The organism is Terribacillus halophilus (genome assembly GCF_900162685.1).
In the GTDB taxonomy this organism is placed as follows: domain Bacteria; phylum Bacillota; class Bacilli; order Bacillales; family Amphibacillaceae; genus Terribacillus; species Terribacillus halophilus_A.
In genome coordinates, this window is record NZ_LT727827.1 from 56448 (window position 1) to 114118 (window position 57671).

60 protein-coding genes and 1 riboswitch (2 of these 61 cut by a window edge) are annotated in these 57671 nt (G+C 42.8%); of the genes, 18 read left to right on the plus strand and 42 right to left on the minus strand.

The window, feature by feature from the left end; genetic code table 11:
* A protein-coding gene (locus B1K52_RS01205; protein ID WP_256855810.1) for a heavy metal translocating P-type ATPase crosses the window boundary here: on the plus strand, positions 1-1160 show its 3' portion. The gene continues 676 nt to the left of window position 1, outside the view; only the last 1160 of its 1836 coding nucleotides appear in the window; its start codon lies off the left edge, out of view; its stop codon occupies positions 1158-1160.
* Between the two features lie 17 nt (positions 1161-1177).
* Here B1K52_RS01205 and B1K52_RS01210 read toward each other — a convergent pair whose 3' ends face one another.
* Positions 1178-1999: a YihY/virulence factor BrkB family protein gene (locus B1K52_RS01210; RefSeq protein WP_077304413.1), complete on the minus strand. Its 822-nt coding sequence runs from the start codon at positions 1997-1999 to the stop codon at positions 1178-1180.
* 40 nt (positions 2000-2039) lie between these two features.
* The gene (locus B1K52_RS01215; protein ID WP_077304416.1) at positions 2040-2378 is read right to left on the minus strand and encodes a hypothetical protein; all 339 of its coding nucleotides are present in this window, start codon (positions 2376-2378) and stop codon (positions 2040-2042) included.
* Between the two features lie 242 nt (positions 2379-2620).
* Between B1K52_RS01215 and B1K52_RS01220 the strand changes: the two genes are divergently transcribed.
* Positions 2621-3646, plus strand: a complete 1026-nt coding sequence (locus tag B1K52_RS01220; RefSeq protein ID WP_179106421.1) for a S66 family peptidase — start codon at positions 2621-2623, stop codon at positions 3644-3646.
* A 21-nt stretch (positions 3647-3667) separates the two neighbouring features.
* Here the strand turns inward: B1K52_RS01220 and B1K52_RS01225 are convergent, their stop codons facing one another.
* The 3 genes from B1K52_RS01225 to B1K52_RS01235 form a co-directional block, all read right to left on the minus strand.
* A complete protein-coding gene (locus B1K52_RS01225; RefSeq protein ID WP_077304421.1) occupies positions 3668-5032 on the minus strand; it encodes an LLM class flavin-dependent oxidoreductase in 1365 nt (454 codons plus the stop codon).
* 80 nt (positions 5033-5112) lie between these two features.
* Positions 5113-5213: riboswitch (SAM riboswitch) on the minus strand.
* Between the two features lie 12 nt (positions 5214-5225).
* Positions 5226-5597, minus strand: a complete 372-nt coding sequence (locus tag B1K52_RS01230; RefSeq protein WP_077304424.1) for a DnaJ family domain-containing protein — start codon at positions 5595-5597, stop codon at positions 5226-5228.
* A 72-nt stretch (positions 5598-5669) separates the two neighbouring features.
* Positions 5670-6584, minus strand: a complete 915-nt coding sequence (locus B1K52_RS01235) for a CAP domain-containing protein (protein WP_077304427.1) — start codon at positions 6582-6584, stop codon at positions 5670-5672.
* 500 nt (positions 6585-7084) lie between these two features.
* Here B1K52_RS01235 and mreBH point away from each other — a divergent pair, with 500 nt between their 5' ends.
* A complete protein-coding gene (gene mreBH / locus B1K52_RS01240; RefSeq protein WP_077304430.1) occupies positions 7085-8092 on the plus strand; it encodes a rod-share determining protein MreBH in 1008 nt (335 codons plus the stop codon).
* Between the two features lie 12 nt (positions 8093-8104).
* Here mreBH and B1K52_RS01245 read toward each other — a convergent pair whose 3' ends face one another.
* The 3 genes from B1K52_RS01245 to B1K52_RS01255 are packed head-to-tail and all read right to left on the minus strand — an operon-like array spanning position 8105 to position 9333.
* Complete coding sequence (locus B1K52_RS01245; protein WP_077304433.1) at positions 8105-8470, minus strand: VOC family protein; 366 nt, start codon at positions 8468-8470, stop codon at positions 8105-8107.
* Between the two features lie 10 nt (positions 8471-8480).
* The gene (locus B1K52_RS01250; RefSeq protein ID WP_077304436.1) at positions 8481-9113 is read right to left on the minus strand and encodes a uracil-DNA glycosylase; all 633 of its coding nucleotides are present in this window, start codon (positions 9111-9113) and stop codon (positions 8481-8483) included.
* A 1-nt stretch (position 9114) separates the two neighbouring features.
* Positions 9115-9333 (minus strand): YdbC family protein, encoded by a 219-nt coding sequence (locus B1K52_RS01255; RefSeq protein WP_077304439.1) that lies wholly within the window; start codon positions 9331-9333, stop codon positions 9115-9117.
* Positions 9334-9419: 86 nt separating this feature from the next.
* Here B1K52_RS01255 and B1K52_RS01260 point away from each other — a divergent pair, with 86 nt between their 5' ends.
* The gene (locus B1K52_RS01260) at positions 9420-9656 is read left to right on the plus strand and encodes a DUF2164 family protein (protein ID WP_218668034.1); all 237 of its coding nucleotides are present in this window, start codon (positions 9420-9422) and stop codon (positions 9654-9656) included.
* Here B1K52_RS01260 and chbG read toward each other — a convergent pair.
* The gene (gene chbG, locus B1K52_RS01265) at positions 9638-10381 is read right to left on the minus strand and encodes a chitin disaccharide deacetylase (protein WP_077304445.1); all 744 of its coding nucleotides are present in this window, start codon (positions 10379-10381) and stop codon (positions 9638-9640) included. The genes B1K52_RS01260 and chbG overlap by 19 nt on opposite strands.
* A gap of 123 nt (positions 10382-10504) precedes the next feature.
* Positions 10505-10855: an IDEAL domain-containing protein gene (locus B1K52_RS17805; protein WP_179106422.1), complete on the minus strand. Its 351-nt coding sequence runs from the start codon at positions 10853-10855 to the stop codon at positions 10505-10507.
* 283 nt (positions 10856-11138) lie between these two features.
* On the opposite strand from B1K52_RS17805, the gene corA reads away from it, so the two are divergent.
* On the plus strand, positions 11139-12095 hold the full coding sequence (corA, locus tag B1K52_RS01275; protein WP_077304451.1) for a magnesium/cobalt transporter CorA: 957 nt from the start codon (positions 11139-11141) through the stop codon (positions 12093-12095).
* 34 nt (positions 12096-12129) lie between these two features.
* Here the strand turns inward: corA and B1K52_RS01280 are convergent, their stop codons facing one another.
* The 7 genes from B1K52_RS01280 to B1K52_RS01310 form a co-directional block, all read right to left on the minus strand.
* On the minus strand, positions 12130-12441 hold the full coding sequence (locus B1K52_RS01280; RefSeq protein ID WP_077304454.1) for a carboxymuconolactone decarboxylase family protein: 312 nt from the start codon (positions 12439-12441) through the stop codon (positions 12130-12132).
* A 139-nt stretch (positions 12442-12580) separates the two neighbouring features.
* On the minus strand, positions 12581-13117 hold the full coding sequence (locus tag B1K52_RS01285; RefSeq protein WP_077304457.1) for a Rossmann-fold NAD(P)-binding domain-containing protein: 537 nt from the start codon (positions 13115-13117) through the stop codon (positions 12581-12583).
* 53 nt (positions 13118-13170) lie between these two features.
* Positions 13171-14826 (minus strand): SLC13 family permease, encoded by a 1656-nt coding sequence (locus tag B1K52_RS01290; RefSeq protein ID WP_077304460.1) that lies wholly within the window; start codon positions 14824-14826, stop codon positions 13171-13173.
* Positions 14827-14939: 113 nt separating this feature from the next.
* Positions 14940-16193 carry a metal-dependent hydrolase family protein gene (locus tag B1K52_RS01295; RefSeq protein ID WP_077304462.1) on the minus strand — a complete coding sequence of 418 codons (1254 nt, stop codon included), beginning with the start codon at positions 16191-16193 and terminating at the stop codon, positions 14940-14942.
* A gap of 10 nt (positions 16194-16203) precedes the next feature.
* On the minus strand, positions 16204-17382 hold the full coding sequence (locus B1K52_RS01300) for a hypothetical protein (RefSeq protein WP_077304465.1): 1179 nt from the start codon (positions 17380-17382) through the stop codon (positions 16204-16206).
* 13 nt (positions 17383-17395) lie between these two features.
* On the minus strand, positions 17396-18577 hold the full coding sequence (locus B1K52_RS01305; RefSeq protein WP_077304468.1) for a M20 metallopeptidase family protein: 1182 nt from the start codon (positions 18575-18577) through the stop codon (positions 17396-17398).
* 280 nt (positions 18578-18857) lie between these two features.
* The gene (locus tag B1K52_RS01310; protein WP_077304470.1) at positions 18858-20036 is read right to left on the minus strand and encodes a M20 metallopeptidase family protein; all 1179 of its coding nucleotides are present in this window, start codon (positions 20034-20036) and stop codon (positions 18858-18860) included.
* A 316-nt stretch (positions 20037-20352) separates the two neighbouring features.
* On the opposite strand from B1K52_RS01310, the gene B1K52_RS01315 reads away from it, so the two are divergent.
* Positions 20353-23889, plus strand: a complete 3537-nt coding sequence (locus tag B1K52_RS01315; protein ID WP_077304473.1) for a family 78 glycoside hydrolase catalytic domain — start codon at positions 20353-20355, stop codon at positions 23887-23889.
* A 32-nt stretch (positions 23890-23921) separates the two neighbouring features.
* On the opposite strand, the gene B1K52_RS01320 is transcribed toward B1K52_RS01315, so the two are convergent.
* From B1K52_RS01320 to B1K52_RS01330, 3 genes are read right to left on the minus strand one after another with little or no spacing between them, the layout of a single operon-like run.
* Complete coding sequence (locus B1K52_RS01320) at positions 23922-24995, minus strand: M50 family metallopeptidase (RefSeq protein WP_077304476.1); 1074 nt, start codon at positions 24993-24995, stop codon at positions 23922-23924.
* A complete protein-coding gene (locus B1K52_RS01325) occupies positions 24995-25525 on the minus strand; it encodes a DUF2812 domain-containing protein (RefSeq protein WP_077304479.1) in 531 nt (176 codons plus the stop codon). The genes B1K52_RS01320 and B1K52_RS01325 overlap by 1 nt, the downstream gene beginning before the upstream one ends.
* Complete coding sequence (locus tag B1K52_RS01330; RefSeq protein WP_077304482.1) at positions 25525-25857, minus strand: PadR family transcriptional regulator; 333 nt, start codon at positions 25855-25857, stop codon at positions 25525-25527. The genes B1K52_RS01325 and B1K52_RS01330 overlap by 1 nt, the downstream gene beginning before the upstream one ends.
* Before the next feature lie 132 nt (positions 25858-25989).
* On the opposite strand from B1K52_RS01330, the gene B1K52_RS01335 reads away from it, so the two are divergent.
* Complete coding sequence (locus tag B1K52_RS01335) at positions 25990-26340, plus strand: SdpI family protein (protein WP_077304485.1); 351 nt, start codon at positions 25990-25992, stop codon at positions 26338-26340.
* A 31-nt stretch (positions 26341-26371) separates the two neighbouring features.
* On the opposite strand, the gene B1K52_RS01340 is transcribed toward B1K52_RS01335, so the two are convergent.
* Complete coding sequence (locus B1K52_RS01340; RefSeq protein WP_077304488.1) at positions 26372-27274, minus strand: RluA family pseudouridine synthase; 903 nt, start codon at positions 27272-27274, stop codon at positions 26372-26374.
* 180 nt (positions 27275-27454) lie between these two features.
* On the opposite strand from B1K52_RS01340, the gene B1K52_RS01345 reads away from it, so the two are divergent.
* The gene (locus B1K52_RS01345) at positions 27455-28405 is read left to right on the plus strand and encodes a LysR family transcriptional regulator (protein WP_077304491.1); all 951 of its coding nucleotides are present in this window, start codon (positions 27455-27457) and stop codon (positions 28403-28405) included.
* On the opposite strand, the gene B1K52_RS01350 is transcribed toward B1K52_RS01345, so the two are convergent.
* Positions 28394-29620, minus strand: a complete 1227-nt coding sequence (locus tag B1K52_RS01350) for a sensor domain-containing diguanylate cyclase (protein WP_077304494.1) — start codon at positions 29618-29620, stop codon at positions 28394-28396. The genes B1K52_RS01345 and B1K52_RS01350 overlap by 12 nt on opposite strands.
* Before the next feature lie 121 nt (positions 29621-29741).
* Between B1K52_RS01350 and B1K52_RS01355 the strand changes: the two genes are divergently transcribed.
* The 4 genes from B1K52_RS01355 to B1K52_RS01370 all read left to right on the plus strand — a co-directional run bounded on the left by B1K52_RS01355 (position 29742) and on the right by B1K52_RS01370 (position 34956).
* Positions 29742-30956, plus strand: coding sequence for a hypothetical protein (locus B1K52_RS01355; protein ID WP_077304497.1), 1215 nt, complete (start codon positions 29742-29744; stop codon positions 30954-30956).
* 18 nt (positions 30957-30974) lie between these two features.
* Positions 30975-32330, plus strand: coding sequence for a M20/M25/M40 family metallo-hydrolase (locus B1K52_RS01360; protein ID WP_077304500.1), 1356 nt, complete (start codon positions 30975-30977; stop codon positions 32328-32330).
* Positions 32331-32573: 243 nt separating this feature from the next.
* Positions 32574-34367 (plus strand): rhamnogalacturonan lyase, encoded by a 1794-nt coding sequence (locus tag B1K52_RS01365; protein ID WP_077305827.1) that lies wholly within the window; start codon positions 32574-32576, stop codon positions 34365-34367.
* A gap of 115 nt (positions 34368-34482) precedes the next feature.
* Positions 34483-34956, plus strand: coding sequence for a cupin domain-containing protein (locus B1K52_RS01370; RefSeq protein WP_077304503.1), 474 nt, complete (start codon positions 34483-34485; stop codon positions 34954-34956).
* Between the two features lie 460 nt (positions 34957-35416).
* Here B1K52_RS01370 and B1K52_RS01375 read toward each other — a convergent pair whose 3' ends face one another.
* From B1K52_RS01375 to B1K52_RS01420, 8 genes are all read right to left on the minus strand, one after another.
* Positions 35417-36877 (minus strand): aldehyde dehydrogenase family protein, encoded by a 1461-nt coding sequence (locus B1K52_RS01375; RefSeq protein WP_077304506.1) that lies wholly within the window; start codon positions 36875-36877, stop codon positions 35417-35419.
* Between the two features lie 14 nt (positions 36878-36891).
* Entirely contained in the window at positions 36892-37761 is an 870-nt protein-coding gene (locus B1K52_RS18370; RefSeq protein WP_143588808.1) for a methyl-accepting chemotaxis protein, read from the minus strand.
* A gap of 245 nt (positions 37762-38006) precedes the next feature.
* Positions 38007-39154 (minus strand): IS3 family transposase gene (locus B1K52_RS01385; protein ID WP_143588795.1). Its coding sequence is split into 2 segments (ribosomal slippage): positions 38007-38881 and positions 38881-39154, totalling 1149 coding nucleotides; the frame shifts between segments, so codons are not numbered across the junction.
* Between the two features lie 118 nt (positions 39155-39272).
* Complete coding sequence (locus tag B1K52_RS01395) at positions 39273-39464, minus strand: hypothetical protein (protein ID WP_077304509.1); 192 nt, start codon at positions 39462-39464, stop codon at positions 39273-39275.
* A 221-nt stretch (positions 39465-39685) separates the two neighbouring features.
* On the minus strand, positions 39686-40153 hold the full coding sequence (locus B1K52_RS01405; RefSeq protein WP_077304512.1) for a GNAT family N-acetyltransferase: 468 nt from the start codon (positions 40151-40153) through the stop codon (positions 39686-39688).
* A 17-nt stretch (positions 40154-40170) separates the two neighbouring features.
* Entirely contained in the window at positions 40171-40689 is a 519-nt protein-coding gene (locus B1K52_RS01410) for a tubby C-terminal domain-like protein (protein WP_077304515.1), read from the minus strand.
* 34 nt (positions 40690-40723) lie between these two features.
* On the minus strand, positions 40724-40906 hold the full coding sequence (locus tag B1K52_RS01415; protein WP_077304518.1) for a hypothetical protein: 183 nt from the start codon (positions 40904-40906) through the stop codon (positions 40724-40726).
* Positions 40907-41029: 123 nt separating this feature from the next.
* Positions 41030-41401, minus strand: coding sequence for a GNAT family N-acetyltransferase (locus tag B1K52_RS01420; protein WP_256855837.1), 372 nt, complete (start codon positions 41399-41401; stop codon positions 41030-41032).
* A 184-nt stretch (positions 41402-41585) separates the two neighbouring features.
* On the opposite strand from B1K52_RS01420, the gene pabB reads away from it, so the two are divergent.
* Positions 41586-43316, plus strand: coding sequence for an aminodeoxychorismate synthase component I (gene pabB, locus B1K52_RS01425; protein ID WP_179106423.1), 1731 nt, complete (start codon positions 41586-41588; stop codon positions 43314-43316).
* On the opposite strand, the gene B1K52_RS01430 is transcribed toward pabB, so the two are convergent.
* From B1K52_RS01430 to B1K52_RS01460, 7 genes are all read right to left on the minus strand, one after another.
* Complete coding sequence (locus tag B1K52_RS01430) at positions 43313-44062, minus strand: class I SAM-dependent methyltransferase (protein WP_077304529.1); 750 nt, start codon at positions 44060-44062, stop codon at positions 43313-43315. The genes pabB and B1K52_RS01430 overlap by 4 nt on opposite strands.
* A gap of 145 nt (positions 44063-44207) precedes the next feature.
* A complete protein-coding gene (locus B1K52_RS01435; protein ID WP_256855811.1) occupies positions 44208-44666 on the minus strand; it encodes a helix-turn-helix domain-containing protein in 459 nt (152 codons plus the stop codon).
* 88 nt (positions 44667-44754) lie between these two features.
* Positions 44755-45369 (minus strand): NUDIX hydrolase, encoded by a 615-nt coding sequence (locus B1K52_RS01440; RefSeq protein ID WP_143588810.1) that lies wholly within the window; start codon positions 45367-45369, stop codon positions 44755-44757.
* 6 nt (positions 45370-45375) lie between these two features.
* Positions 45376-46056 (minus strand): type 1 glutamine amidotransferase, encoded by a 681-nt coding sequence (locus B1K52_RS01445; protein WP_077304538.1) that lies wholly within the window; start codon positions 46054-46056, stop codon positions 45376-45378.
* Positions 46057-46074: 18 nt separating this feature from the next.
* Positions 46075-46515: a GNAT family N-acetyltransferase gene (locus B1K52_RS01450; protein ID WP_077304541.1), complete on the minus strand. Its 441-nt coding sequence runs from the start codon at positions 46513-46515 to the stop codon at positions 46075-46077.
* 118 nt (positions 46516-46633) lie between these two features.
* Positions 46634-46924, minus strand: coding sequence for a VOC family protein (locus B1K52_RS01455; RefSeq protein ID WP_256855812.1), 291 nt, complete (start codon positions 46922-46924; stop codon positions 46634-46636).
* A gap of 13 nt (positions 46925-46937) precedes the next feature.
* Complete coding sequence (locus tag B1K52_RS01460) at positions 46938-47693, minus strand: AAA family ATPase (protein ID WP_256855813.1); 756 nt, start codon at positions 47691-47693, stop codon at positions 46938-46940.
* 57 nt (positions 47694-47750) lie between these two features.
* Between B1K52_RS01460 and B1K52_RS01465 the strand changes: the two genes are divergently transcribed.
* Together B1K52_RS01465 and B1K52_RS01470 are read left to right on the plus strand one after the other, a co-directional pair.
* Positions 47751-48152, plus strand: coding sequence for a hypothetical protein (locus B1K52_RS01465; protein ID WP_077304544.1), 402 nt, complete (start codon positions 47751-47753; stop codon positions 48150-48152).
* Between the two features lie 97 nt (positions 48153-48249).
* Positions 48250-49020, plus strand: coding sequence for a class I SAM-dependent methyltransferase (locus B1K52_RS01470; protein ID WP_077304547.1), 771 nt, complete (start codon positions 48250-48252; stop codon positions 49018-49020).
* Between the two features lie 125 nt (positions 49021-49145).
* Here the strand turns inward: B1K52_RS01470 and fumC are convergent, their stop codons facing one another.
* Positions 49146-50534 carry a class II fumarate hydratase gene (fumC, locus tag B1K52_RS01475; protein WP_077304550.1) on the minus strand — a complete coding sequence of 463 codons (1389 nt, stop codon included), beginning with the start codon at positions 50532-50534 and terminating at the stop codon, positions 49146-49148.
* A 108-nt stretch (positions 50535-50642) separates the two neighbouring features.
* Between fumC and B1K52_RS01480 the strand changes: the two genes are divergently transcribed.
* The gene (locus B1K52_RS01480; protein WP_077304552.1) at positions 50643-51539 is read left to right on the plus strand and encodes a LysR family transcriptional regulator; all 897 of its coding nucleotides are present in this window, start codon (positions 50643-50645) and stop codon (positions 51537-51539) included.
* 221 nt (positions 51540-51760) lie between these two features.
* On the opposite strand, the gene bglA is transcribed toward B1K52_RS01480, so the two are convergent.
* Positions 51761-53200: a 6-phospho-beta-glucosidase BglA gene (gene bglA / locus B1K52_RS01485; RefSeq protein ID WP_077304555.1), complete on the minus strand. Its 1440-nt coding sequence runs from the start codon at positions 53198-53200 to the stop codon at positions 51761-51763.
* Between the two features lie 12 nt (positions 53201-53212).
* Positions 53213-55126, minus strand: coding sequence for a beta-glucoside-specific PTS transporter subunit IIABC (locus tag B1K52_RS01490; protein WP_077304558.1), 1914 nt, complete (start codon positions 55124-55126; stop codon positions 53213-53215).
* A 166-nt stretch (positions 55127-55292) separates the two neighbouring features.
* Here B1K52_RS01490 and B1K52_RS01495 point away from each other — a divergent pair, with 166 nt between their 5' ends.
* A complete protein-coding gene (locus B1K52_RS01495) occupies positions 55293-56000 on the plus strand; it encodes a GntR family transcriptional regulator (RefSeq protein ID WP_077304561.1) in 708 nt (235 codons plus the stop codon).
* Between the two features lies 1 nt (position 56001).
* Positions 56002-56349 (plus strand): hypothetical protein, encoded by a 348-nt coding sequence (locus tag B1K52_RS01500; protein WP_077304564.1) that lies wholly within the window; start codon positions 56002-56004, stop codon positions 56347-56349.
* Positions 56350-56422: 73 nt separating this feature from the next.
* On the opposite strand, the gene B1K52_RS01505 is transcribed toward B1K52_RS01500, so the two are convergent.
* The gene (locus tag B1K52_RS01505) at positions 56423-56740 is read right to left on the minus strand and encodes a hypothetical protein (RefSeq protein WP_077304566.1); all 318 of its coding nucleotides are present in this window, start codon (positions 56738-56740) and stop codon (positions 56423-56425) included.
* 32 nt (positions 56741-56772) lie between these two features.
* A protein-coding gene (locus B1K52_RS01510) for a hypothetical protein (protein ID WP_077304569.1) crosses the window boundary here: on the minus strand, positions 56773-57671 show its 3' portion. It continues 205 nt past the right edge of the window; only the last 899 of its 1104 coding nucleotides appear in the window; the start codon falls outside the window, past its right edge; the stop codon is at positions 56773-56775.

Sequence of the window (57671 nt, forward strand, 5' to 3'; positions counted from 1 at the left end):
AACGATTTGAAGGTCCTTATGTCAAAACGGTTTTGCTCCTTGTTTTGCTGCTTTTCCTCGTTCCGCCGATTATCTCGTCTTGGACATTTACTGAGTCCTTCTACCGCGCCATGATTTTGCTCGTAGTTGCCTCTCCTTGCGCATTGGTAGCTTCTGTCATGCCTGCTACTTTATCAGCAATTTCAAAAGGAGCCAGAAATGGCATCTTAGTAAAAGGCGGCACTCACCTTGAAACGCTTGGAAAAGTGAAAGCTGTAGCATTTGATAAAACTGGCAGTCTGACGGTTGGCAGACCTTCTGTAACCGACTATATTATCAATAAAAACGGTGACTCTTCCGTCGTATTACAGGCTGCTTATGCAATTGAATCACAATCTTCTCACCCTCTTGCAAAAGCCATTGCTGCTTATGCAAAAACACACGCAGCTGAGCCTGCCGAGCGAGTAAAAGATACAGCTGGGAAAGGTATGGACGGCATTTGGAAGGGACAGACATGGCGAATTGGTAATGCTTCCTTTATGCACAAGCCAATTGGAGAGCATTTAGCTGAAAAAGCAAAAAAACTCGCTGAAGCCGGGAAATCCCTTGTATATATGGAGAATAATGAAGAAGTACTTGCAGTGTTCGCCTTGCAAGATACAATCCGACCAGAAGCAGAAGCTGCCATTCATAATTTAACAAAGCAAGGGATAGCAACCATCATGCTGACAGGCGATAATGAACAAACAGCACGCGCTATAGCTAAAGAAGCTGGTATTACAACATACCGAGCAAATTGCATGCCTGAAGAGAAAGCAGCCGCAATCAAAGAACTGGAAAGCAGTTATGGAACAATTGCCATGGTTGGAGATGGCATTAATGATGCTCCTGCACTCGCCACTGCTCAAATTGGGATTGCGATGGGCACTGGAACAGATGCTGCATTGGAAACGGCAGACATGGTTCTGATTAAGAATGACTTAGGTAAACTTACAGATGCTATGAAGTTATCTAGAAGAATGCGACGAATTATTAAGCAAAATGTTGTATTTTCCGTAGCTGTGATTATGTTGCTCATCTTAGCGAACGTGAGTCAATCTCTCGGCTTACCGCTTGGCGTTGTCGGACACGAGGGCAGTACGATCCTGGTTATCTTGAACGGATTACGCCTGTTGCGATAAAAAAGAAGGCTTCCTAGTTAGGAGGCCTTCTTCCCTTTTTTCCTTTCGTGCAGCAAAGCATTAACCTCGCCGCCGGAAATAATAATAATACCCGATAAGTAGAACCAAATCATCAGAACGATGACTGCACCAAGTGAACCGTACATAGCTGAATAGTTACCGAAGTTATTTACATAAAAGGAGAATAACAAGGAAGCAATCATCCAGAAGACTGCAGCAAAGGCTGCACCTGCCATGGATTCCTTGATAGAAATCTTCTTACTTGGTGCCAGCACATAAAGTGCAAGCAGCACGATGAAGAATATAATTAATGATATGACCCACCGTAACGCTCCCCATACAGTAAGGAACCCTTCATTTAATCCAAAAATGGAAAAAATATAAAGGCCGATTGATTTCCCGAAAATCGGAAGCAGAAATGCTACTGCAATCACAAGTACCATAGCAATCGTTAAGACGACAGCTACAGCTCTGGCAACAATAAATGAGCGATTTTCATCCACATTGTAAGCCTTGTTTAATGCCCGAATAATTGCATTAACACCGTTAGATGCTGACCACAGCGTTGCTAAGATACCGATGGATAATAAGCCACCATTGTGATTACTGACGATACTGGATATATTCTCCTCCAGTAACTGCATCGTTGAGTCTGGTGCAAATGTTGATAAAGTGTTCATAATATCTTCCTGACTGACTGGTAAAAATGCAATCAGGGACACAAGAAAGATAATGAACGGGAATAGTGATAGCAATAAAAAATAAGCCAGCTGGGCAGACAGACCAGTCACTTCATCGTTGCCGATCCGCTGCCCGAGCTGTTTAAGAAAGCTCCCCATGACTTCTCCTCCTTCTCTCTCTATAGACACACGCTTTGTCTTATCTAGCTGATGCTGAGCCTGCCAGCTGCTTTGTTTGATTTCCTGCAGGCAGTTCAAGCTGATCGTCCAGCTTACTTACCTTCTGTAAAGCGTGCTGCACCTCTTCTACGCCTCTCAACCCTTTATCTGCTGTTGTGGACAAGCTGGTCGCAACTTTTGCATAAGAAGTTTTCACATCATCCACAAAAACACCGGGGTTCCGAAGGTAGAACATCGTCTCAGACCCTGCACGCATCAAGCTGCCTCGTACATGGTGCCTAGTTTGTGCATCATATAACGAAATCAAGCCGCCGACTGTAGCACCTATCGTTAAACCTAACGTGAATTTACTTTTCATCAAACCGGCTCCCTCCATTGTATCTGTTGTTTTGTTGTTTACACCGCCGCCCACCTGACTATCGTGATTACAGGGAATGCAGCTAGCACTTAAACAATAGACAACACATTTATGATGCACGCAAATCCTTCATTTTATCAAAACAGATAAATTCGAATGTCTGCTATCCCATTCCCTGCGAAACCTATGTTCAAACAGCCAAGCTGCCATGCTATAATATGGAAAATAAAGGAATGATGTTGATGACAATAACGTATCCGGCGGCTTTAACAGCCACTTCCACTTTCGCAGTTACGGCTCCATCCAGCGGTGTGCCCACCCCGCTTCATACGCGCGTACATAAAGCCAAAAAGCAGCTGGAGCAATTTTGTGATCATGTCATTATCGGAGAAACTGTCTGGACGCAAAAAGCCGCACGAAGCTGCTCAGCTGAAATTCGCGCAAATGAATTAATGCGTTTTATGACAGACCCTGCTATTGATGCTGTTATGCCTCCTTGGGGCGGAGAATTGCTCGTACAAGTATTACCAAAGCTTGATTGGGAAAAGCTAGCTAACAGCAAGCCAACCTGGCTCATCGGCTATTCCGATACCAGCACGCTGCTTTGCAGCTATACGCTCCAAACAAACATTGCCAGCGCCCACGCAACTAACTTTTTCGACTTACATATGGACAAGCTGGATGAGACGACAAATCAGTGGCACAAAATTCTATCTGCTCCGTCACGTGAAAGCATTGTCCAACATTCATCTCCTATGTATCAGTCTTCCTGGGATGCTCTCTTTGAACAGAACGACGCGTCAGGCTTTGACTTGGACAGCAGAACCGAGTGGAAATCCACAACTGCTACATCTGTTTCCTTTACCGGACGGTTAATTGGCGGATGCTTGAATACATTAACTGCCATCGCCGGAACAAAATATGCACCGATTGAAAAATGGCGCAATGGTTTTACAGAGAATACTCTTGTCTATTTGGAATGGGGCAATTGGGGGACAGCGGAAGTTTATCGGAACCTTTGGCATTTGCGAGAGCTTGGTTGGTTTGATGGCGCAAGCGGTGCAGTATTCGGACGACCTGCCAGAAGCACATCTACAGAAGATTTTACTGTCGAACAGATGATTCATGAATTTGCTGATGAAATTGGACTTCCTATTATTTATGATGCGGATATCGGCCATTTGCCGCCCCAGCTTACAATGATCAATGGCGCGCTTGCCACCATTTCCTATAAGGACGGAAACGGCACATTGACTTATCTGAAATAAAAGAAAAAGAGGGGCTGACAATCAGCTCCTCTTCCTTTGTTTGGCTGGGTGTGCAGGCCGAAGATACGGATGGTTGTATAGTTTTTCTCGAAAAGTACCTTCTTTGTATTCTTTTTTATATAACCCGCGTTCCTGCAGAATTGGCACAACTAACTCGACAAAGTCTTGCAAATCTTTTGGTGTAATATAATGTGTCAGATTGAATCCATCTACTCCGCTGCGAACAAAGAAATCTTCTATTTGATCCGCTACTTTTTCCGGGCTGCCGACAAAGATGTCCATTTCAGCAGGCTTACTGAACTTTTCATGTATTTCTTTAACCGTAAATGGTCTTGCAGCGTCTTTTGTCAGATATGCAGCACGAGATTGTCCTTGTTCTGTATGCTTATATGTGAACAGCTCTTCTTCGTTCTCATAAGCAGCCAGGTCATAACCTGTTGAACCGCCATATTGTGCTTTAGCTGCATCGGCACTCCAGTACTTTTTAATGTCCTCATATTTGCTGTAAGCTTTTTCTTCCGTTTCAGCTACAACGACTTGCAGAAAAGTGAATGCTTTTATTTCGTCCTTACTTCTGCCATACGCTTCTGCCCGCGCTTTAATATCCTCTATATAATAATTGATTTTCTCCGGAGTCGGCCCTCCCACAAAAACACATTCCGCATGTCTTGCTGCAAAATCCCTGCCCTTCTCAGAGGTGCCCGCTTGGTAAAGCACTGGCGTCCGCTGCGGAGATGGCTCGCTCACATGTGGTCCTTCTACAGAAAAATAGTTGCCTTTATGCTTGATGCGATGGACTTTAGCAGAATCAACAAGCACACCGCTATGCGGGTCTGCAATGACGGCATCCTCTTCCCAGCTATCTTCCAGCAGCTTATAAGAAACCTCTAAAAATTCATCGGCAATCTGATAACGTACATCATGCTTGACCATTTTTTCCAACCCGAAATTTTGGGCTGCGTTCGGCAGATAAGAAGTAACAATATTCCATGCGACACGCCCATTGGTTAAATGATCGAGCGTCGAAAACTTACGGGCATTATGGAACGGCTGTTCATAGGAAGTACTTACTGTGACCGCGAAAGACAAGTGATTCGTTACGGCAGCCATTGCCGGGATGACAAAGGCTGGATCATTGATTGGTACTTGTACACCGTCGCGCAAGGCCGCTGCCTCATCTCCTCCATACACATCGTAGACCCCTAGAACATCGGCGAAAAACACAGCATCAAATTTCCCTTTTTCTAAAAGCCTTGCAAGTTCGATCCAATAGTCGAGCGATTTATACTCGCGGTGCCTTCTGCTTTCCGGGTGTTTCCATAGACCATGCGCATTGTGCATGGCGGCTGTCATATCAAAAGCTTGCAGAATAATTTGTTTACGCATTTTTTTTCAGCTCCTCTTTTCTATGTAAAAAAGCCTCTTCTGCTTAACAGAAGAGGCTCCTTATCCAAGGTAAAACGCTCTTCTTATCTGCCAGACACTCTGTCTGCTGGAATTGGCACAGTACATACTGCCTGCTGCCGAGGCTTCAAAGGGCCAGTCCCTCCACCTCTCGTGATAAGAAAGTACATTATAATTAGGTTAGTTTATGTTCTATCTTTTCTTCATATTGCTTTAAAGCACCCGGCGCATGCTTACGAAGCTTCTCAAGCAGTGCTTCGTATTGAATTTCCTTCTCGCTGATTCTCTTCCGGTAGGCTGCCCGTTCCCTGTCATCGGTGCAGGCGCGAAGTAAATCACGCATGCTCACAATTTCTTTTTGCAGCTGCATCTCCGGCGGTATATATCCTGCATTCTTCAAGATCTTATAACTCATCCGCATATCCTCCGGCACCCCAGACAAGTCCTCAAGTTCTAGCGGTTTACCCGCGCCAGGAAGGTTGCGAAATTCGCCTTTGGCTTCCGCCTGCCTGATTCTTTCTTCTGCAAGCAAGGATATCAGATCCATGATTTTTCCTCCCACGTACAAGAAAAGCAGCCGCATTAACTACGGCTGCTTTTCATTATATAGTAATCAGAATTATTTGCCAATAAATTGCTGTGTCCAGTAGTTACCGTTTTCTACATATCCTACTCCGATGTTTGTGTAATCAGGATTCAGAATGTTTTCGCGGTGACCTTGGCTGTTCATCCATGCTTGTACCACTTCTTCTGGTGTCTTTTGTCCTTGAGCGATGTTTTCACCTGCAGTTTGATAGGAGATACCGAAAGATTTCATCATGTCAAACGGAGAACCGTAAGTTGGGCTGTTGTGATCAAAGTAACCATTGTCAGCCATGTCCTGCGATTTTGCACGTGCTACTTTGCTTAGTTCAACATCTGCTTTCAAAGGACTAAGACCCGCTTTTTCACGCTCTTGGTTTGTTAGTTCTACTACTTGCTGTTCGAAAGCACTTAGACCTTCTGTTGCTTGCTTTTCTTCTGTTTGCTTGTTGTCAGCTGCAGTTTGCTGCTTTTGAGCGGGAGCCTGCGCTTGTTCTTCTGTTGCTTGCTCTTCTTGCTTAGGAGCTGCTGGTGCTTTTACTTCTTCTGCCTCAGGTGCTTTTTGTGCTGGAGTTTTTGTTTCTTCCTGCTTAGGTGCTTCCTGTGCTGGAGTTTTTGCTTCTTCCTGTTTAGGTGCTTCCTGCGCTGGAGTTTTTGCTTCTTCCTGCTTAGGTGCTTCCTGTGCTGGAGTTTTTGCTTCTTCTTGCTGAATCGGCTGCTGTATACCGTAACCTGCTAGCAAGCTATTAAGATCAACTTGAATTTTATAAGGTGATAGATAGTTATTCACCAAAGTATTTAAATCTTCAATAGAAGAGAAAGATCCTTTTACGACATGTACTTGTGCATCTGTTTTTACTTGATCAGCTGAAGCAGCATCTGCTGTTCCCGCCAAAGCACCTCCGGCTAGGATAGCTGTAGATAGTGTTGTTACGAATAGTTTCTTAAACATGTATGTTGCTCCTTTCGAGATGTGTTTTTCTTGGTGCAGCAACATCATAGCATGGGTTTTGGTGTAATATTGCAGCCTAGAATTACCAATAGTGCCGTTCAATTGAACCAAAGCATTAAAAGTTAGACTTTATGCGGAATAGTACCCGTTTAACAGATGAGGAAACTAGCAAAATCAATCTTGTATGCTAGTTTTTGGATGAAAATTGTGATTGACACACTTTTTACTTCCTAGTTTCTGTAACAATCCCTCATTATTTGTAACCTATCTGTAAATTGACTTTCCTTTGTTTCTTACATATGATCCTTTTCTCCTAAATCTATTAGTTTTATCTGCCAAATTAGGATAAAGGTATCTCTTTAATGCTTTTATACCAGGTGATAGAATGAAATATGTTGAAACTTAGCAGCTTTTAAGCTCTTTAATCGACACACCCCCATAAAGTTTCAGTCTTAAGAGAATGAATATAGTAGAAATATGTCATTATTGGAGGAAATACAATGTTCGCTAACCCCGAAATCGGAATAGACCTTGGTACTGCAAATATACTTGTATATACGAAACAAAAAGGAATTGTACTGAATGAGCCATCTGTTGTGGCAATTGATTTAGAAACGAAGAATGTTGTTGCTGTAGGTGCAGAAGCGAAGGAAATGGTCGGAAAGACACCGCAAAACATCGTTCCAATCCGTCCATTAAAAGATGGTGTTATCGCGGACTACGATGTTACCGCTCAATTATTGAAAGAAATCCTTAAAAAAGTAAGCAAAGTGATGGGTTCTTCTCTTCGCAAACCAACAATTGTTGTCTGCACACCGTCCGGGAGTACTTCTGTGGAAAGACGTGCTATCCATAATGCAGTCAAATCATATGGTGCAAAAAATGTACACTTAATTGAAGAACCAATTGCAGCAGCAATCGGTGCTGATCTGCCAGTTGATGAGCCCGTTGCAAATGTAATTGTTGATATTGGCGGCGGTACAAGCGAAGTTGGTATTATTTCATTTGGCGGCGTTGTCTCCTGTCGTTCTGTCCGTATCGGCGGAGATTCAATGGACGAGGAAATTGTGCAGTATATCCGCAAACAGTACAATATTCTAATCGGTGAAAGAACTGCAGAGCAAATTAAAATGGAAATTGGATTTGCCTTAATCGAGCATGATGAGATGACAATGGATGTTCGTGGTCGTGATATGGTGACAGGTTTGCCGAAGACAATCCAGATCTCCTCCAAGGAAGTACAGGTTGCACTAAAAGAATCGTTAGAGCAAATTCTTGAAACCATCCGCATGACACTAGAAGACTGCCCGCCTGAATTAAGCGGTGACATCGTAGACCATGGTGTTATCTTAACAGGCGGCGGCGCATTGCTGAAAGGCATGCAGCAATGGCTGGCTTCTGAGATTTCTGTTCCAGTCCACCTAGCACCTAATCCTTTAGAATCCGTTGCAATCGGTACAGGCCGTGCCTTGCAAATGATTACGAAACTGCAAAAAGCAGCTAAATAAACAACAGGCGTATCAGTCAGCTGATACGCCTGTTTCTTTGTATTCTACCAACCCAATACCAACCCCAACTGGGTCGATTAAATAAGCAAGATAGAATCGCTCAAAGTCCATTTTTTCACGAACAACAACTGCTCCCTCTGCCTTAGCATCCTCAATCGCCTGATCCAAATCCTCTACTTGAATCTGTATACGCGTTCCATGCGGAAAATCATGCGGTCCTTTACTAATTCCCCCATTAATCGATCCATCTGTTGTTACATCATGATAACCCCAATTCGGCTCCGCCACCTGCCAGCCAAATACGTTTGAATAAAAGCTGGCTGCTTTTCCAGGATCCTGACTATTTAGTTCGAAACCAATTACTTTCCCTTTCACCATGTTCTCGCTCCTATCGATTTAAGAGTTTACGTATTGTATAGGCATGCTCTTCAATTACCGGCCGCAGTCCTGGATTATAAAATACGGATGCTGGATGGTAAGTTGGGAAGATGCGATATATCTTCTCTGAAAAGATAAAAGAATTATCCTCTAAACTTTTTAAATGCTGAATTGGCTGTTCTATTACTTTCCCAGCAACCTGTGTGATCTTCTCCTTGGAACCAGTTACCCGTTCCCAACCAATTCTGCCTAGCGTTATAAGAATTTGTGGTTCGGCTTGGGCAATTTCATAATCCAGTACAGGAGCATGAGCTAAGACTTCAGCTTTTGTTGGCGTTCGGTTGTATTTCTTCGTAACCGCCTCTCCGCGAATCTGCTTTGTTTTATACTGATATGGTCTGCTTCGGACCGAGCTGGATATAAATATTTCTTCTCGTTTAACTCCGGCTCGCTCGAGGAATAAATCCAGTTCCTTACCGGCTCTGCCGCTGAATGGTACGTGCGTATGTATTTCCGTCTCACCTGGTGCTTCTCCGACAAAAAACAGCACCGGATGTTTCGGTCCTCTGCCTGGCAAAAAACCTTCGCATGGATAAGGCGCCATTCTTTCTTTTGCCAGCTGCACTAATGCTTCTGGAAGCATGTTACTTTTGCTCCAAGAGCAGCTTACGCAATTCATTTGCTTCTTCGGAAGACAACGTCACGCCTTTACCCATCTTCTCATGATTTGGAGCCCAATCCCGAATGTCATATTTCGGCTCCCGTCCATTCCAGCTAATCATGTTTAGTTCCTTCTGCCAGCCCTTAGCTGATACTGAAAGCACGCCTAATTCTTTTACTATTTCATACGACAATTCCGCCATTCGTACTCCCTCCTTTTCGCTTTTCTAAAGTCTAGCAGAACTTTTTGCTATAATAAAATGAAAACAGCTTCATGGAGGGACATGCTATGCAACAGCCAATTCAATTAAACGACGTCCAGCGAAACGACATGCTGCAATCTCTAAAAACTTATTTCGAACAGGAAAAAGATGAGCAGCTAGGCGACTTGGCCGCAGGTTTGCTGCTCGACTTCATCCTAGAAGAACTAGCACCTATCTTTTATAATGCTGGAATCGAAGCATCTTATCAGTTTATGAATGAAAAGATAGAGGACCTATTTGGGATTCAAGTGCGCGAACGCTGACTCGCATGAGCAAACGATACGAGTTCCACTTCCTGACTATGTGTAATCCAATCGATGACTCTCTTAGATGTCAGTAATTCCACTTCATCTAGCCTCGGATAGTTATAAGAGGACCCAGTATAAATTGCCTTATCCAAATAACCAGGATGGGACATGACTTCCAAGGTCTCGGTCTCTCCGAAAATTGCAAGCAGTGCTTCTTCATTTGCCAAAGCTTTCTCGAGAGACAGCTCAAATTTGTCAGTCGACGTCTGCCTCTCAGGAAGCTGCATATTATGCCGAACAGGTAAATCATATTTCTTAGCCAGCCACAAGAACACGTCGTCGATTTCGTTATACGTATTAATATGATGATGGCTATCCAAATGCGTAGGGGTTAAACCGAAAGATAGAAAGCGCTCGATTTGCGCCTCCCATTCTGCCTCTACTTCATCAGCATCAATCGTATAAGCACCTTGATAAAAGGCTAAGTTACGAAACAGTCCATTATTGTCTACAATCGTGTTGTGTGTTGTTAACAACGGCTTACCACATGTGAGTACTAAATGGATACCTACGCCTAAATCCTTATGCGCTTTTGCTAGAACAGCAGCATGCTCAGCACCTGGCATATTTGGCATCATTGTAGTCGATGTTAAGACGCCATATTGGAAGCAATCAATGATTCCATAGTTGACTGCACGTGAATAGCCAAAATCATCGGCGTTAATAATTAGTTTTTTCATTCGTATTCCCTCCTTTTGAAACAGCGAAAGCGTTATGCACTATGATTTCTCTACAAATGAAAGAAACTCCTTTAACAAAGCTGCCATAAAAAATAAAGACCGAGCAATTTCTGCTCGGCCTTTTTAATGCGGGATATATTGTGAATCAGACGCTGCTTCCAACTCATCTAGCACTTTCAAATCCTCCGTCAAGTGTAAGAACCAATCTTTATCACCGGACATCAAGGAGAGGTCAATCAAGTTCAACAGATGCGCGCGGCTTTGTTCCTCCACTGGCGGGAAATATTTGATCTTACTTTGGAACGTTTCGATCGTTTTCCCGATTGTATTTTTATGGTCACTTTCTGTTACATATACTTTAACGGTGTTTAATTTTGCATTTACTGCTTCTACGAAACCAGTAAATAATTCATCATTTATCGAATGTCCAGTTACCCAGTCACCAACAGTTACAAAACTTTGATTATCAGACATGTCATTGTCCTCCTTCAGCTTAACCGGCTGGCTAAGCAATGGTGATTGTTGTAGGTTGAAGAATACTATAAAAGATTCCCTCCAAAAGCGCAATACTTTCGCACGATAAATTTTAAAATATTCAGACAAAAGGGCTATTGCCGACTTAAAAATAGTTATAATGCTTGGCTGTCTATTCATTTTATACCCCGTATAACGTTTTGTTAATCTCGCTGCTGCGAATCGTTTTCTCTCTGCAGTTGAATACGATATAATGTGGCTACATATTGCAGGAGGTTGTACCATGATACGCAGCATAGCGATAACACGTGACAAAAAAATACTTACCGACCTGCCATACCAGGAATTGAACAGCCCGGATATTGTCTGGTATTGGGTGGATTTCAGCATGCCGACAGAGGCTGAATCAGAGAAGCTTAGCGAAGTCTTTCATTTTCACCCTCTGGCAATCGAGGATTGTTTTCATTTTCTGCAGCGGCCGAAGCTGGATGAATACGATGGCTATCAGTTCCTTGTCCTCCACGAGCTGAATCATGACACTTTCGTTTCAGATGAATTGGATATCTTTCATTCTGAGCGTTATATCGTTACCTTTCATTTGACGGAATCAATGGCAGCAGATCATGTCTGGAAGCGTGTGATGGAGGAAGGTGCAACTGAACATAGCCCTTCTAAAATTGTTTACCATCTTATAGATAAATTGGTAGATGACTATTTTCCTCCTTTATACAAAATGGAGGATCGATTGAATGAAATTGAGGACGAGGAGAGCCACAAATCACCACAAACAGTAATTAATGAAGTGTTTGATATTCGCAGTGATTTACTTCGTGCAAGACGTACGATTGCACCAATGCGGGATTTGATTTACCGTTTACTCGGCATTCAGAAATTTGATTTTGTACAGAAACAGAAAGCCTACTTTAATGATATTTATGACCATTTATTAAAACTGACTGAAATTGTTGATTCCAACCGTGAACTCACATCTGATATGCGGGACAGCTACGAATCGATTAACTCAAATCGGATGAATTCGATTATGATGACTTTGACGATTGTATCCACAATCTTTATTCCGCTTACCTTCATAGCCGGTGTATACGGTATGAACTTTGCGAATATGCCGGAACTGCGCTGGGAATATGGTTATCCAGCAGCAATGTTCCTGATGGGTGTCATTGCACTTGTTATGCTATGGCGCTTCAAACGAAAAGGCTGGTTCAATATCTTCAAATAACAAAATGCGTGCAGACACGGTCTGCACGCATTTTTCATTGGTCGTCTACTACTTCTTTAAGCAGTGACATAGCTTTCAGCGAAGGCGGGAACCCATTTAATAGTGCACAATGTTGGATTGTTTCCATGATCTCGTGAACAGAAATACCGGATAGAAGAGCAGCTTCAAATTGCTGACGAAGCGCCCGCTCATCTCCATTGGTAAGAAACACAGCGATATTAAGCAAAGATAGGAATCTGCCATTGAGTCCGCTGTAATCTGACTGTCCGCTTTCCGCGACGAGATTCTCCTCTTCCTTCATCAGCTTGGCCACTAACGCCCAACCTTGATCTTTCGCTTCCTTCATGGGTAACCCTCCGCTCAATCATTGAGCAAGACTAGAACTATTTTACTAGTTGCACATGTTTATTATCGGAATAATACACTCTATGTGAACTGTAAAAAGGAAAAAATTTAACTTTTTTCCATGTAATCCACTTTCATGATCAGGGGCGTGCATCCCATGGTTCAACTGTACCGACAATATATTTGGGCAGCTTTTGTTCTGTTGCATGCATTACACCGGCAGCTATTTCGGTGTTCGTGAGCCACCTGGAAACACCGCTAATCAGCTGAAATCCGAGAATCACTTCATGATAGCTGATAAAATTCGATAAATACGGCGTGAAGTTTTGCTTTGGGTTATGCGCACTACTCCCTTTAATATGGAAGAATGCTATTCTATTATCTGATTTCTTATACTGATTGCAGAGCCATTGAACTGCATCATTGCCGCTGCGATGAATCCAGCTGACAATCACATCCGGTGCAGAAAGTTGCGCTAGCTGATTCATAAAGCTACCTAATTGAAGATAGTCCGATTGCACTATGTGAAGCTGTTCAGGAAAAGCTGCACGACTTACTAAGCGCTTTAGCTTTTCTTTCGTCCTGGCCACTACTGTTATAGTATGGCCTTTTTGATTCCAAGCAAGCACAGCATCTGCCAGCATGCCCGTTCCGCCAATCACTAGAAAATGACTCATAAAATCCTCCTTTCAAGCAGGAAGGAGCTTGCAGCGAGCAGACTCCGAGCATTTTACTTCCATGATTCAGGATAGACACTCAAATCCAGTCCCCATATTGGACCAACAAGTGTGAAGACACCAAGTATAAGGAGAAGGAGTGTAAAAATATTTAAGGCAAAGCCTGTTTTGACCATATCTGCTATCGTAATTTTCCCTGTAGCGAAGATAATAGCATTCGGAGGCGTTCCCACCGGCAGCATGAATGCACAATTGGCTGCCATTGCCGCTGGCACCATAATTGCATAAGGATGCATGTTCAGCGCTAATGCCAAGGAAGCCATTACCGGAAGGATCATCGTAGCCGTAGCTGTATTGGAAGTGATTTCAGTTAAGAACAACACCAATGTTGTCGAGATGATAATAATTAGAATGATATTAAATCCTTCGAGTACCGTAAGCTGATCCCCAATCCATTGTGATAAACCTGAGCTCGTAAACCCCGCTGCAATAGCCAAACCACCTCCGAACAGAAGCAATACTCCCCACGGCAGATCTTTCGATACTTCCCAAGTCAGCAGTCTTTCCCCTTTTTTACTTAGACTTGGAATAAGGAAAAGCAGCACACCTGCCAGTACTGCAATCATCGTATCGCTTAACCCAGGTATCGCGATAATCTGCCACACAGCATCTGCTTGCCATAGGAATGTACGGCTTACCCACATGAACGCCGCAAAACTAAAAATAACAAGTACCGCTTTTTCTTCAAAGGACATACTGCCCAATTTTCCTTTTTCCTTGAGGATTAAATCCTTTCCTCCTGGGAGTTCCTTCATATTAATCCGAAATACTATTTTCGTCAGATATATCCAAGCCGAAAACAGCAGGATAACAACAATAGGAACTGCAACCAGCATCCAGCCGCCGAAGGATATTTCGACACCAAACAGACTGCTGGCCATCGCCGCCAGAATGATATTCGGAGGTGTTCCGATTAGTGTACCAAGTCCACCGATTGTACCTGCATAACCAATGGCAAATACGAGCATTTTCTCAAATTTCTTCCCGTCTTCTCCCATGCTCTGCTTACTTGTCTTAACAGCTTGACTAGCTTGATAGATAATAGCAGATCCGATTGGCAGCATCATCATAACTGCTGCTGTGTTGGAAACCCACATAGATAAGAAACCTGTTGCAATCATGAATCCTAACACAATTCGCGACGTACTCGTTCCGACCACGCTGATAATATTCAGTGCAATTCGCTTATGCAAATCCCACTTCTCCATTGCCATAGCAATCAGAAACCCGCCAAGAAACAAAAATACAATCGGATTTCCATAGCTGGAAGCTGCCGTTTCTCCATCCAACCCTTGTGTTAGAGGCAGCAAAATGAGCGGCAGCAAGGACGTTGCTGGAATTGGTATCGCCTCGGTAATCCACCAAGTGGCTACCCATAATGTAGTTGCTAATACCATACGTCCTTCATAACTTAATCCTTCTGGATAATAAAAGAAAATAACAGCGAAGAAAAACAGCGGCCCTAACAGTAAGCCAATCATTTGAGGACGTTTATACGATGGAGGTGCTTTTTTTGCAGTTCCAGACTGCTCTGAAGCCTGTGCGCGCTCCGCATTTCCTGAGTTAGGTACAGCAAACCGAAGTAACTGTTTCGTTTTGTCATGAGCATTCCATAATTCATTCCATACAGCTGACATACTAGATCTCATCCAACCCCTCCTTATATTAAAACGCTTACATTAAAATACAACTTAAGCCTATTCGACTTAAGCTTGCTAGTCAACTATTTGTACAAAAAAGCAGCGGGGAGATTCCCAGCTGCTTAATTTATAAAACTTGCTTCTGCTGTAAGCTGTTTCTTCACATTTCCGCCTTGTATGACTGTCCGGACTGTATTCGTATCAGCCAAAGAAACTATATTCTCCAAAGGATTCTCTTGAACAATGACCAAATCAGCCAATTTGCCCTCTGCTATAGTTCCGATGCGATCATCCCAGCCTAAACATTCTGCAGCTATTTTGGTAGAAGCGAGTATTGCTTCCATTGGACTCATACCGATGTCACACATCAAAGCCAATTCACGTAAATTTGTGCCATGTGCCATTACACCTGCATCAGTTCCCATGGCGATCTTCACACCTGCTTCATAAGCTTTGGCGACGCTGCTCTGATGTATCTCCATCACTTCCTTTGCCTTGTCCACTGCATAGGCCGGCATATGTTCATTTGTTTCACTTGCTTCTACGACACTGACAGGAGCAAGTAATGTGGGCACAAGATATGTGCCATGCTCAAGCATAAGCTCAATTGCCTCGTCATCTAAATAGATGCCATGTTCAATAGAATGAATACCTGCCCGAACCGCCTGCTTAATGCCTTCCGTACCTTGCGCATGCGCCATTACTTTACAGCCTTTCCTGTAAGCTGCTTCATTAACAATTATACGTAGCTCTTCCATAGAAAATTGAGTAAATTCCGGATGATCTGTCGGACTCATGACACCTCCGGTTGCATGCACTTTAATAATATCCGCACCAGCCCGCAGCATCTCTCGAACTTTCTGCCGGACTTGCTCCGGTCCATCGCATACGCCTGAGGGAAACCCTGGGTAAGCTCGGTTGGTCAAATCCATATCAGAGACCATCCAGTTATCACCGTGTCCTCCAGTGATGGTCAAAGGGTTAACACTAATCTGCATACGCGGACCGCTTATAAGGCCTGTTTCGATAGCCTGTTTTACACCTAGATCAGCAAATCCCGCGTCTCTTACTGTTGTAATACCCGCATTCAACGTGCGATGCATGTAAGTCAATGCTTCATAAAAGCGCATGGAAAATGGTGTAACAAGTGTCTCTCGCACATCTTTAATCTCCATCATCATGTGGACATGCGTATCAATTAACCCAGGCATCACATAACCGCCCTCAGCATCAATGACTTCTTCTGTATCAATACCGATGAAATCAGCAGCCGGTCCAATCGCAGCAATTTTGTCTCCCTTTATTGCGACTACCCCATTTTGTATCACTTCTCCTGTTCCATCAATCACTGTACCATTACGTATGAGCTTGTCCATTCTCATCCTCCTAAAGTGTTTGTACAAGAATACTCGCGATAACAACGGAACCAATGGAAACGGAAGCGAATCCTCCCATCAGCATCGGTGGCAGCAGCTGGTTCAAGATTACTGCCTCTTCTTCTTTGTTTCTGCCAATACTCCTGCTGACTTCTTGCGTAATTAGATAATCTCCAGGAAATCCGTACATCGCCGTAAGCACAACTGGAATTCCTTTATTGTAATCCCACTTGAACAGCTTAGAACCAATAAATCCTCCTACAAGCAATCCCACTGTACCTATGAATAAAATGACAGATACGGCTGGAAGTACTGCCAGAATATCAGCCACAGTCACATCGATTAATGACTCCATCACCACAAAAATTAATCCCACCATTGCAATACTAAAACCATTGGAGCGTTCCAATACCTTTTCGGGGAAGAAACCGATAGCTGAGCCGATAATTCCTATAGCTAAGCCAAATAAGCTATAACTGATACCTGTCAGTTCACCAAACCAAACTGCTAGTGCTGATCCGATAAAGATAAGGAAAAGTACAAAGAAATGGCTTGCCAAAAGCTTTTCTGGAAAAAGACTTTTACGCTTGGCAGGCTCTGGGCTTCCAGCAGCATCGTCAGCTACAGTAGCTGCGACATATGCTTTGTTTTCGTCCATGTCTTTCAACAATTTCATACCATGACGACGGAGTAGCCAGGAGCTTAACGGCATGCCGATCAGCTGCTGCAAAGATAGAATGATCGCAGGAATTGCAATTAATGCAGTCAATCCTTGCGACTGTAAACCTTCGGCTGTAACAATATAAGCAATAATCCCCCCAGTAAGCGGTCCAGCTCCTGCAACTGCTGTACCATAATCGAAGAAAAGCGGCACAAGTCCCAATATCAGGAGGCATGAAATTGTTATACCAATTATCGTAATCAGCACTGCCTTGTATTGCTGCTTCATTACTTTTAAAGGTATGAGTGTACCCATGTGTACAAGAATAGCAGGTTGCAGAACCGCTCCTACCACGGTAAATGTAGAAGCCGCTAGAATATTCTTCGGCAGTACGCCTGTCTGCAATAGTGTGAAGAAAACAACGACAACCACGAGCAGTGTCGGAATCTTTGCCCGGGAAATAATTGAGAGCACTTCTCCGAGAGCGATAATTGCCAAGATAATAAGTGTCGCTGTAACAGCAGTCATATTTGTCGACCTCCTATTCTAATACCAAGTCTTCCGCGATGCTTAGGAACATGTTTGCTCCATATACTAGTGCATCTTCATCAATCATAAACTTGGGATGATGATGCGGAGCAGGTGATGGATTGTCTGGAGAACAAGCACCTACAAATACAAAACTCCCAGGAACAATATTAGAGAATGCCGAGAAGTCTTCTCCGCCCATAATGGCTTCTGCTTCTATCACGGCTTCTTCGCCTAGTTTGCGACGGATAGCTTCCATAGCGATAGCAGATGCTCCTGGTTCATTGACGACTGAATCGTAGCCATACGTATAATTCAATTCGTAATGGCAACCATTTGCTTCCGTAACACCTTTGATAATTTGTTCGATTGCTTCCACAGCTTTTTTTCGCACTTCCTGATTGAAGGATCGAACCGAAGCACCAATCTTCACTTCCTCTGGAATGACGTTGACGGCATCTCCGGCTTGCAATGTTGTAACTGATACAACCAATTCATCCTTCGGGCTGGTGATACGCGACACAATTGTTTGCAAGTTCGTAATAATTTGAGCACTTGTTACAACTGGATCGACTGTATTTTCTGGTTGTGAGGAATGGCCACCTTTTCCTTTGATTGTGACATGGAACATATCAGAATTGGAGGTCGCTGCTCCTGGCGTTATCGTTAATTGTCCTACTGGCGTTAAAGAAGAAAGATGCAGGCCGAACACATAATCCACTCCATCGGTCACACCAGCTTCGACCATTTCCCGAGCTCCTCCAGGTAACTGTTCTTCCGCATGTTGGAAGAAAAAGCGAATTTCACCATGAATTTTTTCTTGCTGCGCACTTAACACCTTTGCCACGCCTAGCAAAATGGCTGTGTGCCCATCATGGCCGCATGCATGCATAACACCATCATAATTGGAAGCAAACGGGAGGCCTGTCTCCTCTTGAATCGGTAAAGCGTCTATATCAGCACGGAAACCAATTACCTTACCAGGATGTCCTCCTTTAAGCACAGCCATAACGCTCGTCGCTGTTGGCCTAGTCACTTCTAAATTAGGAAAAGTAAGTAATGTTTCATATAAGAATGCAGATGTCTTATGTTCTTGAAAAGATAGCTCTGGATGCTGATGTAAATATCTTCTCCATCTGATAATCTCCTCTACCTGTTCATTAGACAATTCAATTTGAGTTTGTTTGGTTAGCATAAGCTCTCTCCTCCGAATAATTATTTGATATTTCAGATAATTTATTTGCTAACCATCATAGCACTTGGATTGTTTTTAATAAACCCTAATATGAATCTCTATACTAACTATCTGCTACAAATGCAGTATTTTGGCACCCTATAAAATCTCTTTATGAAAGATTTGATGACAAACTATGAGCCTCTTCTATCAGTATTAAGACCTCTCCCTAGTTCGCAGCCGTGCATGACATATTGCATAAGCTGTAAAAAGAAAAAAAGAGAAGTCAAATGACTCCTCTCTAGAAAACAAGCTCCTCTGCAATACCCAAAAATAGATTAACTCCATCTTCCATGCCTGCTTCATCTATCTGGAAATGCGGATGATGATGGGGTGCTGGAGTTGGATTGTCTGCTTCTTTGGCTCCGACAAATACAAAGCAGCCTGGAACAGCGTTGGTGAAAGATGAAAAGTCTTCGCCGCCCATAATTGCACTGCCTCGAAGTACTGCATCTTCACCAAGTCGTCGCTGAATAGCGCGTTCCGCAACAGCTGTGGCTGTTTCTTCATTGAAAACAGAATCATATCCATAGATAACTTTAAAATCATAACTGGCACCATTGGCTTCCGTTATCCCTTTTACCATTCGTTCAATTATTTGAATTGCATTGTTCCGTACATCCTGTTTCAAGGATCGCATGGAAGCTCCTATTTGTACTTCATTTGGAATAACATTCACTGCCTCTCCTGCTTGTAATGTAGTGATGGAGACGACTAGTTCTTCATTCGGACTTGTCATGCGAGAAACAACCGACTGCATGTTACTTATAATTTGCGCACCTATGACAATCGGATCGACAGTTTTATCAGGCTGCGAGGAATGTCCCCCTTTTCCTTTCACAGTCACATGGAACTGATCGGAATTAGACGTAGCAGGTCCGTAAATAACACCCACTTTTCCGCTAGGCAGCTGTGATGCAACGTGCAGACCATATACCATATCAACTCCATCTGTAACACCTGCTTCTACCATCTCTTTCGCACCGCCAGGAAGCAGTTCTTCTGCGTGCTGGAATAAGAACCGAATTTCGCCATTTATCTCAGCTTGCTTGGCACTTAGAATTTCTGCAGCTGTTAGCAGAATCGCTGTATGCGCATCATGACCGCATGCATGCATGACGCCATCAACTGTTGAAGCAAACGGCAGGTCTGTTTCTTCTTGAATTGGCAAAGCATCCATATCAGCACGGAATGCAATTACCTTTCCTGGCTTTGCACCTTTCAATTTTGCCATCACACTTGTTTTTGTCGGTCGGCTTAACTCCAGGTTGCCGATACTAGCTAGTGTATCGTAGACAAACTGGGAGGTCTGCTCCTCCTGGAATGAAAGTTCCGGATTCGCGTGTAAGTGTCTTCTCCACATTATAAGGTGCTGTTTGTGTAAGTCTGTGGCCTCAAGTTCAACATGCTTGGTCTCCATTTTACTCGTCCTCATTCCTTTTACTTTATATATATGAATAATTATATTGTATAAATTAAAGAAAGTCGGCTCAAGAGACAAAAGGCGCGGAGTATTGCCACCTAGTTTTTTTCCAGTTCTTTCCGCAAAGTCAAATTTCCTCTAATTACCCCCCTAAACTAAAATTTGTCCCCTCTAATTTTCATTTAAAGTTAGGTAGAATCAAATTAAATGTAAGCGCTTTTCGATGGTGCATACAGCAATTGCTGTCTATATACATGCACAGAAAGGATGTACCTTCCCGCTTCATTACCACAACAAAAGGAGGAAAACCTGTATGAGAAGGAATCTTTATCGTCGTACGGCGTGGGTTACCGCTCTACTGCTTGTATTTTCCTTGCTTCTACCTTCTGCTTATCATCAAGCAGACGCGAAGCAGCCGAAATCGAAAGTGACCAATCTGCTGACAGATTTCGGTGAAACGCCCATAGGTTTGGATAATCCAAACCCAACTTTCAGCTGGAAAATGGAAGCGGACCATAAGGGAGCACAGCAAAAAGCTTATCAGCTAGTTGTGAAAAAAACAGACGGCAAAACGATTTGGAACACAAAGAAACAGTATTCGGATGAGTCTGTTGCTATTGTCTATAGTGGAGATAAACTCGAACCTGCTACTCGCTATGAGTGGAATGTATCTGTGTGGAATGAATCTGGTAAGAAATCAACTGCTTCAAGCTGGTTCGAAACTGGGTTGATGAATACAGATATCTCTGCTTGGGACGGTGCAAAATGGATTGGTACCGAAACCGAGGATTTGGTCCTTCAATCTCACTATCTTAGTGTATACAAAGTACACTACAAACTGCAGCTTGAAAAGAAGACCAAAACCAGCAAAGCCAGTTTTATTCTCGGCGCCAATGACCCTCGTTTAATGGATAAGAACAAAAACATTTACAATGTCGAAAATGAGAAAAACAAAAGCTATGTAGAATTCGAGCTGGATATTAGCGCTGTAAAGAAAAATAAAGGAAATGCCAAGCTGGCAATTTATCGCGCTGGCTATGAACCGAATGATAACCCTGACAAGCCGCTAACTGAATTGGTCATTCCAAGGGATTTGATTGACCATACGAACAAGTATGCAGCACATGACATATCGCTTTGGGGGAACTCAGGCATCTTCCATATATTCCTTGATGGCGAGAATCGCATTACGCCTGAAAATGGTTTTAATATAAACCCTGTCGGCTCTGGAGGCAATTACATCGCATTTCCAATGTTATCTGAAATCGGTTTTTCTTTGGATAAAAACCAGCAAGCAACCTTCTCTGATTTGAAAGTTACCAATTACCGCAAGCCATCCAATACGCTCTTTGAAGAAAAAATAGAAGCAGAAAATAATTCTAGTATATTTGGAGAATCAGAAGGTATAACAATTAAGTCCGGTACCTACCAAGTTGCCGGCGGAAAACACGGCGTTATTTCTGTTGCAGACCCTAGCGATAAGTCAACCCCACTGCTGCGAACTGAATTCCGTACCGATAAGAAAAAGATTCAAGATGCAAAGGTGTATGCAACAGCAAGAGGAATCTATGAACTTTATCTAAATGGTAAACGTGTTGGTGATGATTATTTTAATCCAGGACTGACACAGTACAACAAAACACAGATGTATCAAACATACGATGTTACAGATCAATTAAAGGCTGGGAAAAACAATGCCTTCGGAGCTATGCTCGGTGAAGGATGGTGGAGCGGAGCCAGCACCTTCACGACCGACAACTGGAATTACTTTGGGGATCGCAACTCTTTGCTGGCAAAACTAGTTATCACATATGAAGATGGCACCACCGACACCATCATGACAAATCCTGACTGGAAATATACAACAGACGGACCACTTGAGTACGGTAGCTTTTTCCAAGGGGAAGTTTATGATGCGAATAAAGAGATAAAAAACTGGAGTAAAGCTGGATTTAAGCCAAAACGTTGGAAGAACGCTGTTGAAGTGCCACTAGATGACACAACAACTGCAGCTAACCTCGATTACAGTGGTATGCAAATTACCGGACAAATCGGAGAGAACGCCAAGATTGTTGAAACATTAACAGCTAAAAGCATGGAAGAAGTCCGCCCTGGTGTGTTTGTTTATGATATGGGCCAGAATATGGTTGGTGTACCTCAAGTCAAACTGAAGAAACAAAAAGCTGGTAAAGAAATCACGCTTCGCTACGCGGAAATGCTTTATCCAGATAATGAAGCGTCTGGCGAGAACAGCGGGATGCTTATGCAGGAGAATCTGCGAGCTGCTTTGGTGCAAGATACGTATATCACAAAGAAAGGCAAGCAGACAATCCAGCCGCGATTTACCTTCCATGGCTATCGCTATCTAGAGATTACTGGAGTGGACAAAGCGCCGGCGCTTAAGGATGTAAAAGGGTTGGTGATTAGCTCTATTCATGATCTAGATTCGAGCTATGAAACTTCTAATCCAACGGTAAATAAGCTTTGGGAAAATATCACATGGAGTATGCGAGGAAACTTCCTTTCTATTCCAACCGATACACCAGCACGTAACGAGCGAATGGGCTGGAACGGTGATATTTCTGTTTTCTCGGAAACAGCCACTTACATGGATAACGTCAATCAATTCCTGCGCAGACATAATCTTGCCAATCGTGACCTGCAGCGTGATAATGGGCGCTATTCCGATGTTACGCCAATCGGGCCAGGTTTTGGTGGTATCCTATGGGGGAGCGCAGGATTGACAGTACCTTGGCATGCGTATCAGCAATACGGCGATGAAACGGTTCTACAAGAACATTACGATTCAATGAAGCAATATGTCGACTATCTCGATACTAAAGTAAATCCATCCACAGGGTTGATTAATGAGGGACCATTAGGAGATTGGTTAAGTCCGGAAAACAGTAAGACGGAGAACGTATTCTTATGGTCTGCTTACCATGTATATGACTTAGAAATCATGGCAAAAACAGCAGAAATTCTTGGCCATGACGAAGATGCTGCTCATTTTTGGGACCGCTATGAAGAGCGTAAAAACTACTTTAATGACAAGTTCATCGATCCAGAAACAAATAAAACGTTGAAATCAGACGGCTCTGTTTCAGACAGTCAGGCTTCCTATGCGGTGCCACTCGCTTTGAACGTATTGAACAAAACCAATGCTTCTGCTGCAGCTGATCATCTAGTTGCTGCTGTGGAACGAACAAATACCGATGATGATGGCAAGGAGCGTCCAGCGTACTCGCTTATGACAGGTTTTATTGGGACGGCGGCAATCAGTCAAGCACTATCAGACCATGGTCACGACGATACTGCTTATCGTCTGCTGCAGCAGACCTCCTATCCATCCTGGCTATACTCGGTTGAAAATGGTGCGACTACGATTTGGGAGCGGCTAAACTCTTATACAGAGGAAAACGGCTTCGGAGGCAACAATAGCATGAATTCCTTTAACCATTATTCGTTTGGAGCAGTTGGAGCCTGGATGTACAAAGAGTCTTTAGGCATCAAACGTGATCCAGATCATCCAGGGTTCAAGCATTTCTATCTGGAACCAACACCAGATCCTGATCAAGTCATGACTTGGGCGAAAGGACATGTGGATTCCATGTATGGCCGTATTGAAAGCAGCTGGAAAGTCAACGATCAATCTTTCCGCTATGATGCTGTCATTCCAGCGAACACAACGGCGACAATCACAATTCCTGCTGAGGATACAAAATCAGTGCGCATCAATAACAAGGCGATTCATAAAGCGGTCGGTATTACCTTCGAGAAACAGGAGAATGGAGAGATTACTTTCACGGCAGATGCCGGCAGCTACACATTCCAATCTACTATGCCATAATAAAAAAGCTTCCCCCTCGGGAAGCTTTTTTGTTATGAAGCAGCGTGTTCAGCTGCTTTTCGAATCCTATTTGCAAGCATTCGAGTCCATTCCCGTTCTAAAACGCCGAATCCGTTTATTGTTTCATATGCTTTAAACGCTTCTTTTGTGTGCACTAGCGCTTCTTTATGCTTTGAACATACCAGCATAGCTTGCATTCGACTGTATGTCCCCTCACTCAGGCTTGATACACCTGCAGCATACTGCTCAAGCTTCTCCTCATTTACAGAACCGCTCAGCGCATCAGCCAGCATTCGCCATTCTAAAAAAGGTCCATAATAAACAGACAGCTGTTTATTGGGCTTGATTTCAAATTGCTGAAACAATCGATCAATCGCTGGCTTTATCCCTTCCTTATCAGCTTCCAGATAGAACACAAACATCGCTTCAATAAAAATATCTTTCAGTTCAGCTGCATTCTCCATTTTCTCTCGGCACTTCTTATACATGGAAGCGGACCATTGCGCAGGACGCTCTGAACCATACATTTCGCCCATTAACTTAGCAGATTGAATCTTGTACTTACCTATTTCTGTTTTTCTGAGTAAATGATAAAAAGCAACCCCATCAGTTTGAAACGCACCGTTTGGCAACGGCAGAATGGTAGCTAGAAGGATAACAGCATGAAATAAACTGCAAGTCCTGAAGAAATCAATAGTTGTAAGCTGCCAGATTGCCAGCATTAGTAAGCTAAGCGACAAACTCATAACCGGTCCACTAATCGTCATCACTGCTAAGTCTTTTCTGTGTCTCTCTTCCGTCCTGCTTGGAGCAGGCAGCATTAAAGCTACACCGCCAACCAAACCCCAGCTACGGTTTTCCCGTATCCTTATTCCTTTTCGTCCCTTTCCAACATGAAACGGACCTACAACAAAATATCCAAAATCCATGCCCATCAGCTTACCGCCGATAACATGACCCAATTCATGTAGTGCGATTGCCAGAAAAGCCGCAATGCCGAGCTGAATCCATAAGCGAATGTCCGCCTGCAGGTTGGGAAGTACAAAGTGAACCCCTGCAAGAAGGCAAACTACCAAAATAGATCCGAAGAGTGGTCGTTTCAACATTAATCGTCACCCTTCCGGATCAGCTTAATGGTGCGATAATAGAAAGCAACTGTCATCGAAATACTACAGCCGGCAACCATGGATAATAGGATACAAGAGATAATTACAATCTGGCTATCTGTCTTTAATGCTATCCAATATGTGATAATCATTAAAATTGAGGTTACTACGGCCAGTTTCGGTATAAAAGAGCTAGCACGCTTCAATTTATCCTGTTTTGTATCGGCATCGGTGTAGATTGGTGAAGTATCTATAGAAGCCTCGAAAATATACATTCCATAGGAAGTGCACACGAGTGTCCAGCCAGATTCCTCAAACATTCCTATATACTCTTGCTCTTCCGCTGCATCCAACGTCCGGTAGTCAATCATGTATTGTACTTGCTTGGGCTCTCCTCGAACAAGCCGGTAACCCATAAACGCAAAATCCTGTAAATGCCAGCCCTTCGCTGCCTGCTTGGAAAGTTTGCGCATATCTTGTTTCTCACTAAAAGCGAGCCCGCCAGAAGACATATACTTTTTCTGTCTCATTATTTTCCCCTCCCTTTCGTCTGCAGTACAAGCATCCCTAAGTCGACCATTCGCTTTCGTCTTACGACTTCTTCTTCCAGCTTGGTTATACCGGCAGCTGTTGCGGCATACGTTTTCCGCCTGGGGTCGCTTTCCGGTTCTGCTTCAATTAGTCCTGCGCCTACTAGCTTCTTGATAATGGTATAAAGCGTCGCCGGTCCTATCTTAAACGTTCCTTGTGTTTCTTCCTCCACATATTGCATGATTGCATACCCGTGCCTAGGTTCGACAAGAGCTATTAATATATAGAAAACAGGGTCCGTTAACTCCTCTAATGATTTTCCTTTTGCCATAACCGTTCTCCTTTATATCCATTTTTGATATATCACTTATGGATATATTAAGAGATATGGAAGTTGCTGGCAATGGGCATAAAATCTTTTTATACTATAAGTAATCCTTTTTTTGTGAAATGAGGTGACGCTATGTTAGTTCTCATTTGTGGAATAGGAGCGATACTCGGCAGTCTTATGCTTAGAGGTTCTGCACATGATCATATAAATAACGTGTTTGGTTATCGGACAAAACGTTCGATGAAGAATCGAGAGTTGTGGGAGATTTCGCAAGTGTATGCAGCTAAAATAATGTTATTTACAGGAATAGCGAATGGCATTATTGGCGGTCTGATTATCTTTGTAACTCGCTTTTCCCCTTATAAAAACGAGTATTATTTGTTCTTTGAACTGCTATGGGTGATTGTTATGTGGAGCTCTGTCTTTGCTTTAACGGAGAAAAAGTTAAAAGAAGCAGATAATGAGCAGCAGTATCGTGCATAGAAAAAAGCAGAGCACGCTGCTCTGCTTTTCCTTATCTTGATTTAGATTTGAATAGATTTGGAATGTCCGTTACAAACCGAAGCGGCAGTCCTGTAACCGGATGGCTGAAGTTAAGCTTGCGCGCGTGCAGGCAAAGCCGTTTTATCGAGCGATCACCCGCTCCATATTTTCTATCTCCTGCTATTGGGTGCCCGAGGTCATGCATATGAACACGAATTTGGTTTTTCCGTCCTGTGTCCAGACTGAGTTCCATTAGTGTAAAGTTGTTATTTCCTTGGACAACTTTGTAATGTGTAATCGCCTTTTGTCCATCATTCTCGTACTTGCTGGAAAACATCTTATGCGTGCTCGTTTCCTTCAGCCAAGAGGTAATGGTGCCTTCTGGCTTGGACACACTTCCCTCGACAAGCGCAACATACGCTCGCTCTTTTGTTGTTGTCCACTCTTGCTGCATTTTCTGTTTGATTGCTTCAGATCTGGCAAATACCATAACACCAGATGTATCCCGGTCTAGTCGATGAACGACAAAAATCTTATTGTCACTGTGCTGTGATTTTACATAATCAGATAGCTGACGATAAGCTGTATTCGACTTTTCATTATCGGAAGCGATGGAAAGCAATCCGGAAGCTTTTTCAATAACAATGATGGCATCATCTTCATGAAGAATCGTAATACCTGACATTGGCGGAGCTTCGGTTACCATATCTGTCCGGATGGTTACCTTCTGACCTGGCTGGAGTTTGTCGTTAAACTGTGTAGAGACACGGCCATCAATGGCTACCTGTCCTCTTGTTAAGATGGATTTAACGGAGTTACGGCTTTTATTTACTACTTTGATCAAAAAAGGCAATAGTTCTTCTGCTTCTGTTACATTATATTCTTTCGGCTTCGCAGGCTGGAACCCACGAGTACGCGGTCGTTTATTTTTCATCGTTGAATCCTTTCTGTACCATTTCACATGGCATCATTACTGCATCTTTTCATCATAATTGTTATTGGGAATAAACACAAGCTTTGCTCAAAACAGCTGCAGGAATATTATAGAAATATCTATACCTTTTTCCTAAAAAAATATAAGATGGACACGACAGAACGGTAGGAGTGAAGAACCATGAATATGGACGGGTTGGAGTCATTTTTAGCAGTTGTCGCTAATAAAAGTATATCCCAAGCATCAAAAGCTTTACATATTACGCAGCCAACATTAAGTACAAGGATTCGGAAACTGGAGGAAGAACTTGACTTTGTTTTGTTAAAGCGGAGTTGGGGCGGCATTGAACTCACGGAAGAAGGACATTTTTTCCTTCCCTATGCAGTTGAACTGTTAGGAGAATTGCAGGATGCAGCGTTCGCACTGATTGGAGACAATAAAATCAGCTATCAGCTGCTCAGCAGCATCGCCGACAGTAAAAACGAACTGCGCATCGGGATAAACATTTGGCTGGCTCCTGTATTCAACCATGTAATTATCCCGTATATGCAAACACATTTTCCGCATATATCGTTTAAGTTTATTACAAGGCCTACCAATGTACTAAAAAAATTATTGGAGTACGATAGCATTCACTTTTCGATTCATTTCGAGAATTTAGCAAAAACGCCTTTCTTAAGGGAGCATCTTCTTCAAGATGAAGTGGTTTTCCTTTGTCATAAAAATGATGTTCCGCTTCTGGATGGCAAACTAGCAAATGCCAGCAAGCTCGATAAGAAATTTATTGTCTTCGAGCACGCAGCACTGACGAACAATTTGGAGAAGGTCAGTTCCGTACTGAGCAAATTGCAGGAACCCGATTATCAGATGGTAGATGACGTACAGAATATGCTTGCTTTTGTCGAGAGTGGTTATGGTTTTACAACTTTACCTCGTTCTATTCTCTACCATATGAATTTTCCCAGGATGGCTAATATAGCGATAACATCCATAGAAGATATCGACCTCACAGCATCTATCTGTTTTGAATATCGAGAAAGCGGTCAATTTCAAGACGCCATAAACGAATTGATGCAGGAATTGCAGCGTTATGTAAAAGTAATGTACAAAGAAGAAGAGCTAAGCATATGATTTGCTTTGCTCTTCTTTGTGCTTGACTGTATTTCGTCCGGTACGCTTTGCTTCATATAAAGCTTCATCAGCTTGACCAAGAAAGTAGGGTAACTGCTCGGGATTCGCTATTGGAGCGCTGTAGACGCCAATGCTCACCGTAACTTTGTCTGCTGCAGGAGAATACGCATGGTCAATATGCAAGGATTGAATGGACTGCTGAATAGCTTCAGCAGTCTCCTTTAGCTTCTCAGCAGGAAGATCAAAGATAGCCAGCACAAATTCCTCACCGCCGTATCTAGCCCATCCTGCTGTTGGAATAGCTGCCTCTTGGTGCACACTTTGCGCGATTAGTCGGAGCACTTCATCCCCGCGTATATGTCCGTAATGATCGTTATACGTTTTAAAAGCATCCACATCAAGCAGGAATAGTGACAGCTTTTTTTCTGACCTGTCTGCCAGCATGGTATAAATATAACTCTGGAAACCCCTTCTGTTTAAGATACCCGTCAATTCATCCATCGTTGCTTGTTTCTTCAGCTTGTCATTCATTGCCTCGTTTTGCTGGATCTGGACCTCCAGCGCTTCATTCATATCTGTTAGCAGCAGCTTATTATAAAAGTTTGCCGCAAACCCGGTATAAAGCAGCTGTGATGCAAGCCAACAAAAGAAAATAAACACACTTAGATTTACATAGTGACCAAACAGCATACCAGCTGCATCCTGATAAATAGGCAGACCAACGTAAAGCAGCACGACACTCGGCAAAACGAGCAATACATACAGCTTTCGCTCGACCAAAAACAAAGCAGAGACACACATATAATTGACCACAAATGCCATTACATGCCCATAATGCAGCTGATCTTGCAAGGTAATCATTGTTCCCCACACAAGAAACAGAAACACAAAGAAATGCACAACCAGCATTCGGCTGCGTACCGAAGCCTGATTTCTTTCCATTATACTTCCAATCAGCAAATACATTCCTGCCGCGAGAAAAAGTCCAATATACATGCCTACATAAAAGTCCCACCCTTCAGGCAGCTGCATAATCGTCAAAACAGCCTCAAAGAGCATAATGATAACGGCAAATAGCTTTGTCCGCTTCCAGTTCTCCTCCAGAATCAATTCACGAAGCTTCTGCTTGTTTTCCTTTGTGGCAGTCGGCAGCGTAAAGGCTGCATAATTCCCATTTTTCTCCTCGATTCTATGGTAATTGTGCTTATTATACAAAAAAGTCCCCTTCCAGCCTAGCTTCTATAAAGATATTTAATTGTATATTATGTTGACAATTTTCTGAATATAGATTAGTTTTTATTAATATTCTTATTATGTACGATGAAGGAGAGCGCATATGTGGAGTGAAATTAGTAGCAACCCTGTCATGATTACACTTTTATTGATTGCTGTATTAGGTTTAGGAGAACTCATCTCTATCTGGACAAAAGCACGTATTCCTATGCTGCTGGCGGCCTTGCTGCTTTATATCAGCCTGCTTTGGACCGGAATTATTCCGAATGGACTTATGTCAGACTCTGTTGTGACAGCATTTGGTTCCTTGATTGTCGCTCCTTTTATCGTCCATCTTGGAACGCTCGTCCCATTTTCATTAATCAAAGGGCAGCTTCGACCGATTCTTATCGCTCTGACAGGCTCCCTCACCGCTGTACTGCTCGTCTTAGCAGTAGTGCCATTATTTTTCGACTACCAGACAGCAGTTGCCGGTGCAGGTCCTGTTGTAGGCGGAATTGTAGCCTATCTTGTTACGAGTGAGAAGCTGACAGAACTAGGATTGTCCAGCTTAGTAATTATTCCTGCATTAGTACTCAGCATTCATAAACTGTTTGGTATCCCGCTCGCATCTTTCTTTTTAAAGAGACATGCGCTTATAGTCAAACAGCAAGTACAATCACGTCTTCACTCCGGTGCTGCTCTTGAAAAGGAAACAGCTGCAGCAGCTCGTCCGAACACATTGACCAAAGCACAGAATGAACGAAAATTACTTTTGCCCAAAAAATATCAAACATCTCTTATTCTTATCCTGCAGCTATATTTGGGCAGTGGTATCGCCGTTGTGCTAGATGCACTTACTGGTGTCAACTACACCATCTTCTGTTTAATTATTGGTGTAATTGGAGCTTATATAGGCTTCTATCCACCAAAGACAATGGAAAAAGCGAATGCAACAGGGTTTGCCATGATTGCCGTTATCTTTATCGTTATTTCCTCTATGGACGATGTTACGCCAGCTGCCTTGGTAAGTTATATCCCTGAAATCCTGCTCATTTGTGCATTGGGAACAACAGGCGTCACCTTAGGGGGACTGCTTGCCTCTAAGTTCCTTGGAGTCGGTAAATATCTTGGCATGCCAGTAGCACTCACCGCACTTTTTGGCTTCCCCGCTGATTACATCCTTTGCGAAGAAATCAGTCGCGAAGTAGGAGAAACAGAAGAAGAACGAGAAGCAATTATGAACGAGATTGTAACACCGATGCTCATGGGCGGGTTTACTACCGTCACGACCTGCTCCATTTTAATCGCTACGGTATTAATCGGTACATTGAACTAAGAAATAAAGGAGAATTTGATGGATACTGCTAAAATGAAAGACTACATTCAAACTAATAAACAGCAATTTTTGGACCAGCTTTTCACCCTTCTTCGCCAGCGGAGTATTAGTACACAAAATGATGGTATCGAAGAATGTGCGGAGCTTCTGCAAGGAATGATGCAGGAAATCGGAATTGATACAAAGATTCTTCCAACAGCCGGACATCCCGTCGTCTACGGGGAGTTAGTACATGATTCGGATGCTTTCACACTGCTCATTTACGGGCATTATGATGTCCAGCCGCCAGAGCCTTATGATGCATGGGAGTCTCCCCCATTCGAGCCTGAAATACGGAATGGCAAAATTTATGCGCGTGGTGTCGGTGATAATAAAGGACAGCTGATGGCACAGCTTTTCGGCGTGAAAAGTTACCAGGAAACTGTCGGGAACTTGCCAATTAATATCAAGTTTGTCTTTGAGGGCGAAGAAGAGAAAGGGAGCATCAATCTTGCTGCATTTGTGGAAGAACACAAAAACTTGCTGCAGGCTGATCTTGTTTACACATCTGACGGCCCTTCTCACAACAGCTCCTCTCCTCTTGTCTTGCTCGGAGTACGCGGTATGCTCTCTGTTGAATTCCGTGCGAAAGGCGCTGATCGCGATAATCATTCTGGAAATACAGGTAATATCGTTCCGAATCCTGCCTGGAAGCTGATTGAGCTCATGCACACGATGCGCGAAGCAGACGGTCACGTGAAGATTGAAGGCTTTTATGATAACATTCGAGCTTTCACACCCTATGAAGAACAGCTGCTCACGAAATTGCCTTATGATAAGGATTCATTAGGTAAGAAAATCGGTTATCCAGCATTATCCTTGGACGGCCCTTCTTACTATCAGAAAATGACTGGAGAACCGACATTTAATATTTATGGAATGGAAAGCGGTTATACAGGTGAAGGAACGAAAACAATCATACCAGCTACTGCTAAAATTAAAATGGATATCCGGCTCGTTGTCGACCAAGACCCGCTTGATATCTTGGAAAAAATAAAAAAGCATGTCGAGACATATGCACCAGATATAGAAGTTACCTATCTTGGCAGCATGCAGCCTTCCCGTACGAAGGCCGAGCTGCCAATCGTCCAAAAAGTCGTCAGCGCTGTGGAGGCAGCCTATCAAACAGAGCCGCTCATCCAGCCAAGCATGGGCGGATCACTCCCGGATTATGTATGGACGAAAATACTCGGTCTTCCATCCGTCATTGTTCCTTACGCGAATTTTGACCAGCATAATCATTCACCGAATGAAAATCTGGATGTCGAATACTTCTTGAATGGCATACATTGCACCGCCTCTGTTATCCATACATTAGGCAAGACAGACATATAACCACACGCATGAAGCCATGTCTCAGGACATGGCTTTTTAAAATATTTACAACCACATTTGAGAAGTAACAGCTCTGTCTAATAAGATTTGCTCTGCCTTCTGCTTTATTCTATGAATGTAAGCGCTTTAAAATTATAAGGAGGATTGATCATAGTGAAGAAATGTCTGGTAATTTTGCTAGCTTTGCTTCTGACAGTCGCTGTCCCCTTCTCTGCTGATGCGAAAAAGCTCCCCAAAAGACAAATGGAGTTTTTAGATCGAGGCGCTGTTGCTGTCGAAACAGAGGACGGTATCTTTTTAAGCTGGCGATTCCTCGGCAACGACAAGAAAAAGACTTCCTTTCATATTTACCGTGATGGCAAGAAAATTACAAGAAAACCAGTGAAACATGGCACAAACTACTTAGATGAAGCCGGAACCGCGGACAGCGTTTACCGAGTGGAAGCTATCGGAAAAGGTGCGGACCAAGACGACATTAAAGTGTGGCAGAACAACCAGCTGGAAATCCCGCTTCAAAAACCGGCTGATGGTAAAACACCAGATGGGAAGTCCTATACGTATAATGCCAATGATGCAAGTGTCGGCGATCTGGACGGTGACGGAGAATGGGAAATTATCCTGAAATGGGATCCATCCAACGCCCAGGATAACTCGCGATCCGGTTATACAGGAAATGTACTTATTGATGCTTATGAAATGGACGGTACGCACAAATGGCGCATCGACCTTGGTCACAACATTCGTGCAGGTGCCCATTACACGCAAATGCTTGTCTATGATTTTGATGGCAACGGCAAATCGGAATTAGTTGTGAAAACAGCAGACGGCACAACGGACGCGAAAGGGAAAGTCATTGGCGATAAAGATGCAGATTACCGCAATAGCTCCGGTTATATTCTCGAAGGTCCTGAATACTTAAGTGTATTTGATGGCAACACAGGTAAAATGAAAGAAACCGTGAATTATGAACCAGCTCGAGGTGATATTTGCGACTGGGGTGACTGTTACGGAAACCGCGGTGACCGTTTCCTAGCCGGCGTTGCTTATTTGGACGGCAAAACACCGAGTATCATTGAAGCCCGAGGCTATTACGAGAAAACAACGATTGCAGCTTACACCTATAAAGATGGCAAGTTAACCAAGCAATGGCTATTTGATAGTGACACCACCGGCAATGAAGCATATGCACAACAAGGAAATCACAACTTGAGCATCGCGGATGTCGATGCAGATGGAAAAGATGAAATCATTTATGGCTCCATGGCGCTTGACCATGACGGCACAGGCCTTTACTCGACAGGACTTGGGCATGGTGATGCTATGCATGTGAGTGATTTGGATCCAAGTCGTCCTGGCTTAGAGGTTTTCCAAGTGCATGAGTCTTCTCCTAATAAAGCCGGCATTGAATTACATGATGCCCGTACTGGCGAACTGCTGTGGGGTATTCCGACAAACAGAGACATAGGCCGCGGTCTCGCTGCCGACATCGACCCACGCTATCCAGGGGCTGAAATGTGGGCCGTTGACGGTGCATGGAACAGTCCGACAGGCGGACTATATGCAGCTTCAGGTGAGCAAATCTCAACAAATATCCCTCCAGCCAATTTTGCTATTTGGTGGGACGGCGACCTGTCTCGTGAAATCCTAGACCATACTTTCGACGAATCCATTCAAACTGGCACAGGATTGATCGGCAAGTGGAATCCAAAAACAGAAAAAGTTGATACATTGCTGGATGCTGAAGGTACGTACTCCAACAACGGAACAAAAGGAAATCCTGCTCTGCAAGCGGATTTGATTGGCGATTGGCGAGAAGAAGCGATTTGGCGAACAGAAGACAGCAGTGCGCTTGTCCTTTACACAACAACAGACATGACGGAACAAAGGCTGCCAACGCTAATGCATGATCCTGTCTATCGATTAGGTGTTGCATGGCAAAACGTTGCCTATAACCAGCCGCCGCACACAAGTTATTTCTTGGGAACTGATATGAAACAGCCTGATATGCCTCGAATAGACGTAATAAAGGCTAAATAAATAGTAACGAAAGCGCACAGAATCGGCCACTGTGCGCTTTCGTTTGCCTATACATACTAGAACTTGAAGCGGACATTCGCATAGGATAAAAAAACTGCAGTAAAGGAGCTAGAAAATGTTTTACAGAAATCATTATCCTTGGCAGTCTATCCCTGTTAATTACCAGCGACAGCAATGGCCACACGCTGCACATGATTATGGAAATTCCCCATATGTTATCAATATTGAACAAGCAACTTTACAAAACCCTTTTTACCGAACAGCTTTATGGACAGGAAAACACATGCAATTAACAGTGATGACCATCCACCCTGGTGAAGATATAGGTTTAGAACGACATCCAAATACCGATCAATTCCTTCGTGTCGAATCTGGTCACGGACTCGTTCAGATGGGAGCTCAAAGAGAGCATTTGGATTATCAGCAATATGTCCAAGATGACTTTGCTATTCTTGTTCCTGCAGGCATGTGGCATAATCTAATTAATACTGGTCATACGCCGTTAAAGCTTTACACGATTTACGCACCGCCAGAGCATCCCTATGGAACAACTCATCCTGCCAAACAGGACGCCATGGCTGCTGAATAACAGGAAGAACATAAAGAGGCTAGGACATAACAGTTTAAGCTATATAAAAATCCAAACAATACTGCAATTAACTGCGGAATTGTTTGGATTTTTTGGATTGGAAACTATGATGAGAGCACCGCTTCGGAAATACACTCCGCTTTCCAGCGGGCGGCTGGTGAGCCTCCTCGTGCAAAAAAAACGCACTGCGGGGTCTCCCCTAGCCTTCCTCCCGCGGGAGTCTCCGTGTATTTCCTACGCTGATTTGTGTATTCCCTAAGTGTAGGCGGAATAGGAAGACTCCTCGAAAATAAGAAGCAATTTTCTTGTCGGTGTCTTACTTTAAAAGCTATTCTTGTCCAACGGTAACAGCAAGAGTTGGAGAGGCAGCAGCCGTCAGAGAAATCAAGTAAAAGTATGATGTATTAAACGTTCGCTTTTATTCTAAATTAATCTCGTTTTGTCCCGCTCTCGACTTTCATTAGCTATATGGATATTGTCTGCGGTCATGCTGAATGCTGATCCATTTGGTCGTTGTAAATGCATCAAGACTCCAGTCGCCATTCAAGCGTCCAAGGCCGGAATTTTTCACACCGCCAAATGCTACAGTTGGTTCGTCATTGATTGTACCATCATTAATATGAATCATGCCGGTATCCATCTGCTTCGCAAGCTCTGCGCCGCGCTCCACATCTCTTGTATGAATAGCACCGCTTAACCCATAATCACTGTTGTTCGCATAAGCTAGTACTTCTTCATCACTACTTACTTTCATAATCGATACAACAGGTGCAAATAATTCTTCATTTGCAATCGTCATATCAGGTGTAACGTCACCAAATACTACTGGTTCGACAATATTGCCTTCCACTTTTCCTTTGATTAGCGGTGTTGCGCCTTCTTCGATGCCTTTCTCAATCAAAGCTACTGTCGTTTTCACTTGCTGTTCATTAATTAGCGGTCCGATGATTGTGCTTGGATCTTTTGGATCACCGCATGTGAGCGTGGAAACCTTCGCTAAGTACTTTTCAACAAATTCGTCGTACACATCTTCATGCACGAGCAAACGGTTAGCAGACATACAGATTTGACCTTGATGCGTGAAGCGGCTGAATACAGCTGCACTTACAGCAAGTTCCATATCTGCATCTTCTAAAACAACTAAGGCACTGTTGCCGCCTAGCTCCAGATGCGCCTCTTTTAAATTCTTACCAGCTATCATTCCAATATGTTTTCCTACTTTAGTAGAGCCCGTGAAGGAAACAGCACGCGGTATTTTATGCTCCACAAAGTTATCGCCAATTTCACTAATTTCTGTCACGATGACATTTAGCAACCCTTTAGGAAGACCTGCTTCTTCGAAAAGCTTGGCAATCATTGTTCCGCCAGCAATGGCTGTATGTTCATGGGGTTTTAACACAACACCATTCCCGGCAGCCAATGCAGTTGCTACTGATTTCATAGATAGGAAGAATGGGAAGTTAAATGGACTGATAACACCCACAACACCGACTGGTACACGGTAGACACGGTTCTCTTTTCCATCAATTGGTGACGGAAGAATCTGACCATTCATGCGGAATGGGAATGTTGATGCTTCTTTAATAATATTTGTTACAAGACCGATTTCGAATTCAGCTTTTAGCCTTGTGCCGCCGATTTCTTCGATAATTGTTGCAACGAATGCTTCATGATTTGCTTCGATATAAGCGACAGCCTTTTCGAAGACGGCGCGCTGTGCAACCGGGTTGGTTTTCGCCCATTCCTTTTGTACACGAGCTGATGCTTCATATGCTTCATTTAAGTCGCCAAAGCTGGCAGCTTGATAAGTAGCGATAATTTCACCGTTATATGGATTGCGATTCTCCATTTTCACACTGCTCTGGCCTTCACGCCACTCCCCGTTAATATATTGACTGTTCAAATGCTTGAAATTATCCATTTTGGTCACCTCTATTAGTCTTTGATTGAAACGTTATCTTTTGCTAGCTGGGCAAGAATGTGTACATTGCCATTGATTTCTTCCATCGTAGCTGTCAGTTCTTCAATCGCAGCAGATTGCGTATCAGATTCTGCATTTGCTTCTTGAATGGAATTGCTTAGCTTCGCAATATGCGTCTTGATCTGTTCCGTAATTTGATGAATTTCAGTTACTTGGTCTTTGGACCCAGCTGCCATCTTTCGGATTTCATCTGCAACAACACTGAAGCCTCGGCCATGCTCGCCAGCACGTGCTGACTCAATGGCAGCGTTTAAACCGAGCAAGTTGCTCTGATCAGCAATACCTTTTACCACGTTGGAGACTTCTTCAATTGTGTCGACACTATCAGTAACTTCTGAAGCTTTCTTGGATATGTAGGTCATACCTTCTGCCAAACCGGAAATAGATTTCGCCATATCTTGAATCGTAGCAGTTACATCGCCAATTACGCCCGATAAGTTTGTAGCAATAGAAGACAACTGATTGGCACTTTCTATACTCAAACCAACACCGACACCGCCAATCACATTACCTGCCTCATCATGAAGCGGAATAGCACGTGCAATAATACTTACTCCGAAAAGCTCTTCTGGTACGACAGCAGATTGATTCTTATTCTGACGAATTGCTGCTGCTACGATGTCTCCATCTACTAACGGATCACCAGGTGCAACATTTAAAGAAAATGTCTTCGCTGGAAAATTGATGATTAGTTTCTCTGTATTATAAATACCAATGGTGACATCTTCGTTAATCAGGTCCTGTAAAAAAGGCCCCACTCTTGCAAAGGCGTCCAACATCGGATGCAATGTCTGCTCCGACTGTTCTTGTAGTTGTATGCTCATGGCATCATTCTCCTGTACATAGTTTTTAACACTATTATTATATATCGGCATTTCATCCTATTTGTAAAGCAATATGGTAGAAAAGAAATAGGACGGAACTATATTAAATAGGAACAAAGATTCACAGAATCGAGGAATAGATAATCTTACGTAACGAGTGGGCGTCTCTCAGCAAACCATACAAAAAAGCCAGCTGAATGGTATTGGGACTGACCCCCGTTTCTGAGACAGGGATCAAAAAACCTTCAAACAGCCGATTGCCGATATTGTATCGGTGATTGGTTGTTTAGTTTCGTTTGGATACGAATATTGTTATAATAATAAATATATTCTTCAACAGTACGTTCTACGATGGCAGTCGAAGTTCGATTTATGCTGTTAAGATAGAATGTTTCAGACTTTAGTATGGAATGAAACGATTCGATAGAGGCATTATCAGCGGGCGTTCCTTTTCGGGACATACTCATGGTAATGCCTTTTGCTTTTACAGCTTCTTGGTACTTATAAGATGTGTACACCGACCCCTGATCACTGTGTAATATGCAGTTCTCAGGCAATGGTGGCAGCTGATCGAGTGTCTCCAACACGAAAGCTGTATCTTGTTTATCTCCAATAGAGGACGCCACTACTTCGCCATTGCACAAATCTATTATACTGGAAAGATACATTAGTTTCTGACCATAAGGCAGGTATGTAATGTCGGTTACGAGCTTCTCAAGAGGACGATCAGACTGAAAGTTCCGATCCAATAAATTTTCTGCGACGGCATATGGCTGTCCAGTTTTCTTACGTTTCTTCACTTTAACCCGGCACTGCCATTGATTCTCCTGCATTACTCGCTGCACGACTTTGTGGTTAATGCATTGCTCCTGTCTCAGTAAGGCAGTAATCTTTCTGTAACCGTACCGATACTTGTGTTCTCGGCACAATATGCCAATTTGCTTTTTAAGTAGTTCTTTCGAATCGTCTTTCTCTTTGTTCTTCCAGCGATAATAAGATGCTCTCGAGATACCTAAATGTACACAAATATCCTGTATTGTCATTGTGTTATGCAGTGATTCTACAAGTTCGACTGCCGTTTCTCTATCAACTTCCTTTCCAATTCCTTGTACTTTTTTAAAACTTCATTTTGTTGCCTTAAAAATCGGTTCTCAGCTTGTAATTCCTCTACTTCTGAAGAATAGGCTGGCCCTTTCCCGTAGGTGTACTGCTTGCCAACTGGCTGTTCAAAACGATGCGTCTCTTCAGATTTATACCATCTGACCCATGTCTTCACTTGCGATCTACTCTTAATATTTAGTTCGTTCAAAATCTCTTTTACAGGTACGCCTGCCAAGCGCATTTCAACTGCCTTCATTTTTATCTCCACTGGATAACTGACTCTAGTTCCCATAGAAAAAACACCTCCAAGTATTATTTCGGATAACAATCGTCCGTTTTCAACCTTGAAGGTGTTTTTTATTTGTCTCAGCGTATGGGGTCAGTCCCATTCCTACCATCAGCTGGCTTTATTAATTTCTGTTCTTTCTTCTTTCACGCGCTCTAACCATACGCCAGTATCCAACTTGGAATAAGACGACTCCGATCACGATAATAGCTATTCCTGATATAACAGCAACCTTATCATTAATTTCCCAAAATAGAATTAAGAGAATACCGATAATCTCCAACAGAACAGCGGTTATCATAAAGCCCTTATTCATTTGTATACCCTCTCCTTCACATGAGGTCTCGAGGGTTAATAATAGCAAGAGTTTGATGATCCTGCCACTTTCCGTTTATTTTGACATTCTGTTTGGCAATTCCTTCTTTATGAAAGCCAGCTTTTAGCAGCACTTTAATGGATCCTAGGTTATACGGCATCATCTGGCTCTATACAGTGGAAATGCAATTCGATAAAAGCCGCTTGTACGTCCTAGGCACCTTACATCCGTTTTTCGTAATATACCAATGTAGCACGCTCATTTACTACTTGTTTCTTACCAGTCTTCTGATAGCCTGCTTTTTCGTATAAGTAGCAATTTCCTTGCTCTTCCTCTAATGTTGCCAACCGCCAGACTTTTGCATCTGTAAAAGTGCTCTCAACACGTTGTAAGGCTTCTTGGGCATAGCCTTTTCCCTGAAAAGATGGATGAACAAACATAGGGCTGATCCAGTAGATTCCTGGCTCCTTTGTAAAAAGGCAAATAGCACCAACAAACACCTTATTCTTCAGTAACATATAGAAGCCGCCGTCTTTTCTGTTGATACGAGTTATTGTACGTGCCAGCGGCTCATTGGCAGGGTTTGAATCCCTATCTTGATACTTAAGCAGCAGCGGCTGAAACGCGGCTACTTGAGTTGCGTGAATTCTTTCTGCATCTGCCTCCATAGCTTTATGTATTTCAATCATCTTCTGATTCCCCTCCGTCAAGGATTATGGAAAAAGGTATGAAACAATCCAATCCACAGTAGAAGGTTCCGCTCTGCTTCTTGATCAATTAGCTCAAGATTCACTTTCCAACGCGGAACTTTTACAGTATGTTTCCAGCGAGCAATCTCTTTTCCATGCTTCTGGATGACAGCCCAGTCTCCCATTTTCTTATGAATGGTATATGCATGGTTATGTAACGAGAACGAAGCCTGTTTTATTAGCTTTAAGTTTGTTTCTTCATTTAATTGAAGCTCGAGAACATCTGAAGCAGTCCAATATTTTATTTTGAATGTTCTCCGAAAAAGGCGGAATTGTTCCTTTGCTTGGAATACAACCTTGCTATCCTTATCTTTCACTTGGTAAGTTGAGGATACGAGACCTTCCTGCCAATAGTCAAAGATACGATGTAAAATCGTTGGATAAACCCTACTTACATAGCCTACAATTTTGTCCGCCCCATCAACAATCACTGCTGGCTTTGTCGATTGGACATGGCGGAATGTATAAGTATACATGTAACATTCCTCCGATACGAAAAAATACTCTTAGCTAATACTCACTCTTACGACTAAGGCGAAGTACGTACATCGTTAAAGAAAGTACAATTGCTGTACATATGAGCAAATCAGAAATCCACAACACATACCCATCTAAATGTAACCGAATACCGATTAAATAAATGCATGAAAATACCCAAAAACCTACTTCTTTCAATACTTGAATTGTCCGCACTGTGTAACTCCTCCTAAAAGGTTATACTTTTTCATACGGAGGAATAATGGAAAAAGTTCCAATTATTGCATAACAATTTTCATGATATGATACACGTACATTATAAGTGTACGCATCTCCAAATTATACGTTTCTTTTAAAAACGTAACTCACTTTATCGTAGCCCATTTTCTCTTGATAAAAACGGTGTGCTCCCGCACGATGTAAACCCGACGACAGCGATACGCTTTGATAATTGTTTTGTGTCGCCCACTCTTGAACAAAGGTGAGCAATTTTTTTCCATTACCTTTCGAACGCTTTTGGTTATCGGTAACGAAATCACACACCCAAACAAACCGACCATAATACAAGGTGACCATTGGCTTAAAGCCCACTACCGCAGCGATTTCACCATTGTCATACAAGGCAAATAGTTTATATCGCTCCATTTCTTGTGCTTCTGCTACTAAATCAAGGTAAGTATCTCTATCCAAGTGTGTTCGTAATTGATTCATTATCGGAAATGCTTGAAGTATTTCATCAGACGTTCTCAATTCTTTGATAGCTTCAGGAAGCAAATTAATCTCTCCTTTGGTCAGGAATGTTAGTAATGAGCGCCTAAACATCGCATTTTTTGTTAAAACAAGTTTACTAGACTCCGGCATATGAGATACTAATACAGGAAGAAAGGAGATGTTTATGTACGCTTATTTTAATTTTGCTGATGCAGCTGGTCAGACCCAGCATCGGCAATTCACAGAGCAGCATACGTTGTTAACAGCCCATACAATTGACGAAGTTATACCCTGCTTAGAGCAGGTGCAAGCATATACAGAAAGAGGATATTACGCAGCAGGGTTTCTTTCTTATGAAGCAGCTGGAGCTTTTGATTCTAGTCATGTCACAATCCCAGGTTCACAGCTTCCTCTATTACAATTTGGCATTTATAAGCATTTTACTGCTGAGCAGCCAAAACCAATACAGTCTGCACCAGAAAAGCTAAACTGGCAGCCGGCAATCGAAAAGTCAGCATACGAAAAAGCTATTCACACCATTAAGGAAGAAATTGCTGCAGGCAATACCTATCAAACAAATTTTACGATGCGTTTGCGCACGCCGTTTACAGGCGACCCTGCAGCTTTATTCCGCCAAATGCAGCGTGCGCAGCGTGCTGACTATACCGCCTATCTGGCGTGGGAAAATCATGCCCTGCTGTCAGCTTCTCCGGAGTTGTTTTTCCGCTGGGATGGTAAACAAATACACACAAAGCCGATGAAAGGCACTATCAAACGCGGCCTTACATATGCAGAAGATCTTGAGAATCGGGAAATGCTCATACAGTCGGTAAAAGATCGTGCAGAGAATGTTATGATTGTAGATCTGCTGCGTAACGATATCAGCCGGATTGCCAAGCTCGGTACTGTACAAGTTCCGGCCTTATATACCATCGAGAAATATCCAACTGTCTATCAGATGACATCAACAGTAACAGCAGACACAGTTCCTGGGATAACCATTACCGATATTATGCGTGCCCTTTTCCCTTGCGGCTCAATCACTGGCGCACCCAAAGCGAGTACAATGAAAGTCATATCCGATCTCGAACAGGAACCTCGCGAAGTATACTGCGGTGCAATTGGTTATATGATACCCGGTGGAGAAGCAGTTTTTAACGTACCAATTCGTACTGCCATCGTTAATCAGAAACAGAAACAAGCGACTTACAGTGTTGGCGGGGGCATCACATGGGATTCAACTAGCAATGGAGAATATGAAGAGGCAATTGCTAAATCCTCTGTACTGCAGGAGAAGCTTCCTGCATTTGATCTTTTAGAAACAATAAAATACGAAAACGGCTTTTACACTTTACTAGAAAAACATATCCAGCGTTTTTTACAATCTGCAGATTATTTCAGCATACAGCTGCAAGAAGAGGAAGTTCGGCAGATTTTGCAGCAGCACCAGTTAAAACACCCTGGTGCATACCAGCGAATTCGCCTTTTAGCAGATCAAACCGGTAAATTAAAGCTCACGTATAGTGAAATGCCATTACCTATAAATACGAAGCAACCATTTAAGCTAGCAACCTCTCCGATTAATCGGAACAATCGATTTTATTATCATAAGACGACTTACCGAGATATTTATACCATGTACAAGGTAGACCAGCCCCAACTGTTTGATACGCTGCTTTGGAATGAAACTGGCGAACTGACTGAATTCACCATTGGCAACCTTGTCATCGAACAGGATGGCAGATTGCTTACACCTCCAGTTGCAAGTGGTCTTTTGCCTGGCACATTACGGGAAGAATTGCTTGAAAACGGTAAAATTGAAGAATTCACTTTGACAAAAGAAACCCTGAAAAATGCGTCCCGTATTTGGCTGATCAACAGTGTACGAGGATGGATAGAAATGGAGCTCGACTAGTAAAGATGAGCTGTTTTCTTCGCTTTTAGAATAATAAAGGAAGGTCGGCGCAGTTCATGTGCAATCCGAGGCAGCTGCGCGATGGCATGGTCATCTGGAATTGGCTCGTTGACGTCAATCAGGCTGAAGCCATTCTGCAGCAATCCGTTACATAGCGTAGAAAAGGATCGATGGTAATAAACAACAGCATCTACAAACCAAGCTGCTTCACGCCGGCCTTCTTCCTGATAATCATCTACTGCGAAGTGAAGCTTTTTCCCTTCTTCATCCTCAATCCATGTCTTCCCTGCTTTTCGGGCTGTTACAATTGGATGTTCAGACGAGAACAAGAGAACGCCATCATCTTTTAAGGCCGAATGAATTGAGTGAATAACTTTATCGTAGTTGGCTACATAATGCATGACAAGGGAGCTAACTGCAATATCGTAACGCTCTTTCGCAAACACTGCATCCTCAATTGATGTCTGCACATATTCAATTGCAGAATGCGCGTTTCTTGTTTGCGCTTCCTGCAGCATGTTTGAAGATGGATCAATTGCGGTAACGCTCGATGCGCCATTTTCTACACAATACATGGATAGGTCGCCCATCCCACAGCCAATATCCAAAACACGCTTACCTTTCAAATCTGGCAGCATGCTTTTCATTTGGGGCTGTTCCATGAGTTCATTGTAGTTGATTGGATTCTCGCGCAGTGCTTTGTAATTCTCAAAAAAGACCGCATTATCATAAATATTCTGTTTCATATAAAGCCTCCTAATCTAAAATCGAATACATTGTTATTTTAGTAGCAAATAAAAAGGCGCTAGACTTATAATTCTGAATTTTGTACCCATTAGATTGAGGCGTACCTTCTTTAAGGTAAAGAAAAAGATCACCTGCGTGATCAGCTTAAGCCTTCTTCTTTTTGAGCTTCTCACTCTCTTTTTTCATTTGTTTCTTTAGCTGTTTGAACAGCTTTTCCCGCTCTTTCTTTACAGCCTTCTTTACTGCATGAGAAACAACCTTCTCTAATTCATCTGAAGTCAATATCCGAGATTCACCCTTCTCCAATTCATCTGACGTTACTGCCGGCTTCTCCGATTCTTTGGCGGGTTGTTCTGCCGATTTGTCATAACCAGTCAGCTGCTGAATTGCATCTGCAAACGTACGCTTCTCTCCTAGTAATCTCTTTAATTCTTCTAATGTCGCAAGATCTTTCTCTGTATAAACCCGCTGCCCTTTGTTATTCCGCTTGAACGGGTAATGAGCGCTTTCCAATGCAATTGCCCATCGCCGTAAAGTCGACGTTGTCACCTCTAAAGAAGCAGCTAAGTCCTTTGCCGTGTACTGTATCTCTTGTTCAGACAAATTTATTCCCCCTTGACTATGTATGATGGAAACTATTTCCTACAGTATACTATAGCCTGTATGGAATCCCAAGAATCGTATACTTATTTCACTCCTCACTTGCTGGCAGTCCAAGATGGCACCGAATTGCCCATGCCTGATGTTCATGAAAGAGTCTATCTACTGCTTCTTCTGGTGAAATCCAAATCAGTTCATGATCCGCTTCTATGGAATCACGTATACTAGCTCCTACAAAACAGCTATAAAAGTCAGCAACATTTTGTATATACGCTCTTCTGTCCCTAGATTGAAAGTATTGCGCTCCTTTACAGACGTATACTAGATTGCTAATGGAATAACCCGTTTCCTCCATCATTTCTCTTTCCAAGCACGATAGCTTGTTCCTCCCCCTTCTCCATTCCGCCGCCAGGGAGTACGAGCAATTGATTGGTTTTAACTTGATGACACCTATTTTATTGCTTTTGTTTTGCATGATTCCGTATACGGCTTGTCGTACCTTCACTGCTTCACTTTTGGGTACATCATTATCCCAGTCAATCCAACGGCCATAATCCTTAACCCAATCTTCTATTTCTCGTTTCAATGCATCTGATACCGGCATCTCATCTAGATCCAAGTTCACTTTACATACTGCACACCACACTGGGTCCGCGAAGTCTGCTGCCATTAATAGATTTGTTGTTGTTCCACAGTTGCATTCCACCTGCGTTTACTCCCTTTCTTGCTGCTGTACGAGGTAATCCAACAGTTGATAAAGCACCTCTTTATTATTTTTCGGGATATGGGCAGACAGCATAGCCTGCTCACTTTGAACATATTTGCCTTTATCTATATAATCTCGATCATGCGTGATTAACTTGGTTATGCTTTCTCTTGTCGTCTCAAAGTGGAATTGCAGCCCCAGCGCAGAATCATTATATACGAAACCTTGATTCTCACATACTTCATTTCCAAAAAGCCGAATAGCTCCGTCTGGTAAGGAAAATTGTTCCCCATGCCAATGAAAAACTGTCATCTTATCAGGCAGGAAAGAAAAATGTTTGGTGAAAGTTTGAATCGGGTGCCATCCTACTTCCTTATGTTTTCCTTGAAAGACGTCTGCTCCTATTGCTTTGGCTATTTGCTGGGCGCCAAGACAGATACCAAACACCGGCTGCTGTTCTGAGATTAGGTCTCGAATCAGATCACGTTCGGCTTCTAACCAATACTCAGTATCATTTGCACTCATCGGTCCGCCTAAGATAATGAGCATGCTTACATCTACTGCAGCTGGCAGTACCGGCTCCTTGTACAAATGATGGATACGAAAGCGATGCCCCCGACCTTGTCCCCAATCTTCTATAGTGGCCAGCCCCTCAAACTGGACATGCTGCAGTACATCAATTAGCACCTTATTATTCTTCCTCCCTTATAAGCTCAGCTCATAATGAAAAAATTGCTGATCGCGAACATAACCTTTTCGTTCATACAGACGCTGTGCCTTTTCATTATCAGGAGCAGTACTAAGTGCGATGCTGGCAGCACCAGTTTCCATCGCCAAAATCTTTGCTGCCTCCAGCAGTTTCTCTCCGACGCCTTGTTTCCTGCTGCTTTCGGCTACAAATAAATCGTTTAAAATCCAAGCCCGCTTCATACCTATCGAAGAATAAGTAGGATAAAGCTGAGCAAAACCAACGCATCTCTCTTCCATTTTTGCTAGGAATATAACGGACTCCTCTTTTTCGAGTCTTTCTGTTAAGTATGCCTCTGCCCCGTTCAGGTCAGGTGCTTGTTTATAGAATTGGCGATACTGATCAAATAATGCTGCTGTTTGTTTTACATCTTGCAAAGTTGCTTTTGTTATTTTCATATTTTCACCTCTTCAAGAGCTCTATTACCTTAGTTTTTTAACTGATTCATTCTTTCTCGCTCTTCATCTTTATCTAGATACACCGAGCTGATTATCCCCAAGGGTCGTGAAAAGTTCCCTATTGTACAGGTACCCCCACTCTCTTATGGATATCAAAATGTCGGATATTCAGCGCGTTCATCACACGCTCTCTTGCTGCTTCCAAGTCTTTTACCCCAAGCCGAAGTGGTCCATTTCGGTATTCTGATTCTTCTGTTTCAGCCAATTGAAGCCAACAGCCCGACACTATTTCCCATTCCAGAAAACCTGCATGCGGGATGAAATCAGGTTCTCTCTCCAGTAAAATCGTATACCAAGTCTTAGCCCTTTCCAAATCTGTAACAGTAAACCGAATCGTCATCTCAAACATTTTGACTCCTCCTTTATCTTTGGAATAAATGATGTAAAAGTCTGCCTCTATCCTCAAAAAACTGCTTCATAGTTCGATAATGCTGCGTGTTTTCCAGGCGTGTCTCTGCTATTCCTGCTGCATCCAACTCAAAAATCTTTGCGTCAGGATAAGCCATTAAAAGCGGAGCATGTGTTGAGATAATAAACTGTGAACCTTGTTCTACTAGCTCATCAATTCGGGCTAGCATGGACAACTGACGGATGGGTGATAATGCTGCTTCTGGTTCATCAAGTATGTAGAGCCCCTTTCCGCCGAATCGTTCCATGAAAGCAGCAAAAAATGCCTCTCCATGTGATTGCTCATGTAAGGAAGTACCTCCATAAGAATCAATAATTCTTCGAGAGCTTCCGGGCTCTTGATCCAGCTTCTCAATTTGCGTTGCTACGTTATAAAACGTCTCTGCTCGGAAAAAGTAACCATCACGAGGCCGGTTACTACCGCGGACAACCTGCATAAATTCATGCAAATTGGAATGTGTTGCATAACTCGAAAACGAGAAGTTTTTTGACCCGCCTTCTGGGTTAAATCCAAGCGCAACAGCCAGCGCTTCAAGCAGCGTCGATTTTCCCATCCCATTTTCTCCAATGATATAAGTTACATTGGGATGAAACGAGAGTTTTCCTAGCTTTTGGATTATCGGCAGCGTGAACGGGAAATGATTAGGCAGTGGGGATTTTTCTTTTACACTCATTTGCCTCACATACTGGTTCATCTTATCTAATTTCATACGATTCCACCTGTCTTTATAGCCAAAAGTTTTATTCCCAGAAAGGAGAATATAGTCATGCGAGAATACACCCTGTTTGCTATTCTAATTATCTTGTTTTTAGCGGTTATTCTCTTCACCCGCTACTTAAATAAGCCAGTAAAAGGTCTATTTGTCGTTTACTATCTTGCGCTTGGTATTTTATTTGTTGTCATCAAGGAACGTATCGATAACAAATATGAAGATGCCGCACAGACGCCAAATGCTTACTGGCTCGTAAATAATGAATGGATTGCCGATATCCGTCATTTACTATTTGTACCGATAATAGGTTTGCTTATTTATTTGCTTTATAAAGGCTATACAGACCCGAAAGGCCCATGGAAACGATCTAACATTTTAGGCGTTATTTTTCCGCTCGCTGCGCTGCTGGCGGTTTGTTATTGGTTGTTCTCTTACACGTACGGCTATCATTTTTGAGGCACAGTTGCCTGATAGCCTTTTCTCCTTTGATTGTACAGGAAAAGCTGTCACTTTTATGGAATTATATACCATTGGCCAATAAAGGAGATAGGTTATGGATTTCAAAGCGCAGCAAAATAAGTACACCTATTCATCCAGGCACGCTGCTCCTGCTTGGATGGACTTTATGAGAAAAATAGTTCCTTACCAGCAAATAAACCACGCAGGCGACATTGGCTGTGGCGGCGGTATTTATACAAAGGCACTAGCAGAGCTAGGCATACCGCTCGTCACAGGTGTAGATTCTTCAGCTGTCATGCTCGAGGCAGCAGCTGAAAATTGTCAGAAGGAGCAAGGCGTTCAATTCCATAAAGGAGACGCCCTTGCAACCGGTTTGGAAAACGCTAGCTGTGATTTAATTCTGGAACGCGCCTTGATTCATCATCTGCCAAACCTGCAGCCCTGTTTCTCGGAAGCATACCGGCTGCTGCGTCCTGGCGGCACGCTGTTGATCCAAGATCGCACACCGGAAGACTGTCTTCTGCCTGGCAGTCCCGAGCACATAAGAGGCTATTTCTTCACCTGTTTTCCGAAGCTTGCGGAAATCGAGACCAGCAGAAGACATACCTCTGAAAATGTGTTAGAGAACTTGAAAAATTGCGGATTTCACACACTAGAACAACATACCTTATGGGAAGTTCGTCACGTACATGAAACAAAAGAAAAACTGCTGGCCGGCCTTCGCGCCAGACTGGGGAGGAGCATCCTGCATACGTTAAAGGATGATGAACTTGAAGAGTTGGTTTTATATATTGACGATTGTATCACAACAGAAAGGGATATTGTGGAAAGAGATAGGTGGACGATTTGGAAGGCAAGGAAGTAGAAGGATTCAATAACCCGCTACGCATAGCCCGTAGTAGAATGCTCTAAATAATCGCCCCCTTAACTCCCTTATGTTTAAACTGAAAAAGCAACCAAGTGCTAAATGCAGCTCGGTTGCTTTTCCTATTAGATATTTGGTTTTACCATATCTTCTGGTTTCACCATTTCATCAAATTGTTCTTCTGTCAGCAGTCCAAGTCTGACCGCCGCTTCTTTCAGTGTTACGTCTTCTTTATGTGCTGTCTTAGCGATTTTTGCTGCCTTTTCGTATCCGATATGCGGGTTCAAAGCAGTTACAAGCATCAGTGAATTAGTTAGGTTTTCTTCGATTGTTTTGTGATTTGGCTCTATGCCTACAGCGCAGTTATCATGGAATGACACCATGCTGTCGCTCAATAGCTGAACAGACTGCAAAAAATTGTAAATGATTACTGGTTTAAATACATTTAATTCAAAGTTCCCCTGACTTGCAGCAAAGCCAATCGTTGCGTCATTTCCCATTATCTGAGCTGTTACCATCGTAACTGCTTCACATTGCGTCGGGTTGACTTTTCCTGGCATGATGGAGCTTCCAGGCTCATTTTCAGGAATGATGATTTCGCCGATACCGCAGCGAGGACCACTAGCCAGCCAGCGGACATCATTAGCAATCTTCATCAAATCTGCTGCTAGCGCCTTCAGTGCGCCATGGGTATATGTCATTTCGTCATGACTTGTCAGTGCATGGAATTTATTCGATGAGCTATAGAAAAGCTGCCCGGTAAACTTGGTAATTTCCTCAGCTGTGATGTCGCCAAACTGCGGGTGAGCATTAATACCAGTGCCGACTGCTGTGCCGCCGATTGCCAGCGCACGGAGTTTCTCTGTTGCTTCGACGATCATTTCTTTTGAACGATCCAGCATATGCACCCAGCCGCTAATTTCCTGTCCGAGAGTTAACGGCGTAGCATCCTGCAGATGCGTACGTCCAATTTTCACAATGTCACTAAACGCTTCCGCTTTTTCATTCAGCGTGTGACGAAGCTGTTCTAATGCAGGCAACAGTTGTTCATATATAGCTAACACCCCGGCAATATGCATCGCTGTCGGAAAAGTATCATTTGAGCTTTGACTGCGGTTAACATCATCGTTAGGATGAATTTTTATGTCAGATCCTTTTTTCTCCAGTAAAGCATTAGCAAGATTTGCAACGACTTCATTCATATTCATGTTACTTTGTGTACCGCTCCCAGTCTGCCAAACGACAAGCGGGAAATTATCATCGTATTTCCCAGTAAGAATGCTATCACAAACTGCTGCGATGTTTTCTGCTTTTTCCTTTTCCAAATTTCCAAGACGATGGTTAGCTATAGCTGTATTGCGCTTCAAGATAGCAAAAGCCTTAACGACTCTCTCTGGCATTATTTCAGAACCTATTTTAAAGTTCTCTTTACTTCGCTGCGTCTGTGCACCCCAGAACTTTTCTGCTGGCACTCTCACTTCTCCAAAAGTATCTCTTTCTATTCTGTAATCCATATTGTTCCCTCCTGCTTCTACATAAATAGTAGCACTGCCACTTTATATTGTATAATGCATAATAAATATAATTTTGATAACTCTATGTAATGATAGCGAGGCGATAATATGGAATGGGAACAATTGGAGTACTTTCAAACGTTAGCTCGTATGCAGCATGTTACGAAAGCAGCGCAGGCTCTCTCCATTACACAACCAGCTCTGTCCAGATCCATCGTTCGATTGGAAGATAGTATCGGAGTTCCTCTTTTTGATAGGCAAGGGCGCTCTCTTAAGTTGAATAAGTATGGAGCTTTATTCCTAAACAGAGTTGATACCATAATAAGAGAGTATAAGGAGGGAAGAGAAGAACTACAATCTCTGGTGCAGCCAGATCAAGGAGAAGTATCATTCGGATTTCTGCACACACTTGGAACAGCAGTCGTTCCTCATGTAATCGGCGCGTTTCAAGAGGACTATCCGAAGGTCCAGTTCCAATTAAGGCAAAATCATTCAAACTGGCTTCTGCAGCATGTAATAAATGGTAAACTTGATCTTTGCTTACTCGCCTCTCCTACGACAGAAACACAATTGCAATGGACACCATTGTGGGAGGAAGAGCTGTTCTTATTTCTACCTAATAAGCATAAGTTTGCTTCCCGTGATTCCATCACACTGGATGAAATCACGGAAGAGCCATTCGTCCTAATGAAAGAAGGCTTTGCACTTCGGATGACGACAGATCACATTTTCGAACAAGTGCAAATACGTCCGAGGATTATGTTCGAAGGAGAAGAAATGAACACAATCGCCGGCTTTGTAGCAGCCGGACTAGGCCTCTCTATACTTCCGGATTTCCAAGGTATGGATCAAGCAAATCTAGCCAAAGTCCGCATCAGCTGGCCAATATGCAAACGAACAATCGGCATCTCCTGGATGGAAGGAAAATATTTATCACCCGTCGCAGAAGCATTTAAGCAGTATATCATTAACCACTTTCATCAAGCTGGTCGGGATAACAAGTAATCATATCCACGCAAACAAAAAGAAGCATGCCAAATGACATGCTTCTTCTACTAATCAATAATAAAAGGCTCCAGTCCCAAGAAAGCAGCATTTATAAGCTTAATAGTGTTTTCAATTACAAATATTACATAGTAGCTGACTAGCACCATGAAGTATTTCTGTTACTTCTCACAGCTAACAAAAAGACCTTGAAAGAAGTTTACCTTTCAAGGTCTCATAACTTAAAGCTCTTCTCCATCTGAAGCAATCACATTTTTATACCATCCAAACGAGTCTTTCTTCGACCGTTTCATTGATCCATTCCCTTCATTATCACGGTCGACGTGAATCATGCCATAGCGTTTTTTCATTTCGCCTGTGGTGAAGGAGACGATGTCAATGATACCCCATGGTGTGTAGCCGAGCAGGTCTACGCCATCGTAGGTAACGGCTTTTTTCAACTCTTCGACATGAGATCGCAAATAGTCGATTCGCTGCGGGTCATGGATGGAACCGTCTTCTTCTATGTGGTCGACCGCGCCGAACCCGTTCTCCACGATAAACAAAGGAATTTGGTAACGATCATAGAATCGGTTTAACGTATAGCGCAGACCGACTGGATCAATCGACCAGCCCCAATCGCTCGCTTTGATATATGGATTTTCTACACTTTGCGCCATGCCGCCGTTTGTAATATTGATATTCTGTTCAATTTCTTTATCACTTTTAACAGTTGTACTCATATAGTAGCTAAACCCTAGGTAGTCCACTGTTCCGTTACGGAGGATTTCGTCATCGCCTTCTTCAAAAACAATGTTATAGCCTTCCCGTTTAAATTCTTGTAACACGTAGCTTGGGTAATAGCCGCGAACATGGACATCTGGGAAGAAATACCGTTCACGCATAAGTTCCTCAGCAAGCATCACGTCAGCTGGGTTGGAGGAGTAAGGATATACAGGGACATGCGATACCATCGCACCAATCTGGAAATCTGGATTAATCTCCTTCCCCTTGCTCACAGCGAGCGCACTGGCAATCAGCTCATGATGACCTGCTTGGTACATAACTTCACGCGCATTTTCCCCTTCCTCAACTGTTACACCGGAATTTGTCCAGAGGAATAACGGATTTTCTGTGTCCATTTTGTTATTGATTTCGTTAAATGTCATCCAGTATTTGACCTTATCTTTATAGCGGCGGAACACGACTTCAGCGAATCGAACGAAATGCTGCACGACTTCACGATTGCGGAATCCGCCATATTCGCGTGCTAAATGCAAAGGCATCTCAAAGTGGGACAGCGTGATAACCGGCTGAATATTATGCTTCAGCAGCTCATCAAATAGATCATCATAGAACTGCAAGCCAGCTTCATTCGGTTCTGCTTCGTCACCTTTCGGGAAGATTCGCGTCCAGCCAATTGATGTACGCAAACATTTTAGGCCCATTTCTGCAAATAGCGCTACATCTTCTTTATAGCGATTGTAAAAATCAATCGCTTCATGGTTTGGATAAAACTTATCTTCCTCGATTGTCTCTGTAATCTCTCTTGGTACACCATGTGCACCTGCTGTCATCACATCAATGACGCTTGGCCCTTTACCGTCCTGATTCCAGCCACCCTCGAATTGATGCGCGGCAAGTGCGCCGCCCCATAAAAAGTCTTTCGGTAATGTTTTCATTTCTATCTCCTCCTATTTAATAGCTGTCATTAAGTTATTGCCGTGCGCTGTCATCTCTGTTTCATCAATCGTAATCTCCGTATAGTTAGCTGGATTCGTCACAATAATTGGGGTAATCGTTTGCACGCCCGCGGACTTAATGGCTTCTGCATCAAACTCATTGATAACATCCCCTTGTTTGACAATGTCTCCTTCTTTCACACGAAGCGTAAAAGGCTCACCATCCAGTTTGACTGTATCAAGACCAACATGTATTAATACCTCTACACCATTGTCGGACTGCAGACCAATCGCATGTTTCGTCGGTGCAATCATGACAACTTTCCCATCAAATGGGGCGTAAACCTTATTTTCATTCGGCTCGATTGCCAGACCCATTCCCATTGCTCCTGAGCTGAATACCTCATCAGGTACTGTTTCCAGCGACATCAGTTTTCCGCTCAATGGCGCGTGAATCGTGTCTTCACTAGTTTGTGCAGCGGATGCTTCTGCTTTGCTGTCTTCCGTAGTGACTGCATCTTTCCCTTTTGCCAAGTCTTCATCGGCTTGTTTGGCTGTATCTTCGCCAAATCCAAAGATCTGAATCAAAATGATTGGCAGCACAATTGCAATGACAGAACCGATTAAGATGCCCCATACGCTTGTAGGATAGTCAGCGTTGATACCGTTTACAATTGTCAGCGGGCCCGGCAATCCGGCGTAAGCAAAGTAATATGGATTGAAAAAGCTTGCCGTAATTGCTCCAATCGCACCTGAAATACATCCAATAATAAATGGTTTCTTAAAACGTAATGTTACGCCGTAAATGGCTGGCTCGGTAATACCAAATATGCCGGTCGTACCAGCGGATATACCGATTCTCTTTGTTTCCTTGCTTTTTGCTTTGATGATTACGCCGACAACCGCTCCAACTTGCGCAATAACCGCAATCGTTTGGTATGCCTGGAAGGAATCCATACCATATTGTTCATAGTTTGCTAGAGAAAGCGGCGTAATACCCCAATGAACACCAAAGATAACAATTACCTGCCAAAAGGCACCAATAATAGCTGCTGCGAGCCAAGGTACATTATCAGCCAGTATATTGTATCCGTTTGCAATTCCATTCGCACCAAGTGTTGTAATCGGTCCAATAATGACTAATGTCAACGGAACGATAATTAAGATACTTAGAAATGGCACAAAGATAGGACGGACAACTTCATGAATGCTCTTGTTTAAGAAGCGTTCCAAGTAAGAGAGAATCCACACTAGAAATAATGGCGGTAAAACGGATGATGTATAGGTTGTTTCTGTCAGTGGCAGCCCTAAGAAGTTCAAACTGCTGCCATTCCCAATACTTTCAGCCATTGCTGTCCACTCCGGACTTACAAGAGCCGCTGTGGCTGCTACCGCGATATACGTATTTGTCTTAAAATGCTTGGATGCTGTAATGGCGATAAAGATAGGCAAGAATGTAAACGGTGCCCAAGACATAAAATCCAAGACTGCAAACGTACTTGTATTTTCAAAGTTTGAAAATAGCATTTTTAGCAGAATCAATACACCTTGCAATATACCAGCAGCAGCAAGTATATAGATGAACGGTGCAAAAACTGCCGACATGGTTGCAATAACTCGGTTCAAAATTGAACCTTTATTCTCATAGTCTTCATTCTCTGTATCTACGTTCACCAGTTTGGCAAACTCTTCGTACACTTCTCCAACATGCTGTCCAATAACAACTTGGAACTGTCCGCCATTTTCAACTACTGTAATAACACCTGGCAGATTGTTCACCTCTTGTTTCGCAGCCGGATTGGAGTTTTTTAGTACTAAACGTAAGCGTGTTGCACATCGGGTAGCACTGACGACATTTTCTTCGCCGCCAACCGCGTCTAATATATCACGAGCAAGTTTTGAATAATCTCTTACCTTCTCAGCCATATTAACACCTCTTTTTTATTTAGTATACGCTTACATTATAATTATACCGTTATAATTCATCAAGTATAAACTAATTATATTAATAAAGGATACTTTGAAAAGAGGGTTTTCGTTAACACGCGGCTGTGCTAAAATCGCTCTATCTAAACAAATGAGGAATGTAACGATGCTCAAATATCAGCAAATCGCAAATGAAATTCAACAGGATATAGAAAAAGATGATCTCCAGCAAGGCACCAAGTTACCCGTGCTTGAAACATTTATGACCGAATACAAAACAAGTAAAAGTACCGTTATTAAAGCACTTAGTCTGCTCGAGCGAAAAGGTCTTGTTTATCAAGTACGCGGCAGCGGCATTTTTGTTCGCCGCAGAAGCCGTAAAGGCTATATCAGCTTCTCCAACCAAGGCTTTAGTGACGAATTGAGCGAATTTGATATCACAGCCAAGGTAATGGAGCTTGATATTCGCAAGCCGCCGGAAGATGTTGCATTTAATCTGAAAATCAATCCAGAAGAAGATGTCTATTACGTAAAACGTATACGCTATATTAACGGCCAGACACTTTGCTTAGAAGAGTCTTATTACAATAAGTCTATTGTTACGTACTTGAACATTGAAATAGCTACTGGCTCCATTTTCGACTATATTAGTAATGCATTGGGCGCCAAGATTGGCTTTTCTGATTTATATTTACACATTCAAAAACTGGACCAAGAAGAAGCACAGCAATTACAGCTAAAGAAAGGTGACCCAAAGCTGTTTGTCGAGACTATCTTTTATCTGAATAACGGATCGCCATTTGACTTTTCCAAGGTCACGTATAACTACCAGCAGTCACAGTTCTTTTTCCAGTCTACGGGGCATTCGCTCTAAAATGAAAAATCGCTTGTGGAAAGCATACGAAAACTGGGAAACAGAGCTAGACAAAAACGAATGGTATTTCAGTGAGTGCTTTGACGCGTTGGCTGCAAAGCTTTCTCCTTCAGAAGCATTTGATAGCATTCCGGATATTCTCGATGTTTTACTGCATGTAAAGGAAACATATTTGCTAAATGAAACACTTGAATTCCTTCTCATTATCTACAACACAGCCAATACGACCGAGTTACATCCTGCCCTCTTAGCAACGTGCAGGGAGATTAACTGTAAGTTAGAACAGCTGGGAGATTCGTATAGCAAAAGTACATGGGTTGAGTTAAAACAGATGCTGCGTGTAATTTAATTACACGTACAATAAAGCCACCAAGTCTGCTAAGACTTGGTGGCTTTATGTTTGTATTTTAATTCATAATTTTTCAATCAACATGCACAACTCTAGTAATAACAGGATTGTGATCTTCAAATCCATCCGAATCCGCTTCCCGCTTATAATCCCCATTCGGGCTTCTACGGTACCAGCCAATACCAGATTCGTACTTGACCGAAATGTACTTAGCACCTTTATAAACAGTGACTTCGGAGTCTATATTGTTTAGTTCTAAGGAGCTGCCCTCTTTTAAGTAATCTTTTTCTTGGGCAAACACATTATCCATCTCATCATCGTAGCTTCCATAAGCACATCCAGACAAAAACATTAGAAATAAAACAACAATAAGACAGCCTTGCTTGGCCATACTGTCTCCTCCATGCGGTAGATTTTGATATATCATTGCTTGTAAGGTATATATCGATAAGGTGTAATCACATCTTCCTTACCCGGTACATAAAGTGAAACGGTCGGACCCTTAACAGAGGTGCTGACTGGGAAGATTTCGCCTTTTTCTGTTACATACTGCAAATTCTCTGGGAAAGCCCATTCCCGAATACCCTTATACATGAGTGCATTTTGGTCCTGTCCCATTTCCTGGACAACCTCTCCTACTGGAATGTATTTCATCATATCCAGCACATGCTGCAAGTCATTTTCAGGGATGTATGGGAATTGATCATCTTCCCATTCCTGTTCATCAACTACAACAGAATTCCCACCGCTGTCACTGGTAATCAGATAATTATACCGGTGTACCTTCTCGTCATCATACCCGTTCACGTAAGCATAGAAACTTGTAATTGTTCCATCTTTATCAAATGTAATCTCGAGGTTATCTGTCATTAAATAAGGCTCCATCCCAACCTCTTTGTCTACCGCATCAATAATTCCTTGGAGACCGATCTCATAAATATTATCACTGCCTAAATCGACTTTATCTTCTGTCGCTAACCGCTCCAGTCCCCAGCTAAGCGCACCATGATAATCGGTAGCGTTGTAATAGACCTTATAGCCACCCATCACGGTAATGACAATAAATAAAGCCAACGAAAGCATCCACAGACTAGGAACACTTCTTTTGCGCTGGAAAGAAAGGTCCATCTTCTTTGAAATAGGAATGATACGATTCTTATTAAAATGAAGCAGCCACCAATTGCGATAACTGCGAATATACTTCAATTCCGTTAGCGAAAACTCCTCCCCAGCAATCGACAGTTGCCCCGTCGAAATATTCATTGCTTGGTCTGATTCATATAAAAATCGTTGTTTTATCTGTTTACGGTAAATCCAATAAA

Excerpts from the sequence above, each read along its gene's own strand:
- B1K52_RS01505 (WP_077304566.1), bottom strand. The coding sequence starts at position 56,740 with ATGGCCAAGCAAGGCTGTCTTATTGTTGTTTTATTTCTAATGTTTTTG.
- B1K52_RS01375 (WP_077304506.1), bottom strand. The coding sequence starts at position 36,877 with ATGGATAATTTCAAGCATTTGAACAGTCAATATATTAACGGGGAGTGG.
- B1K52_RS01230 (WP_077304424.1), bottom strand. The coding sequence starts at position 5,597 with ATGGATCTGATATCCTTGCTTGCAGAAGAAAGAATCAGGCAGGCGGAA.
- B1K52_RS18370 (WP_143588808.1), bottom strand. The coding sequence starts at position 37,761 with ATGAGCATACAACTACAAGAACAGTCGGAGCAGACATTGCATCCGATG.
- B1K52_RS01210 (WP_077304413.1), bottom strand. The coding sequence starts at position 1,999 with ATGGGGAGCTTTCTTAAACAGCTCGGGCAGCGGATCGGCAACGATGAA.
- B1K52_RS01235 (WP_077304427.1), bottom strand. The coding sequence starts at position 6,584 with ATGTTTAAGAAACTATTCGTAACAACACTATCTACAGCTATCCTAGCC.
- B1K52_RS01245 (WP_077304433.1), bottom strand. The coding sequence starts at position 8,470 with ATGGTGAAAGGGAAAGTAATTGGTTTCGAACTAAATAGTCAGGATCCT.
- B1K52_RS01345 (WP_077304491.1), top strand. The coding sequence starts at position 27,455 with ATGAATATGGACGGGTTGGAGTCATTTTTAGCAGTTGTCGCTAATAAA.
- B1K52_RS01500 (WP_077304564.1), top strand. The coding sequence starts at position 56,002 with ATGAAAAATCGCTTGTGGAAAGCATACGAAAACTGGGAAACAGAGCTA.
- B1K52_RS01285 (WP_077304457.1), bottom strand. The coding sequence starts at position 13,117 with ATGAGTCATTTTCTAGTGATTGGCGGAACGGGCATGCTGGCAGATGCT.
- B1K52_RS01470 (WP_077304547.1), top strand. The coding sequence starts at position 48,250 with ATGGATTTCAAAGCGCAGCAAAATAAGTACACCTATTCATCCAGGCAC.
- B1K52_RS01420 (WP_256855837.1), bottom strand. The coding sequence starts at position 41,401 with ATGAATCAATTACGAACACACTTGGATAGAGATACTTACCTTGATTTA.
- fumC (WP_077304550.1), bottom strand. The coding sequence starts at position 50,534 with ATGGATTACAGAATAGAAAGAGATACTTTTGGAGAAGTGAGAGTGCCA.
- corA (WP_077304451.1), top strand. The coding sequence starts at position 11,139 with ATGATACGCAGCATAGCGATAACACGTGACAAAAAAATACTTACCGAC.
- B1K52_RS01365 (WP_077305827.1), top strand. The coding sequence starts at position 32,574 with ATGGAGTTTTTAGATCGAGGCGCTGTTGCTGTCGAAACAGAGGACGGT.
- B1K52_RS01305 (WP_077304468.1), bottom strand. The coding sequence starts at position 18,577 with ATGCTAACCAAACAAACTCAAATTGAATTGTCTAATGAACAGGTAGAG.
- B1K52_RS01260 (WP_218668034.1), top strand. The coding sequence starts at position 9,420 with ATGCAACAGCCAATTCAATTAAACGACGTCCAGCGAAACGACATGCTG.
- B1K52_RS01250 (WP_077304436.1), bottom strand. The coding sequence starts at position 9,113 with ATGCTTCCAGAAGCATTAGTGCAGCTGGCAAAAGAAAGAATGGCGCCT.
- B1K52_RS01460 (WP_256855813.1), bottom strand. The coding sequence starts at position 47,693 with ATGAAATTAGATAAGATGAACCAGTATGTGAGGCAAATGAGTGTAAAA.
- B1K52_RS01430 (WP_077304529.1), bottom strand. The coding sequence starts at position 44,062 with ATGAAACAGAATATTTATGATAATGCGGTCTTTTTTGAGAATTACAAA.
- B1K52_RS01315 (WP_077304473.1), top strand. The coding sequence starts at position 20,353 with ATGAGAAGGAATCTTTATCGTCGTACGGCGTGGGTTACCGCTCTACTG.
- B1K52_RS01370 (WP_077304503.1), top strand. The coding sequence starts at position 34,483 with ATGTTTTACAGAAATCATTATCCTTGGCAGTCTATCCCTGTTAATTAC.
- pabB (WP_179106423.1), top strand. The coding sequence starts at position 41,586 with ATGTACGCTTATTTTAATTTTGCTGATGCAGCTGGTCAGACCCAGCAT.
- bglA (WP_077304555.1), bottom strand. The coding sequence starts at position 53,200 with ATGAAAACATTACCGAAAGACTTTTTATGGGGCGGCGCACTTGCCGCG.
- B1K52_RS01220 (WP_179106421.1), top strand. The coding sequence starts at position 2,621 with ATGACAATAACGTATCCGGCGGCTTTAACAGCCACTTCCACTTTCGCA.
- B1K52_RS01215 (WP_077304416.1), bottom strand. The coding sequence starts at position 2,378 with ATGAAAAGTAAATTCACGTTAGGTTTAACGATAGGTGCTACAGTCGGC.
- B1K52_RS01410 (WP_077304515.1), bottom strand. The coding sequence starts at position 40,689 with ATGTATACTTATACATTCCGCCATGTCCAATCGACAAAGCCAGCAGTG.
- mreBH (WP_077304430.1), top strand. The coding sequence starts at position 7,085 with ATGTTCGCTAACCCCGAAATCGGAATAGACCTTGGTACTGCAAATATA.
- B1K52_RS01340 (WP_077304488.1), bottom strand. The coding sequence starts at position 27,274 with ATGAAAAATAAACGACCGCGTACTCGTGGGTTCCAGCCTGCGAAGCCG.
- B1K52_RS01310 (WP_077304470.1), bottom strand. The coding sequence starts at position 20,036 with ATGGAGACCAAGCATGTTGAACTTGAGGCCACAGACTTACACAAACAG.
- B1K52_RS01490 (WP_077304558.1), bottom strand. The coding sequence starts at position 55,126 with ATGGCTGAGAAGGTAAGAGATTATTCAAAACTTGCTCGTGATATATTA.
- B1K52_RS01335 (WP_077304485.1), top strand. The coding sequence starts at position 25,990 with ATGTTAGTTCTCATTTGTGGAATAGGAGCGATACTCGGCAGTCTTATG.
- B1K52_RS01465 (WP_077304544.1), top strand. The coding sequence starts at position 47,751 with ATGCGAGAATACACCCTGTTTGCTATTCTAATTATCTTGTTTTTAGCG.
- B1K52_RS01225 (WP_077304421.1), bottom strand. The coding sequence starts at position 5,032 with ATGCGTAAACAAATTATTCTGCAAGCTTTTGATATGACAGCCGCCATG.
- B1K52_RS01405 (WP_077304512.1), bottom strand. The coding sequence starts at position 40,153 with ATGATTGAAATACATAAAGCTATGGAGGCAGATGCAGAAAGAATTCAC.
- B1K52_RS01330 (WP_077304482.1), bottom strand. The coding sequence starts at position 25,857 with ATGGCAAAAGGAAAATCATTAGAGGAGTTAACGGACCCTGTTTTCTAT.
- B1K52_RS01255 (WP_077304439.1), bottom strand. The coding sequence starts at position 9,333 with ATGGCGGAATTGTCGTATGAAATAGTAAAAGAATTAGGCGTGCTTTCA.
- B1K52_RS01495 (WP_077304561.1), top strand. The coding sequence starts at position 55,293 with ATGCTCAAATATCAGCAAATCGCAAATGAAATTCAACAGGATATAGAA.
- B1K52_RS01355 (WP_077304497.1), top strand. The coding sequence starts at position 29,742 with ATGTGGAGTGAAATTAGTAGCAACCCTGTCATGATTACACTTTTATTG.
- B1K52_RS01455 (WP_256855812.1), bottom strand. The coding sequence starts at position 46,924 with ATGTTTGAGATGACGATTCGGTTTACTGTTACAGATTTGGAAAGGGCT.
- chbG (WP_077304445.1), bottom strand. The coding sequence starts at position 10,381 with ATGAAAAAACTAATTATTAACGCCGATGATTTTGGCTATTCACGTGCA.
- B1K52_RS01290 (WP_077304460.1), bottom strand. The coding sequence starts at position 14,826 with ATGAGATCTAGTATGTCAGCTGTATGGAATGAATTATGGAATGCTCAT.
- B1K52_RS01480 (WP_077304552.1), top strand. The coding sequence starts at position 50,643 with ATGGAATGGGAACAATTGGAGTACTTTCAAACGTTAGCTCGTATGCAG.
- B1K52_RS01360 (WP_077304500.1), top strand. The coding sequence starts at position 30,975 with ATGGATACTGCTAAAATGAAAGACTACATTCAAACTAATAAACAGCAA.
- B1K52_RS01395 (WP_077304509.1), bottom strand. The coding sequence starts at position 39,464 with ATGAATAAGGGCTTTATGATAACCGCTGTTCTGTTGGAGATTATCGGT.
- B1K52_RS01280 (WP_077304454.1), bottom strand. The coding sequence starts at position 12,441 with ATGAAGGAAGCGAAAGATCAAGGTTGGGCGTTAGTGGCCAAGCTGATG.
- B1K52_RS01450 (WP_077304541.1), bottom strand. The coding sequence starts at position 46,515 with ATGAAAATAACAAAAGCAACTTTGCAAGATGTAAAACAAACAGCAGCA.
- B1K52_RS01295 (WP_077304462.1), bottom strand. The coding sequence starts at position 16,193 with ATGGACAAGCTCATACGTAATGGTACAGTGATTGATGGAACAGGAGAA.
- B1K52_RS01300 (WP_077304465.1), bottom strand. The coding sequence starts at position 17,382 with ATGACTGCTGTTACAGCGACACTTATTATCTTGGCAATTATCGCTCTC.
- B1K52_RS01320 (WP_077304476.1), bottom strand. The coding sequence starts at position 24,995 with ATGTTGAAACGACCACTCTTCGGATCTATTTTGGTAGTTTGCCTTCTT.
- B1K52_RS17805 (WP_179106422.1), bottom strand. The coding sequence starts at position 10,855 with ATGTCTGATAATCAAAGTTTTGTAACTGTTGGTGACTGGGTAACTGGA.
- B1K52_RS01325 (WP_077304479.1), bottom strand. The coding sequence starts at position 25,525 with ATGAGACAGAAAAAGTATATGTCTTCTGGCGGGCTCGCTTTTAGTGAG.